The organism is Paenibacillus sp. FSL K6-1122 (assembly GCF_037977015.1).
In the GTDB taxonomy this organism is placed as follows: domain Bacteria; phylum Bacillota; class Bacilli; order Paenibacillales; family Paenibacillaceae; genus Paenibacillus; species Paenibacillus amylolyticus.
Map to the genome: position 1 here is coordinate 1,672,473 of NZ_CP150272.1, position 57,345 is coordinate 1,729,817.

The window sequence follows — 57,345 nt, forward strand, 5'->3', positions numbered from 1 at the left end:
CGGCTCTTACCTAAAGAGAGGGGATCAAATCTAATCATATGCAGTTCATGGGTAATGATGACGAGATTATGCGATTTTTGATGAAAATGCCTAGCTGAAAAAGAAGTATTAAAAAATACTTTACTTTTAGTTCTGAACCCGGTATAATCAATTCTGTTGCCGATTATTTACGACATGCGGTCGTGGTGGAATGGCAGACACGCTATCTTGAGGGGGTAGTGGGCGTATGCCCGTGGAGGTTCGAGTCCTCTCGACCGCATCATATGAACGATTAAAAAGCAGCTTTCCATTAATGGGAAGCTGCTTTTTTTGTCTTTTTCGAACAGTATGACATCTGGGTTGAAAAAAGGCCATCCATTACCGGAGGAATGTTGCTCTACCTACCGGCTACGGGTGGCCTGTGTATTATTTTTGCAGCAAATTCTTGATATCTTCTTCAATCTTGTCCGGTGTTGTTTTGGGAGCATAACGTTTAATGACCTGTCCGTTCTGATTCACCAGGAATTTGGTGAAATTCCATTTGATTGCTTTGGAGCCGAGCAGGCCAGGAGCTTCTGTGCTAAGGTGTTGGAAAAGAGGGTGAGCGCTTGAACCGTTCACATCAATTTTCTCAAACATGGGGAAGCTCACGCCATAATTCATCTGACAGAACTCGGCAATATCGTCGGAAGATCCTTTTTCCTGTGCAAACTGGTTGCTTGGGAAACCAAGAACTTCAAATGGAGCATCTTGAAATTTGTCTTGCAATTCTTGCAGACCTTTGAATTGAGGGGTAAGGCCGCATGAGCTTGCCGTATTCACAATCAGGAGCACTTTGTCACGGTAGTCGGACATTTCAACTTCTTGACCGCGAAGGGTATTCACTTTGTAATCGTAGACTGTCATCTAAATCGCCTCCATTTATTTACTCTTATATCTTCTATTATATTGGTTGCAATTAAATATTGCAAAACTAATATGGTGTTAAAAGAATCAAAACAGGCAAGTTGTGCAGAATACGTGAATGAATTGCGAAGTGATTTACGCCAGAGTGAGAATTAGATAGCCTTGAAGAGATAGATAGAGTATAACTTTGTTGTAAGCGTTATTATGGATAGGAATTGGCAAAAATCTGCCGATTTGGTGATCTGGGCGGACTTTACACCGACATGGCACGGGTGTATGATTCATAACGTAATTTCAATTTAAACTAAATTGTACTTGAAAAACGAAACAAACGATAATATCGCTCGATCTTACCTTAAGATATACGAACGATATTTTAATCGCTGAGTTTCCATTCATTAATGAATGGGAAACGGGGGAACCAACGGAATGCGCTGTCCAGGACAGTGGGCATTCATGGGGTGAATTTTCCGGTGACAGCCGGAAATAGGGCGACTCTCGCGCCCGAATCCGTCAGCTAACCTCGTAAGCGTTAAAGGGAGAGGCAACAAGCCGTACGCTGGTTCATGGTGTTTTCGCCATGGGTTATTTAAGAAGCGTTCGGGAGGCCTTGGTCCCCCACGCTTCTTTTTTGTTGTCTTTTCACGCCAAGGGAGGAACGAATGATGGATACTGAGATGATCTTAGTGACTGCTCCAAATGAAGCAGGACGTAAATTTATCAAATTGCTGATGTACAAAAAAATGCCGTTTGCCGTTCTAACCAACAGTGCAGGGGAAGAGCGAAGACTCCGTAGAATCGGAGTAGAACATGTCATTCGCATGAATACGGCTGCAGCTCAAAAATGGTTTTTGCCGCAGGGCAGCGTAGGCAACGTGTTTATTTTCGAGAACAGCCTGAATCTGACCTGTCGTTATTTACAGATCTGCCGTTCATGGACATCGAAATCCCTGTGCGTCATTACGGAGCAGAGTCATCCTAAGGGCATCTATCGGGGCATGGGCGCAGACCGGATTGTATATTCGCTCAATGGGGAAGTTGGCTTTCTCCTCAATGGTTAATGCCATAGCTTGTGATTGCTCAGGTGTAAGGTGCCTGTTATAATTGAATGTATCGATAAACGGAAGTTTGAGGAGACTCATGCAGGATGGTGAGTCTTCTTTTTTATGCTTACAAGGAGGAATTGGCGTGCCGGATGTAGGTGGATTGAAATGGTTGTTTTTTGATGTTGGAGATACGCTGGTGGATGAATGGGAGCCGGTTGATGATATTATCGGACAGTTTGTCCGTGAAGCTTGTGCTTTGGGGTATCCGGTGACAATTGAGGCGGTACGCGAACTGTTCGCGAGTTGTTACCGAAAATATGAGCAATGGCCTATGAGAGTGGCGATTCGCACATTCGTTGAAGACGAGGGGCATCAGAAACAGATTCAGGACAAGCTGAAGTTTCAAAAAGATCTTGAACGTCCTTTTCCTTCAGCGGATTCCGTTCTTCAGCAGTTGTCACGGCATTATCGCATTGGCATTATTGCCAATCAGAGTCCTGGAACGGAAGAGAGACTGGAAAGCTATGGCTTGCGGAAGTATGTTGATGTTCTGGCATGTTCGGCTGAAGAAGGAGTGTCTAAGCCAGACCCTGAGTTATACGCTGTGGCCTTGAAGCAGGCCGGTTGTGAACCGGAGGAAGCCGTCATGATCGGCGATCGGATCGATAACGACATTATACCTGCTCGGAAGCTGGGCATGCGTACGATTCGAATTATGCAGGGTTACGGAAGATTCCAGCCAGAACTATCGGATGACAAACGTGCGGATTGGACCGTTGATTCATTGGATCAACTCTTGCCGTTATTGATACCAAATCAGGATTAGATGCAGATGGTTGTTTATTGGAGTTTGAGTTTTACTATAAAAGGAAACATGTTGCTGTATTGCAACAATAAAGGCTGATCAACTGGGTATAAAATACCGGAGTTGATCAGCCTTTTTAGTATTTAGCCAATTAAAATGAGATTAGAATAACCGAATCGTCTGAATGATCAGATATACATTCAGCACAACGATAATCGCGGCAATGACCCATGAGATGATTTTGAGCCACAATTTGTTGGCGAATGCACCCATGCTTTTTTTATCACTCGTGAACATCACCAGGGGAATTACAGCAAACGGCAATTGAAGCGACAGGACGACCTGGCTCAAAATGAGTAGTTCTTCTGTGCCATGTTCTCCTGCAATGGCTGTCACAATTACCGCGGGGATGATGGCGATCAGACGTGTGACCAGTCTGCGTAGCCAAGCCGGAATTCGAATGTTCAGGAAACCTTCCATAACGATCTGCCCAGCGAGTGTACCTGTAAGGGTAGAGTTCTGACCTGATGCTAACAGCGCCACACCGAACAGGATACTTGCGACCGTAGTACCCAATAGAGGTGTCAGCAGATGATAGGCATCAGCGATCTCAGCAACCTGCGTCATACCAGCACTGTGAAATACAGCGGCAGATACAATCAGGATGGCTGCATTGATGAACAGGGCCAGTGTCAGCGCAATCGTAGAATCCATGGTCGAGTACCGAATGGCTTCTTTTTTGCCCTGTGGTGTCTGTTCGATCTGACGGGTCTGCACAATGGAAGAATGCAGGTACAGATTATGCGGCATCACGGTTGCTCCGATAATACCAATGGCAATATAGAGCATAGCCGGGTTTTGCAGGATCTCAACATTTGGTACAAAACCATGGAGAACACCGCCCATATCCGGTTTTGCCAGAAACAGATCAATCCCGAAGCAGAGGGCAATTGTTGCCATCAGCACAATGACGAGAGTTTCCAAAGCGCGGAAGCCTTTGTTTTGCAGAACAAGAATCAGGAGTACATCAACTGCGGTGATGATAACGCCGTATAACATGGGGATGTTAAATAACAGTTTTAATGCGATGGCAGAACCAATGACTTCAGCCAGATCGGTAGCTGCAATGGCAAGCTCACACAGAATCCATAACATCATAACAACAGGCATGCTGAATCGTTCACGACAGGCTTGAGCCAGATCCCGTCCAGTGACGATACCGAGCTTGCCAGCCAGCGACTGAAGGACAACGGCCATCAGGTTCGATAACAGGATAACGGATAACAAGGTATACCCGAACTGCGAGCCGCCTGCGATATCTGTTGCCCAGTTCCCCGGGTCCATGTAACCTACGGCAACGAGGTATCCTGGGCCTACAAAGGCGAGGAATTTCTTCCACCATGCAGCATTCTGCGGAACTTTCATGGAACTATGTGCTTCTCCAAGGGAAGGGGCCATGCCCGCAGTAGATAATGATTCTCTTGAAGGAGCGTTGAACGGATTTTTTTTACTCATACGATAATCACCTGACTTTGAATTATTGATTTGGAGATATTGATGCGGTACAAACCGCTCATGATATATCTAAATTTTTATGTTTATTGTTACATTGTACTCCTTCAATTATTTTTGTCTAGTGCAACTTTTATGTATCAGCACAAAATTTCGGTTGTAGCTTGAATATGCCCCTTCGTATATTACCCAACCTTAGGGAAAATACAGCCATGGCATTGAAATGCATGAAAATAATAAAGTTGTAAAAGCTGATAAAGATACAAAATTGCGTTTCAAAATGAGCCAGAAGTTTAAATTGAAAGGAAGGCAGTAAAAAACTATATGGATAAGGGAGAGATTCTGAATGGAAGCTTTATATACAGCAGTAGCGACAGTTAAAGGTGGACGTACAGGTTCGGTGACTTCTTCGGATGGCGTGCTTAAGCATGATCTGAAAATGCCAAAAGAGCTTGGTGGCTCCGGTGGTGAAGGTACTAACCCTGAGCAACTTTTTGCCGCTGGATATGGAGCATGTTATGAAAGTGCCCTTGCCAATGTAGCACGCAAAGCAGGTGTGAAATTGGAGGATGTGGTCGTTACAAGTAACGTATCCATTGGTAAAGACCCTGCGGATGACGGTTTTCAGCTGTCTGTTCGTCTGGACGTTAGCATGCCTGGTGTAGATCACAGTCAAGCAGAAGAACTGGCCCGCAAGGCGCATGATTTCTGTCCATATTCCAAAGCAACACGCGGCAACATTGATGTTGTATTAAACGTAGTTTAAGATTTGACTCCTGGTAAGTAAAGGGAACATATAGAGCAGGTTATCCCAGATACCTGATGTTCGACTACAAAGCCCTGCTGGCAATCGGCAGGGTTTTGTGTTGATTATCATATAAGGACATGATGCAGGAGATTAGATGCCAGATCGCGTACTATTTTACATAATTGCACTCTCACTTCATGCTACACATTCCATAAAGGGGGAACGAAGATGAGTATTGAAGAGATGATCGAGCGGCGATTTGTGTGTACAAAATGCAGGGGCACGGATTGTAACATTAAGGAAGTTTCCATGTCAGGAGCAGGCCTGAGTAAGATGTTTGATATACAGCATAATCACTACCTGTTCGTGGCTTGTGCTTCCTGCGGGTATGTTGAAGTATTTGATCCGGATGTCTTGAAAGGGAAAAAACAGGGACAGGTAGGGACGATTCTGGATATTCTGTTTGGCGGGTAGACATGCGCGAGTTGACATTGATCTGAATTTTCTTTAATATAACTTAGTACTGAGTAGTGTCATTGCATGAACCAAATTTGAATTAAACAGGTGATATCCATGTCTTATAGACCGCGTATTGCAGATTTAGAATTAGCTTATGGTAACAAGGAAGACGGATTGTATGAATTCAAAATGAATTTGGTAGACGGTACAAAATGCCGTGTATTCTACACCCGTTCACCGGAATGGAAGATGACCAATATCAGCCGTCTGCAGAAAACCCCTTGTCCAGTATGTCGCAAAGATTTCATTTGCAAATGTATGGACCAGTGGGCAAGTGACCTGCATCAACAGATGATCGATGACCAATGGATGGAAAAGGCAGTTACGGAATAATTGTCGGACAGATACGAGCGTGGGCACAATGCCTGCGCTCTTTTTCTTTATATTTCCCATTTATGCGTGTTCAAAAAGAGCGGTGTTCAGTCTTTTTGAACTACCTCTAGAAATAAATTTAGAATTAGTGAACAAGAAGGCCCAGATTGGGTAAGTTACTCTAACCGCAACAATAGGAGGCAGCCAATATGACAGCAAATCAAACAGATGTGCATCAGGGACATCCGATCGTACTGGTGGATGGTGTCTGTCACTTCTGCCAGGGCTTAACCAAATGGATTATCAAGCGTGACCCGGAAGGAAAATATCATTTTGCATCGCTTCAATCGGATGTAGCCAAGGAATTGATGAAGAAAGGCAATTTGTCGACAGATAGTATGGACACCTTTGTGCTGATTGAAAATGGAAAATACTATACACGTTCAACCGCCGCACTGCGATTGGCTAAGGGTCTAAAGTTTCCTTATCCGTTGTTATATGTGTTCATCATGATACCGAAATTTATTCGTAATGCAGTCTATAACTGGGTTGCTCGCAACCGTTATCGCTGGTTTGGCAAGGATGAAGCGTGTATGTTGCCTACACCGGAGATCAAAGATCGATTTCTGTGAAAAAGTCTCGTGCGACACATTGTATCCAAATTTGATGATTAATAGCGGAAATAATTGGGTAATGACTACAGATCATATCTATTTTGGGAGGAAAACAACTTGAAGAAGTGGACTACATTAATTATCGGGGCATTATTAGCAGTAAGCTTGGCAGCATGCGGAAACGACACAGACAACACGGCAACGCCGCCAGCGACCAACAATGAAACATCTAACGAGGGTAATACACCTGCGGAGCAGGAAACAAAGATCCCTACCCTGGATGAGTTGATTACCAAAACGAATGCAGCAACCAAAGAAATGAAAAGCTTCACAACTGAAGCAAACATTGATCAGAATCTGAAACTGGATGCTGGTGAACAGTCACAGGATCAACAGGTTAAAACATCGCTCAAAATGGATATCATCAAAGATCCAATGATGATCTACCAAGAGATGAAAATGGAAATGTCTGGGCAGGAAGCGCAGAATGTAAAACAATACATCACTTCAGATACGATCTATTCACAAGTGGGAGAACAATGGGTTAAAATTCCTGAAGCTCAAACCAAAGAATTGGTGGAGCAGATGAAAGCAAGCATGAATCCAGAAGGTGAATTGGATCAGTTCAAAAAGATTGAGGAAGACACCGAAGTTACAGAAGATGGCGACAATTATGTCATTAACGCTAATGTATCCGGTGATAACGTAAAGGAACTGGCCAAAGCCGTGATGGAGCAAAACGGATCGAATGCCCAGACCCAAGCGATGCTTGAACAAATGAATATTACAAGCATGAAGATGAAATATATGATTAACAAGGAAACCTATCTGCCTGCAGGTACGGATGTAAACATGGTCATGGAGATGGAACAGAATGGACAGAAAATGACGATGGAGATGAAGATGAACAGTACATTTTCTAACCACGATCAAGTGGAAGAGATCAAGATTCCACAAGAAGCATTGGATAGCGCAAAATAATTTGGTTATGCCAAATGTGCTGAAGATGATTTAAAGCGGTAAGCGAGCATCCTTGTATGCCCGTTTGCAGGGCACCTCTGAACTAGATCTGTGTGAGCCGAGAGGTTTACCGGATTAGAATCAGGGGTGTTTTTCTGTTTAGCGGAGATTATGGTCAGGGTTCAAGGTGTTATAGTATAGTCATATTGAAGTAGAGAGGGGGATATAAAAGATGATTGAATATGCACACATCCACCATGTTAGTCTGGCTGTACGTGATCTGGAAATCGCGAAGAAGTTCTACTCGGGGTTACTGGGCATGCAGGAGATTGAACGTCCAGCCTTCCGCTCCACGGGTACATGGTACGCTATCGGCAGCCAGCAGCTTCATCTGCTTCAGCACCCAGAGGGTCACACGTTACGTGAGGCTGGGATTGATACTACAGACGGTCACTTTGCGATCTGGGTCACCAGTTATTCAGAGACTATAGCCTGGCTGGAGCAGCAGGGAATTGAGTATGAAGCGAGACCTGACAGTGTAGCTGGATTCGCAGATTTTTGTACTTGATCCGGACCGTAACATTATTGAGTTCGATTCACCGTACAACTCTTAAGGAAAAAGGGTTAGAATAAATCCCTTGCTCCCCCAGAAATTGTATGCTATATTATCCATACATTCATAGCACGTGACGGAAGCACCGTCCATATACTGCATATTCATGCGGTTATTGGACGGTGCTTTTTTGTGCTTTTTGACAAGGAGGGAAGGAAAAATTGATTGTACTGAAGGTTGCTCTGGTTTCAAAGGATAGAGATTACATTAGCGCTTGGCTTGATTATGTACAGGGAAATTCATCTGGTCTTCATGTGCGTTTCACGGCATTCTCCCAAGAGGATTCGTTCAGGGATCACATGAAAGAGCAAGAAGGTCGAGAATTACCGGATCTGGTTATTGCGGAACCGGAGTTTCTGAATGACTGGCTGAATAACGGGGGAGAAGTATCAGGTGTACCTTGGCTAATGCTTAGTGAAGGGATGGAGGAGGTGGATGAGGCCAAGCGGCTGATGAAATATCAACCCTTGCCTGCTTTGCTGGATGCTGTGATGCATGCTTGCCGGCAGCCACGCCGTAAGAAGGTTCACCATCCAGGGCAAGAGACTCTCTCCATCGGTGTAGTATCCGCTTCTGGTGGAAGTGGCAAAACGGCAGTGGCCTTGCATATGGCGAAGCAATTGGGACTTGCAGGATATGCTGTTCTTTATCTTAATCTGGAGACGCTGGACAGCACGCTCCCGTTTCTGGAAAAGGGACTAACTAGAAGTGGGCAGCGCCACCCGGATGCGGAGACGGGATTGTCCCGCTTGTTATACGATCTGAAGGTGGGCAGGAAGGAATCCGGTAAGCAGTTACAGGTACAATCGAAGGGCGTAGATGGATATGTGGTCCGGCATGAAGCGCTGAAATCCGATGTGTTCTGGCCATTATCAAATCGGAAAGAACTGTTGCAAATGACTCGTGAGGATACGTCGAATCTGCTTCGTTATTTAACGGATTGTGGACAGTATGACGTGTTGATTCTGGATGGGGATTCCGGTTGGGATGGGCGCAGTGAAGGGGTGCTGGATGCAGCAGATGCATTTGTCTGGTTGGTTGAGGATGATATATCTGCCATGCATCGATGGGGACAATGGTTACAGCATGCTGAGCGTACGAAGCCAGATCTATACGAAAGTATGTTGGATCGTTCACGCTTTGTGGTTAACAAATATCGGGACAATGTCGTCAATGCACTTCCACGCCCTGATCTGCATCTGGATGCAGTGTTACCCTATATCCCTTCTTGGAAGCAACTCAGTCAGGAGGAAGTCATGCTTAGTTCTCCGATCTTCCAACGTGAAGTGAAGAGATTATGTGCCATGCTGGTACAAGATGGCGAAGAAGAATTGAAGCAGACGGGACGAATTCAGAAGCAGGATCGGTGGGCGTTATGACGGATTCATCCAATAGAATACTGGATCGTGAAGAACAGTTTCAGATGATGCGAAGGGAAGTCAGGGCTGGCCTCGATCTAACCTCTTCCGCAGGAGATGATGAACTGTGGCAGGGAATAGAACGCAAAGTTCTTACTGACCCGAAGCTGGATGATCTGACCTCAGGAGAGCGTCACACGCTGGTACAGCGATTGTTTGACTCCTTTCGTGGATTGGATATTTTGCAGCCACTTGTGGATCATCCCGATATTACGGAAATTATGATCAATAGTCACAAGGAGATTTTTGTGGAGCAGGAAGGTGAAGTCAGCCAGATCACCCTTGAATTTGAGTCAAGGGAACGGCTCGAGGATATCATCCAGATGATTGTGTCCGGGGTAAACCGGATTGTGAATGAGTCTTCTCCAATCGTAGATGCCCGTTTAAAGGATGGTTCGCGGGTCAATATCGTGTTGCCTCCTATTGCCTTGAAAGGCCCCACGATGACGATTCGTAAATTTCCCAGTGAACCGATGAAGATGTCCGATCTGATTGAAAAGGGAGCCCTGCATGAAGAAGCGGCAGAATTATTGCAGCAGTTGGTAAGGAGCAAATACAACATCTTCATTGGAGGCGGGACCGGATCGGGAAAAACGACCTTTCTGAATGCATTATCCCAGTTTATCCCTGCCGATGAACGGATTATTACCATTGAGGATTCGGCTGAGCTACAGATAGTTACGGTACCAAATCTGGTATCACTGGAAACGCGGAATGCAAACACCGAAGGCAAGGGACAGATATCTATTCGGGATCTGATCAAATCTTCCTTACGGATGCGTCCGAACCGGATTGTGATTGGGGAAGTCAGGGGCGCAGAAGCGCTGGATATGTTACAGGCCATGAACACTGGCCATGATGGATCTTTGTCTACAGGGCACGCGAATACCATCTCGGACATGATTAGCAGACTCGAAACGATGGTGCTTAGCGGTGCCGATCTTCCTATTGCGGTTGTAAGGCAGCAGATTAGTTCAGCAATCGATATTTTTGTACATCTGTCCCGGCTACGAGATCGTTCACGGCGGGTGACAGAGATTAGTGAAGTGATTGGCATGCAGGACGGTGAGGTTATGCTGAATCCACTGTTTCGTTTCCAGGAACAAGAAGAGCGTGAAGGCAAAATTATTGGCGGGTTAGTGCAAGTTGGAAAGTTGAATCAGGTGGATAAAATTCAGATGGCTGGGCTCGGGGAATGGCTGGATGAATACATAGAACAATATAGTGTTGAATTAGATTCATCAGATAACAACGTGAATTAAAGCCATTGGAAGGTGATTACTGTTGGGTGAAGCCAGACAGATGTTGACGGATTACACCGTATATACGCTTTCCCGGAGACAACGAATGGTCTGTATGCTGATTAGCGGTCTGCTGTTTTTTGGCATCGGAATTCTGTTCTACCATCACTGGTTGGCTGGAGCGATCCTAGCTGCGGGTTGCATATGGGTACCAAAACATTGGACTAAAGTGCTGTTGGAACGAAAAAGAATGACACTCAGTTTACATTTTAAGCAAGCATTATATGCATTATCTTCGGCACTTGCCTCAGGAAAATCGGTGGAAAATGGATTCAAGGAATCCGTAGAGGATCTGCGGATGTTGAACCCGGAAGCGGATACCGATCTGATTCGTGAGTTCACGATATTGCGGACACGGATGGAGTATGGACAAACAATTGAAGAGGCACTACAGGATTTTTCGGATCGGGCGCAGATTGAAGATATTACGAACTTTGCAGATGTGTTCATTACGTGCAAACGGACTGGCGGGGATCTGGTTGAGGTTGTGCGTCGTACCTCTGCGGTGATTGGTGAGAAGCTGGATATTCAGCAGGATATTATGGTCGCGGTATCGCAGAAAAAGTTCGAATCAAAGGTGATGTTTGCCGCTCCATTTATTTTTCTGATATTCCTCAATCTGACCGCCAAGGACTTTATGGAGCCGTTATATAGCGGGATGGGTTACCTCATCTCTAGTGGAGCATTGGTAGTACTCGCCTGCTGTTATCTGTGGATTAATCGCATTATGGATATCAAAGTATAAGGAGCTGAAACGATGCTGCTTCCCGTTATAGTCGCAGGGATGCTCGGAGCGGGATGGCTGGTGCTGGATCGAACCCGGGGGCAGACCTACCGGCATCTGCGCAAGCTGGATATGGAAGGATTACGACTGAAAAAATTGCATGGTCCCTTCCTGTTTATATTGGACAAGTTCGAGATTGGACGCAGATTGCCAGTGCTCATGTTTCGAATGCAACATGCCATTCTGAAAATGTACGGCATACAGCACAGTGGAGAGAAAACGATGCTGTATTGCGCCGAGATGTTGACCTACACGTGGCTCATGCTGCTGGTGGGCTGCCTGTTATCACTCGTTGGAGATATGGGCATCGGAGGTATGGTGGGTGGGCTCGCGCTTGGTGCAGCGTTGCCTTTTGCGCTCTACAAAGACCTCAATACAAAGGTGCAGCGAAGAGACCAGGATATTCTTATGGAACTGCCTGAGCTACTGAACCGAATTGTACTGCTGGTTGGCGCAGGGGAAACCGTGCAACGTGCCATCGTTCACTGTGTGACAAGCCAGGGAGAACGGAATCATCCGTTGTACAACGAACTCAGAAAGACGGTGGGGGATTGGAATAATGGTTACTCTTTTCAACAATCATTTGAACAGTTCAGCCGTCGCTGCGGCGTACAGGAAGTGACGATTTTTACGACAACAGTGCTGCTGAATTTCCGACGTGGGGGAGGTGACTTTGTATTGGCGCTGCGGGATCTGTCACATGTGTTGTGGGAGAAACGCAAGGCTGTCAGTCGGGCGAAGGGAGAACAGGCTTCTTCCAAACTGGTGTTTCCAATGGTACTGATCTTTTTTACGATTGTGGTCATGATCGGGGCACCTGCTTTTATGATGATGAATATGTAGGAGGAATTGGGATGATGGAAGTGTTAAAAAACAAGGTAAGCGCATTTTGGAAAGAAGAGGACGGACTCGGCACGTTGGAACTGATTCTGATTATCGGGGTTATTATCATTATTGCTTTGATTTTTAAAAACCAAATTAAGACGTTGGTAGAGAGACTGTTAACTAATGTGAGTAATAAAAGTAATGAATTCTTCGAATAACAAGTTCAAAAAGGAAGAAGGGAGCTTCACCGTTGAAGCTTCCCTGATCTTCCCTGTTGTGCTGTTTATTCTTGTGTTATTGCTTTTTTTCACCATGTACATGTATCAAAAGACATTCTTGAATCAACATGCTTATGCAGCTTCGGAACGTGCAGCCTATAGCTGGGACAACAGCCACAAACAGGCGATGACGGGTGAATATGGTGTTGGAGAACATGACAATCTGTACTGGAGACTGACGGATGATCGTATGCTTGGAGCACTGTTTGGCTGGGCGGGAGCGGATAATCAGGTTAGCGTCTCTATACCTGGTGGTGAAGGTGGCAATCTCTCGGAACAGAAATTAGCACAAGCGGTGCAACATATGCCCTCAGCTATGAAAGGAACGATTGAGTATCAGAATTCTCTGATTCAGCGGAAAGTAACAACCAAGCTGGAACAAGTAATATCTTTGCCTCTTCCTTCTTTTTTGTTCGATTCAGGTAACCGTGTCCTCACTCAAGGATCGTCCGCAGTGGTTGAACCGGTTGAATTCATTCGAACGGTAGATTTAATCCGGTATTATGCAGCCAAGTTTAAAGGGAAAGGCGGTGCGGCGACCAGTACAGCGGCAGAAGCCGGACTGGTTGTGCAGCATTTTGGCAAAAGCAAAAAGTGAGAAAAGGAGGAGGGCGGAGCTGTTTAGAAAAAAAGACGGTGAGTCGGGGGCCGTAACCCTTTTTTTGATATTAATATTGGCTGGAGTCTATATGTTTGTAGCTATATTTATTGATTACGCTCGTATAGCGGCATTCAAAGTGCAGACCGAACGAATGACACATGCTGCAATGAGATCCGTCATGTCAGCCTATGACACATCACTCCGGGAGTATGGTTTATTCGGGTATGGGGACAGCAGTGGGGATGCAATTATGGCTAAAGTGTTGAATGATAGCGTAAAGCCTTCAGCTGTAAAAGATGGATTTCCCATTCTGGATATCCAGTGGGATACAACTTCGCTGAGCATGGAGCGTGAACTGGGCAGATACGATATATTTAATCGCCAGATTCAGGAGGATATGAAGTATCGGGCTCCGGTTGATTTTACCCTTGAAGTGATCAATCGGTTCAAACCGATATCAGACGAGATGAAGGAAGCCGCGCACACGGTAGACTTGCTGAAAAAATTACAGAAGTTATATGACAAACGTGAAGAATTACTGGATGAAGCCATTGCCAATCAGACAGAATCCGCGGAGAAACTGAAGAATCTTCCAAAGTTGATCATGGACCCGCCTTCACAGGCCATCTATGAAGAGATGCTGGAAGATACACCAGAGACAGCTGCCGAGGCAGCGGCACGTTATGCAGATTATCTGAACAAGAAACAGGCGGATGAGGGACTGCCATTCAGAGAGCAACAATACATATTGGAACTGGCTCGTTATCGGACTGGTGTTGGTAATGTGGTGACAGGCATCAGCATGATCATACAGCCCGCGTTACAGGCCCATCAAACAAAGCTGGAGGAAGCACAGTCCAAAATCGAAGAAGCGCGCAAAGTTAATGAGGAAATGAAACGTGTGATCGCGGAGGGGGAGAACCGTTCGCAGAATGCGAGCTATGACAACGTGGGCAACTCGAGTTTGCCTGGAACGAGTCCTGCATCTACTGGATCAGGCAGTGAAGCTAAAAGCACACGTTCTCTTGCTTCGGAGCTTGTGAGGGCAGATAGCCTATTTGATCAATTGAAGGCACGGGTTGTTTCCCAGAATTCGGACTTCTCTAACGTCAGAAGAGACAACATGGAATTGAATACACAGCTTCGCAGTGTCACGGCCATGAGCGGTGTTCCGATTAAACCGGCGGTCAGACAGGCAAGTCAGGTTACGGAACGATATATGGACACCTATGTACGTAGCGGTCCTGCCAATCTCATCCAACAGAGTAAACAGCAGCTGGAGAGTGGTCGTGGGTCGGATGCCCAGCGCAAAGCGAATGACAAAGAATCCAAAGGGAAATTGAAGGAAGTCAAACGAATCTTGTCGCAGATTCAGAATGGAAGTTCAGGGTCCATGGACGCTTTCAAACAGTTGGAGGAATATTACAACGCTAATATTTCTTTTAACGAGGCTAGTCGTGAGGAAGCCAAAAAGGCAGAGATTGCTGGAGATCCCTATGACTCTGGTGGCGATGCCATGAAGGGGATGGACAGTTTGTTTGGCGGAATGTCCGGTCTGATGGACAGTCTTGGCGACGAATTGTTTCAGAATGAATATGCTTTAGCCTATTTCAACTCCATGGATTTTGGCCAGTTATTTACCTGGACTGAAGGTAGTGGAGATGCTGGTGATGTTTTCAAACTGGAGAATCAGGAACTGGAGTATATCGTTTACGGGTTTCATAATCCTTCGGGTAACATCGCTGCGGCATATGCGGAGATATTTGGTATGCGGCTGGCTATTCGGACGGCAGAAGGGTTAATTGAGCACAGCAAGCTGGGGAATCCACTTCTGGTTTTATCGGCGGCAATCTTATATGGGATTACAAACGCCATCGCGGATATGGTGAAACTAGCAAAAGAGGGCAGTGGGGAATTGTCCAAGTATATCAAAGTCAAACTGACGTACAGGGACCATCTCCGATTGTTCCTATTGATGCATAGCAACAATGAACGCAAAATGTCCAGAATGCTGGCGCTAATTCGATTGAATACCGGTGTGAATCCAGATGAGAAACAGACGTATGCTTCGGGTAACATGCGTAGTAGCATCAAGTTGTGGTTTTTACCAGGGGTGGTTAGAAGCATAGGTGCAGTTATGGGTAGTGCGGACCAAGTTGAAGATGGACGATTTTTCATTGAGCGGAAGGCGGATTATTCCTATTGAATGATCAGGATCGTTTCGGTGGAGGGATTATGGATAAGCAGCAACATTATGAAAAAGAAAGCGCACAAAAGCAGATTCGTTTAACACGAATAATCAGATTGCAGCGTTTGAAGTCTCTCAAAAAGCAGATATGTTCTCCAAAAAAGGAACAGGGTAGCATGGTTCTGGAAGCTTCACTGGTGTTACCTGTCTTTATATTCTTTATCATGTTTCTCATCTTCATAGTGCAAATGACTCTAATCTCCACAGCGTTACAGAGCACGGCGGGTGAAGCGGTGAAGCAATTGTCAACGAAAATATATCCCGTTTCCCTTGCATTCACACCTTCTGATTCTGCTGGCGGAGAAGGTTCAGGAGGGGGTTGGAAGATACCAGAGTTATCACTGACGGAATGGGCAGAAGGTTATGCTTCTTCTCTACCCGAGCCTTTAAGTGATTGGGTACGTTCAGCGGCGGCCAGTGGTGAACAGCCACTACAGGAGATCAAAACATCCGTCTTGGAAACCGTACTTGATCCCACGGTAAAACCGCTGCTTCGACCTTTTATCGAGCCAACGCTGCTTAATATGGAACGTGTTCATGTGAATGGTATTTCGATACCAGATCTCAAAAACAAAACAAATCCATACTTCCGACTTGAACTGAGTTATGAATTGCCTATAAAAGTCCCCTTTCTCAGTAAACCACTTCGGATTCAGGCTGCTGCGGCAGAACGGGTATGGATTGGAGATACCGGAGAAGGATCAGATGGCAGCGCAGGAGACGGGGATACTGCGGGTTCAGCAACGGTATTGTCGAAGCCTGACCCGGCATACATAGGCAACAATGCAACGATCAAGGTGAAGGTAGAACCAGGAGCGACAGCCAACTTAACGATATTTTACAAGTCAGGTGAAAGTTCTGCGAAGCACATCGGCTGGGCCACCGCAGATGAGAATGGAATTATTGAATGGAATTGGTTTGTTGGTACTCGGACAACAGAAGGAACATGGAGTTTTGTTGTCGAGACAGGGGACGGTGCCAAGACGGAGACTACGTTTACCGTGGCCTCCAGAAAATAAGGAAGGGAATGATGGAGGTGGAGTGGTTTTATATTGCCTGTGGCATATACGTCATTGCAGCTTTTATTACAGATATTCGTTCAATGAAAATTCCAAATCGATTGACTTTACCCGTGACTGTTGCTGGCGTATTGGCCCATATCATATGGGGAGGTTGGGATGGTTTCTTGTTTTCAGCCGCTGGATTTGCAGCAGGTTTTGGCATTTTGTTTCTGATGTATGCGATTGGAGCCGTAGGGGCAGGAGATGTGAAATTGTTTGGTGGGATTGGCGCATGGACGGGACTTGCTTTTGGCATTCATGTCATTATTTACTCCGTTTTGTACGCGGGCGCAATTGGTCTAGTGATACTTCTATTCCGTAAAGATTCAGCGAAGAGAATTCGAGGCATGGCAGGTAGTCTTGCAGGTTTTTTTATGCTCGGTTCGCTCAAGCTGGTAAACAAAGAGAAGACATTGAAGTTTCCGTTTATGCTGGCGGTGTTACCTGGATTTATCACGGTCCTTGTCTCAGGACTTTTCCCTTAAAAAAAGGAATCGAGAAATTTGAGAATAACAATGGAAAGAGAGGATTGGCATGTATGGACTAACGAGAGATTTTATTCGTAACGGCGGAGCGTTCATGGTTTTGGAGAAAGCAGACGGGTTACGAATGGAGGAATTGAGCCGTGTACAGATGGGGATGTTGTCCTCCAATCAGATTCCGCGACTTCTTCCTGTTCATATTCGGGAAGTCGATCGAGATGTAACTTTGCAGTACGACATATCAGGGTACAAGATGTTGTCCCAGATGTTAAAGTCAAGAAAAATCAAATTGCGTGTTCTGTATGGTTTGTTGTTCCAACTAGCCGATGCCTTCACGGAATGCCGACAGTATATGTTGGAGCCCCGTAAATTATTGATCCAGGAAGAGTACTTGTTCATTAACGGTTCATTTGAACAGGGTGAGCTTGGGATGGTATATGTACCAATCATGGATACGGTTGAAGTTGATCCAACGCCTCAGCAATTTCGTGAGCTGGTGATCAGGCTGATGGCACATGTACAGGAACTGCAGGGAGAAGGTATTCAGCGTGTTCTGCAGTTATGTGACAACGAACGCTGGGATATCAGACAGTTGCGAGAGCTTCTGTTGGAATTATACGCTGACGAGCAAGAGAATGGAGGAGGCGCAGCATTTCTCTCGTCCAGAACTTCGGAAACACTCAATGATCCAAGAGGTGATTTTCATTCGTCGATTTCTGAGCGAGATAGCAGGCTAGCCACTGGTACTTCTCGGCCATATCAACTTGGTGCTCCCGTTCAAAATGCTCCTGTGGGGCCGCAACTAAATTTCCGTCAGCCGCAGAAAACAAGTGAATTCGAGGTTGAAGACATTCCGGTGAGATCTCGAACCTTTCCAGGCAGGCGCTCACCTGAGCAAGTTCCATTAGAGAGTTCAAACGATATGGATAAGAAAGGAAGTAACTCGTATGATTCGCTAGAGCGTGTTGATATGGAAGTGGAGGAAAAGCCCGGATCTTCCAAAGTAACTTATATCATATTGGGCTGTATGGTTGCCATGGCATTGGTATGGAGATTTATTTACATGGAGCAACCGGGACAGACGCAGATGATCCTGTGTATGGTACTCAGCCTTGGCTTGCTTGGTGCAGCAGGATGGACGTGGAAGCGTAAGGGAAGCCCTCATAATGCCTCAGAGAATAAGCGGTCTTTTTCATTCAATTTAGGTAAGAACAAAGGTAAGCAGACGGATGATGAAGAGGAGCAATTTCAGGAGAGTTGGCGCTGGAATGCAGCTGAAAGGCCAGTGGAAAGCATAAACCAAACGGTTGCATCTGCCTCAGAAGGTGGTAGCGAGCATTCCCGTTTTCAAAATTTGCATATGGCATCTGAACACTCCGAACCACCGTTCGTTCAACGCCATGTGGAAACGGTAGCTTCAACTTCAGAGCTAATTCGACAGGATGCAGTTGCAGAGGCAACCGTGAATTTGCAGAATCTGAGTGGAAGTAATGTTACAGGGGCAGGCCCGGTGATGGCGTCTTATTATCTTGAACGAAGATCGGGAAGCAGTGACCAACATGAACGGATGGATGTGCAAGGAGCATCTTTTGTCATCGGAAGATCAGCAGACATGGTTCAGTGGGTGGACACAGCGACCGGGGTGTCCCGTGCTCATGTGGAATTGAGCCGGAACAAATCGGGCTATGTGATTAAGGATCTGGGTTCCGTCAATGGAACCATTCTTCAGGGCAATATTCTTGCTCCGTATAAGGAGTATCCATTGGCGGATGGAGATACATTTACACTTGCGGAGTCAGTCTACACTTATCGGTCGGTTGGATAAGACATAGTTCAATCAGTCAGATAAGCCGCGGTGCTTCAGATCTTCCAGTGCCTGGGTTAAGGTTGGGAAGGTGAACTGGAATCCGTGGTCGAGAGCTTTTTGCGGAATGACTCTCTGCCCTTGAAGCACGACAACGGATAGTTCTCCAACCAAGGTTTTAATCAGGAAGCTGGGTACGGGGAACCAGTGAGGGCGATGATACACTTTACCGACCGTACGACCGAATTCATCATTGGTAACAGGATTTGGTGAGGAAGCATTGACCGGACCTGACACTTGTTTATTTTGAATGCTAAAATCAATGAGTCTTACGATATCCATAATGTGAATCCAGCTGGTCCATTGCTTGCCACTGCCGATCTTGCCACCAACACCCAGCATATAAGGAAGTTTCATCAATGGAAAAGCACCTCTTTTATGTCCAAGCACCAGACTTACCCGGATTTTAACGAGTCTTACATTTTTGATTGCATCTGCAGCAACTTCCCATTGTTCCGAGACCCGGGACGGGAAATTCATTGATTTTTGCGGACTGCTCTCGTCAAAGGTTTCGTTAGGAGAGGTTCCATAGATGGCCATGGCAGAAGCCTGAACGACGACTTCCGGCTTTTGTTCCAGGGATTCTACCAATCGGGCTACCCGCGCTACGGTCGTGACTCTGGATTCAACAATCTCCAGCTTCGCCTTGGTTGTCCATCGTTGATTCAGCGTTTCTCCGGCAAGGTTAACGAGAGCGTCCATACCTTCCAACAAGTGAGGTTGTTCTTCGACTTGTTCCCACGATATATATGTAAGATTTTTACTTGGATTATGCAAGTCAGGCAGTTTTCGTGTAATAACTTTCACATGGTGCCCGGCTTGCAACCAGTAATCTACAAGTGCTCCTCCTACAAATCCGGTACCTCCACAAATGGCAATTTTCATATCAAACATCCTCTCTGTAATTTCACTGCGCTGATACATACCGTTGGATCGACAAACAGCCCCGTACGGTAAGCAATGCCTGTTGGGAACAACTTACCTGACGGAGCATATCTGTATCTAATTAACCAAATCTATATGCCACTTAACTCATCTTTTATTTTATTTAATCAAATGTTGATAAGGGGAATAATCGATTTTGTTTTTCTCCAGAAATTTCACCAAAAACTTATTATCCCGCTTCGGTGTGGCAATAATGTATCCTTTGATGCAATGATCTCTCGATACTTCCGTGGCATTGTCTTCGACTGCAATCTTACCGATCTCTGCAGCAATGGAATGTTTGGCGATGTCACGAAATGGCCCGGGCACAGGCTCCACTAGTTGATCCAAAAAAGCTTTGGCTTCATCTGTCCATAAGTGACGGCTGGCTTCAACCCAATAATTCTGCCAATCCAGTTTGGACTTTCCGTCTGCTTTTGGTAGCACTTTCAAAAACTTGCGCATCATGAAAAATCCACCGATACACATGCTGCCTAGCAATAAAAAAGTCCAGAATGCGATCGTATTCATAAACCAATTGCTGGGGGAATAGCTGTTCAGTATTATCGCGTAGGAGTCGAAAATCATTGCGGAGTCACCTCGGTTCATTGATTTTCACGGAAAGACGGATTCCGCCTACCCATGTTCCACATATTAGCTGTCAAAAATAGCCTCTATCCCGAATTATAGCGCATTTCTAGATTTATTTCGATAATCGCGTTAGAATAAGGGATAATTCAGAATAAGGGGGATCAATAATGCTGAAAATCGGCTCCCACGTGTCCTTTTCGGACAAGGGATTATTGAGTGCAACGAAGGAAGCGTCCTCGTACGGTTCCAGTTCGTTTATGATATATACGGGTGCACCACAGAATACACGTCGCAAGCCAATTGAGTCCATGTATATTGAAGAAGGCAAGGTTGCCATGCAAGAGGGTGGAATGGAAGATATCGTTGTCCATGCACCGTACATTGTTAATCTTGGCTCATACAAAGATAATACGTTTAGACTGGCTGTAGATTTCCTTCAGGAAGAGATTCGTCGGACATATGCTATTGGTGTGAAGAACATCGTATTACATCCCGGCGCATTTACAGACAAAGATGCCCACTATGGGATCGGACGGATCGCAGAAGGATTGAATGAAGTGCTGGAGGGTGTGAAAGACACGGATGTGAACATCGCTCTGGAGACCATGGCTGGCAAAGGTACGGAGATGGGTCGCAGTTTCGAAGAGATCGCTCAGATTATCGAGAAAGTAACATATAACGAGCGCCTGACTGTGTGTATGGATACATGTCACATTCATGATGCCGGATATGATATCGTTAATGATTTTGACGGTGTACTGGAACAATTCGATCGTACGGTAGGACTTGACCGCATTGCCGTAATGCATATTAATGATAGTAAGAATGCTGTGGGTGCGCATAAGGACCGTCATACACCAATTGGCTCTGGCTGGATCGGGTTTGAAGCGATTAACCACATCGTCAACCATGAGAAGCTTCAAGGACGTCCATTTATTCTAGAGACACCTTGGATTGGTAAAGAGGCCAAGACACAGCGTCCAATGTATGAGGTGGAGATTGCGCTGCTTCGTGGGGATGTTGCCGGTCGATTCGGCCAGGATTTCCTGACAGAAGTAGAACAGTTGCAACACTTTTTCAAAGGTAAAGAGATTGAGTCTCGTTCGTATATTCTGGATGTGTGGACGTTGCTCAAAAATGATGCCAAAGCCAAAAAGGCAGATCCGCGCGAACCGCTGGAACGCCTCTATGACATGGTGACTGAAGCTGCTTTGTTCCCGCATTTGAATGAAGAACAACTGAATCATCGCTTGATTGCATGGCTTGCGGGTTAATCCCGCAGGTCATGGCTTAATTGAAGGAGGAAGAATAACCCGATGGAGATCCACGCTAAACAAGTACGCCCTGATTCTAAAAACCGCGCCGATCGTGCGCGCATGCTTATTTCCTGTCCGGATGGTCCAGGAATTGTAGCTGCCGTCTCTCACTTCCTGCACCAGCATGGTGCAAACATTGTTCAGTCGGACCAGTATACAATGGACCCTGCTGGCGGCATGTTCTTTATGCGAATTGAGTTTGATCTTCCGCAATTGTTGGTCAATTTACCGAAACTGGAAGCTGATTTTGCAGAAGTAGCAAGCCGTTTCCGGATGGAATGGACGTTATCTGCGGTTAGCCGCAAGAAGAAACTGGCTATCTTTGTATCCAAAGAAGATCACTGTCTGGTTGAATTGTTGTGGCAATGGCAGGCAGGCGATCTGGATGCTGATATTGCTCTTGTGGTCAGCAACCATCTGGACATGAAGGACTATGTAGAATCATTTGGCATTCCATATCATCATATCCCAGTTACAGCAGATACGAAAAAAGAAGCGGAACAGCGCCAACTGGACGTCATCGGCAACGATGTGGATGTGATCATTCTGGCTCGTTACATGCAGATTATCTCTCCGATGTTCATTGAGCATTACCGCAATCGAATCATTAATATTCACCATTCGTTCCTGCCAGCCTTCGTGGGTGGTAAACCGTATGCGCAGGCGTACAACCGCGGTGTCAAAATAATCGGTGCGACAGCGCACTATGTTACGGAAGAACTGGATGGCGGCCCGATTATTGAACAGGATGTGCAGCGTGTAAGCCACGGGGACGATGTAACCGAGCTGAAGCGTATTGGACGTACCATTGAGCGTGTTGTGCTCGCACGTGCCGTGAAATGGCATGTCGAAGACCGCGTGCTTGTTCACGAAAATAAAACCGTTGTATTTTAAGCTCACGCTTTAATACTGTGCAAGGTTGATTCGGAACCACGTAATAGACTAACAATAAAGCGACCCCAATTCGTTTACGAAGCGGGAGTCGCTTTTTTTGTTGTGTTGATATACTTTCCGCACAAGCCAAGCACAATACCAAACAGCAGATGTCCAACAATCCAGTAGAGGATGGCGGACACATCGTATAGGTCTGGCACACGTGATGACATTTGAGAGAGTGGGATATAGAGCAAGGACGAGACCGCACCAAGTAAAATTCCTTTGATCATAGGGCGGCCTGAATGCCTTACCCACCACAGATAGAAGATACCGATGACAACGGACACGATTAGATGCAGAGAAAATTCAATGAATTCGGGTAAGGTTGGCGGAAGACCAGGCACAAAATCAATATTCAGCAGCAGAGTATATACTTTTTCACCTGTGATGGCCTGAATCATTTTGAGGAAAAATCCCAGGACAACTCCCGAGAGAATTCCCGTTAAAATACCGGATATCCAGGGTAATGAGTGTTTTGCCGATGTTGATGGGTGAGCAGCAGGATCTGGCATGATCGAGACCTCCTATGATTGACGCGTGTACATCTGAAAAAAGTAAACCACAGCCCGAATTTTGTAATCCATATTAAGGAACATTATATGTGAATTGAGGATGAATATCTAAAAAATGCATGGTTTTCAGGTTAAAGGTTATACTTCATGCGATGGATTTGCGAGGCTCCTTAAGTCTGTTTTTGGAATTTAGTACCTTGTACAGTGCGATTTTTGCTTGATAGGCCAAGGATTATTCATCACAAACCACCAATTTTTCACGAACTTCTAAAAGAAGGTTATGGAAAAGCTTCACGCCAAGTGATACAATACAAAAGTGAATAAGTCAAAATGAAACACTCAAGCGGATTCACTTATTGTGAAATTCGGTTTGCTTGTATGATGAGAGGGATTCGCTTGCGCACCCGACTTATCTAAAGACATGAGGAGGACAAACCATGACTGACAAGAACGAAGCGATTCAAAAGGACGAGAACACTACAATCGACAACCTGTCGATTACTACCGTACGTACTTTGGCGATTGATGCAATTGAGAAGGCAAATTCCGGACATCCGGGTATGCCGATGGGCTCCGCTCCAATGGGGTACCAACTTTTTGCAAAAACGATGACTCATAACCCGGACCACCCAACTTGGGTTAACCGGGACCGTTTTGTCCTGTCTGCAGGACATGGCTCCATGTTGCTGTACAGCTTGCTGCACCTGAGCGGATATGATCTTCCAATGGAAGAACTGAAACAGTTCCGTCAATGGGGAAGCAAAACTCCGGGTCACCCGGAATTCGGACATACTGCAGGTGTTGATGCAACAACCGGCCCACTGGGTCAAGGTATTGCAATGGCTGTAGGTATGGCGATGGCTGAAGCTCAACTGGGCGCAACATACAATAAAGACAAATTCAACGTAGTTGACCACTACACTTACGCAATCTGTGGTGATGGCGACTTGATGGAAGGCGTATCTCATGAATCAGCTTCCCTGGCTGGACGTTTGCACCTGGGCAAACTGATCATGTTGTTCGACTCCAATGACATCACGTTGGATGGTAAATTGGATCTGTCTTCTTCCGAAAGCATCGCGAAGCGTTTTGAAGCTTATGGCTGGCAAGTGCTGCGCGTTGAAGATGGTAACGATCTGCCTGCAATCGAAAAAGCAATTCAGGAAGGTCAAGCAGATACACTGCGTCCTACACTGATCGAAGTTAAAACGGTTATTGGTTATGGTAGCCCGAACAAACAAGGTAAAGGCGGCCACGGCGGTACTCACGGATCTCCACTGGGTGCAGACGAAGCCAAATTGACTAAAGAGTATTACAAATGGGTTTACGAAGAAAACTTCCACGTACCAGCTGAAGTTCGCGATCACTTTGCACAAGTGAAAGATCGTGGTATCTCTGCTAACAAAGCTTGGGATGAGAAATTTGCCGAGTACAAAAAAGCTTTCCCTGAGCTGGCAGCTCAATTCGAAACAGCGATTAACGGCGACCTTCCAGAAGGTTGGGACCGTGATCTTCCTAAATATGCAGCAACAGACAAAGCTCTTTCCACTCGTGTAGCATCCGGTAACGCTCTGAACGGTCTGGCGCACAACGTGCCACAACTGACAGGTGGATCTGCTGACTTGGAAAGCTCCACAATGACTCACTTGAACAACCTGGAGAACTTCACACCTGAAGATTACTCCGGCCGTAACATCTACTTCGGTATCCGTGAATTCGGTATGGCTGGAGCAATGAACGGTATGGCACTGCACAGCGGTGTGAAAGTATTCGGAGGTACGTTCTTCGTATTTACCGATTACCTGCGTCCAGCTGTTCGTCTGGCTGCCCTGATGGGATTGCCTGTAACGTATGTTCTGACTCACGACAGTATCGCTGTTGGTGAAGACGGTCCTACGCACGAACCGATCGAGCAATTGGCATCCCTGCGTATCATTCCTAACCTGACGGTTATTCGTCCGGCTGATGGTAATGAAACTTCGGCTGCTTGGGCTTACGCGCTTGAGAACAAGAGCAACCCGGTTGCACTCGTACTCACTCGTCAAAACCTACCGATTCTGGAAGGAACAGTAGAAGGCTCCCGTGAGAACGTGAAACGTGGTGCTTATGTTGTCTCTGATGCAAAAGATGGCAAAGCGGTAGCACAAATTATCGCTACAGGTTCTGAAGTGCAATTGGCTGTTAAAGCTCAAGCAGCACTTGCAGAACAAGGCATCCAAGTTCGCGTAATCAGCATGCCAAGCTGGGATCTGTTCGAGAAACAAGACAAAGCTTATAAAGAGTCCGTTCTTCTTCCGGATGTTAAAGCTCGTCTTGCAATCGAAATGGCTTATCCAATGGGCTGGGAGAAATATGTTGGCGATCAAGGTGACATTCTCGGAATCAGCACATTTGGTGCTTCCGCGCCTGGCGACCGTGTTATCCAAGAATACGGCTTTACAGTGGATAACGTGGTTAGCCGCGTAAAAGCATTGCTGTAATAGCTTCATAAGCGCTGTTATGGTTGGGAGAGCATCATGCTGTCCTGATCCATGGCAGTAAGTTATTTCCGCAGAGATGGGCGGTGATTCGTTATCGCCCTGATCTGTTTTGCCTTTTGTTTTCATTAACTTCAGGGGAGCGGGTACGCATGTCACAATTCGATCAAGTCAGTGTAGTGAAAGAGGCCAACATTTATTATGATGGTCAGGTAACCAGCAGAACGGTTATTTTGGGGGATGGCAGCAAAGTGACTCTGGGCATCATGCTTCCAGGCAGTTATGAGTTCGGTACGGATTCCCGTGAAATTATGGAGATTCTGTCTGGAGATCTGAAAGTATTGCTTCCCGGAGAAGAAGAGTGGCAAGAGATTCAAGGTCAAGCTACGTTCCACGTGCCTGCCGAATCCAAATTTAAACTGGAGATACGCAGCGTTACTGACTACGTCTGCTCGTACCCGGCGGAATAACATAAGAAGGGTAAGCAGAACCGCAACCCGCGGATTCGGTTTACCCTTTTTGCTTCTTGAATTCTAACGACAAAGTTCGAGCTGCAAGCTTGTCAGCCCCGTGGATTTGAAGTATCCTTAAGGCAAGTTGTTTAGAATGGAATACGGACATAATATAAGAGGTTGTTCAAAAAGTCCGCTTTTGATTACAAAGTTTGAACACGCACTATAATCGAAATCAGGAGGTTTTTGAGATCATGGCAAAAAAAGTGACATTTGACTATAGCACGGCATTGCAATTTGTAAATCAGCACGAAGTGGATTATTTCGCAGAACCGATTCGTCTGGCTCACGAGCAGCTTCACAACGGAACAGGAACAGGCTCCGATTATCTGGGCTGGATTGATCTGCCAACGGCTTATGACAAAGAAGAGTTTGCTCGCATTCAAAAAGCGGCTGCCAAAATCCAAAGCGACTCCGAAGTACTCATCGTTATCGGTATCGGTGGATCATACCTGGGTGCACGTGCAGCGATCGAAATGCTGACTCACTCTTTCTATAACAATTTGCCAAAAGACAAACGCAAAACGCCTGAAATCTATTTTGCAGGAAACAATATCAGTTCCACATATGTAACTCATTTGCTGGATCTGGTTGAAGGTAAAGATTTCTCCGTTAACGTCATCTCCAAATCCGGTACAACAACAGAGCCAGCAATTGCTTTCCGTATCTTCCGTGCAGCACTGGAAGAGAAATATGGTAAAGAAGAAGCTCGCAAACGCATCTATGCTACAACAGACAAAGCGCGCGGTGCATTGAAAGAACTGGCAAATGCAGAAGGATACGAATCTTTCATTATCCCGGATGATGTAGGTGGACGTTACTCCGTTCTGACAGCTGTAGGTTTGCTGCCAATCGCAGCAGCTGGTATCAGCATCGAAGAAATGATGCAAGGTGCGGCTGACGCATCCAAAGAATACAGCAACCCGAACGTAGCTGAGAATGAAGCATATCAATATGCTGCTGTTCGTAACGCATTGTATCGCAAAGGCAAAGGCACTGAGATCCTTGTAAACTATGAGCCATCTCTGCACTTCGTATCCGAGTGGTGGAAACAACTGTTTGGAGAGAGTGAAGGTAAAGACTACAAAGGGATCTATCCTGCATCCGTTGATTTCTCTACAGACTTGCACTCCATGGGTCAATTCATCCAGGAAGGTAGCCGGAATATCTTCGAAACTGTTATCCAGGTTACTGAAGTTGCTGAGCATATCTCAATCAAATCCGATCCGGACGATCTGGATGGTTTGAACTTCCTTGAAGGAAAAACTATGGACTTTGTTAACAAAAAAGCGTTCCAAGGAACACTGCTTGCACATACGGATGGTCAAGTACCAAACCTGATTGTGAACATTCCAGATATGACTCCATATTCTTTCGGATATCTGGTATACTTCTTTGAAAAAGCATGCGGTATCAGTGGCTACCTGCTGGGCGTCAATCCATTTGACCAACCAGGCGTGGAAGCTTACAAGAAAAATATGTTCGCATTGCTGGGCAAACCAGGCTTTGAAGAAGAGAAAGCAGCGCTCGAAGCGAGACTTTCAGAATAATTCATCGGCCTGCTCATATAGTTGAATAAGGTAATGTAAATCTAACCGGGAATCACTGTTCGTGTAAGAGGCAGGGTTCTCGGATGTAGATAACCAGGGCAGTTCGTCCGCGTTCGCGCGGTGAACTGCTTTCTTGTAAAATGGACTCAGGAAAAGATCAGAAAGTTGGATTTAGGATGATTGAACGTTATCGCACGGTTCGAGGACCGGGCAATCTGGAAATTGTAATCAAGAAGTCGCGATTTATCGGTCATATTATGCCGGTCACGACAGAAGAAGAGGCTGTTGCCTTCATCGATGAGATCAAGAAAAAACATTGGAATGCAACTCATAACTGCTCTGCATACATGATTGGGGAGCGGGACGAGATCCAGAAGCAATCCGATGACGGTGAACCCAGCGGAACAGCAGGGAAACCCATTCTTGAAGTGATCAAAAATCAGAAATTAAAAAATGTGGCAATTGTGGTTACGCGATACTTCGGGGGAATTATGCTTGGAGCTGGCGGGTTAATTCGTGCTTATACGGATGGAGCTGTAGCAGCCATTGAAGCCGGAGAAGCCATTACCAACGTGCTACATCGTGAAGTGTTTGTTGAACTGGATTATACGTGGCTGGGTAAAGTGGAAAATGAGTTAAGAAGCCGGGAAGTCCGTACAGGTGAAACTGGATTCACCGATAAGGTTACGTTGACTTGTCTTCCGCCGGATAGTGAAACCGAGGCTTTTATAGCCTGGATCACGGATTTGACGCAAGGGCAATCCCGGATCACGGAGGGACAGCGGCTTTATTTTATTGAAGGGGAATAAAATATATGGCTAGAAGAGCAGTCGAACAGGAGTTGTCGAGGGAGCGGATACTGGAGGCGGCGAGGCACCTTTTTATTACCAAAGGATACCGCGCCATTTCGATGCGAAGCATCGGCCAGCATCTGGGCTATAGTCATGGGTCGCTGTATTATCACTTTAAGGAAAAGGCAGAGCTGTTCTATGCCATCGTGGTTGAAGATTTTAATCATCTAGGGCATTTGCTGCTGCAAGCCATGGTCAGGCCGGTTCGTGATGATGTGAGCAAGGTAGAGCACATTATGATGGAGTTTATTCGCTTTGGTCTGGAGAATCCATACCAATACGAAATTATGTTTATGATCAGGGACGAAGAACTGTTGTCTTATTGTCGTACCGAACAGGGACGTTGCTTCGAATTGTTTGCATCGATTATAAGACAGTATATGAATGAAGCGAACTGTACGGAAGAGGATATTCAAAGGGTACCGCGTACGCTATTTTTGGCTATGCACGGATTCATTTCTTATTACATTCAGGACCGTTTAACGTTTGTGGAGATTGAATCGTCTGCGCTGTCTCATGTCAAAGTGCTGTGCCGCAATCTGGGTCAGCAGCCTGGCGACCAATAATGGCGCTGTTGTTGCACCCCTACACTTCAGGGCGGTGATTTGTCATAACTTTAATTCTTTATAACGTTGTCTCGCGAAAGTTAGTAAACGCAGCAGACCAAGTCAGGCGGCTCCGACCCGGAATGAGGGTGGACCGCCTGTTTGTGTTTGCAAAAAATGAACGAGTTGGTGGCAGGCCTATTGGACCCAACTAACCTTCCATGATTTTGAGAAAATACTCCCGCTCACGTGGTCCATCGAATTCGCAAAAGTAAATGCCTTGCCAGCGGCCAAGCAGCAGCCTGCCTTCGTGAATAATTACCGTCTGTGACGGCCCTGTTGTGATCGATTTGAGGTGAGAGGCTGTATTACCTTCGGCATGTCGATACTCGGGATGCTCCCAAGGGTACACTTCGTCAAGGCGTAACAATACATCGTGTTTCACATCCGGGTCAGCATTTTCGTTGATGGCAATACCTGCCGTCGTATGTGGACAGTAGATGAGCACCGTCCCATTCTGCACCCCGCTACTCTGGACAACCTGCTTTACGTCCCATGTGATATCCTTCATTTCATCTCGTGTGGAAGTGGATATATTCTTCTTGTATAACATGTTAAATCACTCCTTAGGATCTCATTTCTTACCCTCGATTGTACCTTAACCACTACATACCAAACAAACCACATATGAAGACGGATATGTGAATCGCACAATAACGGAGAGGTCAGAAATAACCTGAAGAAGCGGAAGCTAAAAGCTTTCTGTAGGAAAGCTGCTTCGGAAGCATAAGCTTCGCCTTTATCACCGGATTTCCCCTTAAAAAAGGGGATGAAAGAAATCTCGGGATAACAGTGATCGGAAGGTTGTTCTGGCCGCGCAGTGTACAGTACGATTTTTATTAATCGTTCTCATATGAGGCCCAATTATATTCAATAAAAGCATTGACGATTAGCACTGCAAACTGGTAAAGTATCAGAAAAGCAAAACCAAGTAGACTAATGGGAATAATATTAAAGTAATATCATCCAACTTAGGAAAAATGTCGTATTAAAGCCAGGAAGACTGCCGACCGGAGCTAAAGCCGGAGGCTGGGAGGGAACGCAGCAATGAATACCGTTCTTCGTCATAAGGGATGGACTTGGGGATTCCGCAGTACCGTATTGTTATATTTTATCGTACTTATTGTACTTCCAATCATCGGTGTGTACGTCAATTCCTTCTCTGAAGGATGGAGCAACTTTGTTCAGAGCATTATGGACCCCATCGCGTGGAAAGCCGTACTGCTGACCATTCGGCTGGCCGTCATTGCCACGCTGATTAATGTGGTTTTGGGCACGATGATCGCCTGGGTGTTGACAAGGTATCGCTTTGTGGGCCGATCGTTTCTCAATAGTCTGGTTGATCTCCCGTTTGCACTGCCAACAGCGGTGGGCGGCTTGATGATTATGCTACTTTTGGGTCCGGTCAGTGCCATCGGGAAACTGGCAGAATCCATGGGATTTGAGATTGTATTTCACCAGCCCGCCATTGTTATCGCGATGACCTTTGTCACGTTTCCGTTTGTTATCCGTGCAGTGCAGCCTTTGCTGGAAGAAATCGATCCTTCCGAGGAAGAGGCCTCGTACACGATGGGGGCATCCAAGGCTCGCACGTTCATGCAGGTTATTTTGCCTTCCATGGCACCTGGCATGATCAGTGGGGGGATGTTGGCTTTCTCTAGAGGACTGGCTGAATTCGGGGCTGTTGTGCTGGTGGCTGGTAACATTCCGGGCAGAACACTGACTGCTTCCGTATTTATCTACGGGGAGATTGAAAGTGATAATCCAACGGGAGCCGCTGCGGTATCCGTGTTGCTCCTGACGCTCTCCTTCCTGATCCTCTGGCTGATCAATCTGGTGCAGATGCGGGGGAGAAGACGATGAGACGACTGTTAATCGGACTGACGTTTGTGGTATTTATTGTACTGCTGATCATCCCGCTTGGACGCATTTTTATTGGCGCATTTGAAGACGGGGCAGGTGGATTCCTGAAAGGGTTAATGCGTCCTGAGGCGTTACATGCCTTGATGATGACCGGACTGGTGGTTCTGGTGGTCACCCTGTTAAATACATTGTTTGGCATCATGATGGCTCTTTATCTGGTTCGTGCCGGATGGCTGAGTGAACGGATAAAAGGGCTGCTAAACAGCATTGTAGACCTGCCTTATGCCGTATCTCCTGTCATTGGCGGTTTGATGATTGTGTTGATGTTGGGACCTAACAGCATTATGGGTGCTTTTTTTGAAGGGATTGGATTCAATGTGGTCTATGCCTTCCCGGGTATGGTGATCGCAACGTTATTTGTTACCTTTCCACTGATGGTCAGAGAGGTTATGCCTGTCCTGCAGGAACTCGGTTCCCAGCAAGAGGAGGCCGCATCTACACTTGGCGCTTACGGCTGGAGAACGTTCTGGAGTGTGACATGGCCTTCGATCCGCTGGGCGGTAGTGTATGGTCTAGTCTTGACGGTTGCGCGCTCGCTTGGGGAATTCGGTGCAGTGCTGGTGGTATCCGGTAATATTATGAACAAAACGCAGACCGCAACAACCCTGGTGTACCAGGATGTTGAGAATTTTAATGTGGCTGCCGCAAATGGTGTGGCATTGGTGCTGGTCACCTTCTCCGTCGGGCTGCTGCTTATGATGGAATGGGCCAAGAAGCGAAAGGAAGTGCATTGATATGCATGTAGAAGTCCGTGATCTGAACAAACATTTCGGTGATTTTCATGCGGTAAAAGATGTCTCATTCGATATTGCCAAAGGCCATCTGATCGGTCTGCTTGGACCCAGCGGAGGCGGGAAAACGTCCATTCTACGGATGCTTGCGGGTCTGGAGAATCCGGGTTCTGGAGAGATTCGCTTTCATGGAAAAGTGGTGAACCATCTGCCTCCACAGGAGCGGGGCATCGGATTTGTATTCCAGAACTATGCCTTGTTCAAACATATGACGGTATTTGAGAATATCGCCTTTGGACTCAAGGTTAAGAAGACACCAAAAGCCCAGATTCGTGATCGGGTTATGGAACTTGTTGAACTGACCGGGTTAAAAGGTTTCGAACAGCGCTATCCACATCAGTTGTCTGGTGGGCAGCGTCAGCGTGTTGCTTTTGCCAGAGCACTCGCCCCGGAGCCCCAGCTATTATTGCTGGACGAACCGTTCGCGGCCATTGATGCTAAGATCCGTCAGGAACTGCGTTCATGGTTGCGTGAGTTGATTGAACGGGTAGGGATTACTTCGATATTTGTAACGCATGACCAGGATGAAGCGATTGAAGTGGCGGACGAAATCATGATTATCAGCCAAGGTCGTCTCGAACAGAAGGGTACACCTTGGGATATCTACAAAAACCCGCAGACACCGTTTGTGGCTACATTTATCGGGGAGTCTACGGTTGTGGAGGATGCCTCCCAGTTGAAAGGATTCGAACATGCCGTCGAGGGGGAACATACCAAAGCGCTGATTCGACCGGAGTATATTGAAATCGGCTTGAAAAACGAATTTACCATGTTGTCTGCAACGGAAAAAGGTACAGTCAAACATCTTCATTTCCGCGGCAGTGAATGGATGGTAGAGGTGGATGTACAGGGTCATAAGTTAATCACATATCGTTCCCTGGAGAAAACGACATTGGAGATCGGTCAACAAATTCGCGTCCTTGTACACCGTGCATACCTGTTCAATGACTCCAACAGTTGGGTGGTTGAGAACCGACTGAAGGAAGATCCGATGCCGGTGATGATTTAGTATCAAGTGGAAGAAAGGGGCTGCCCATGCAGACGAGGAAGAAGAAAGCCATACTCTTATATGTTGCCCTCATGCTTCTGCTCGTCTGCATGACCGCTGGATGCAGCAAGCAGGAGGAGTCAAGCGAACAGAACGAGCCCTCTGGTAACGATTCATCCAATACGCTGGTGATTGGTGCTTATAGTGTAGCGAAAGATGCTGTAGGCGAATTGCTACCCAAGTTCCAAGAGGAGTGGAAGGCAAAAACCGGACAGACGATTAACTTTCAAGAATCCTATGAAGCTTCGGGCACACAGGCAAGAGCCATCGTTGGTGGATTCGAGGCTGATGTAGCCTTGCTCGCGATGGAGAGTGATATCGAGAAGTTGGTCAAAGCCGATCTGGTTAGCTCTGATTGGAAACAGACCCCTAATGAGGGCATGATCACCCGTTCAATTGTTGTTCTGGGCACAAGAGCGGGCAACCCGCTCGGTATTCGTGATTTTCAGGACTTAACCAAGCCAGGAGTGAAGGTACTGTACCCCAATCCAAAGACATCCGGAGGCGCACAATGGGACATTAATGCCATTTATGGTGCCGGATTGAAACTGTCGGAGGAGCAAAAGGGGAAGAAAGATCCTGCCGCAGCCAAGACTTTTCTCGAACAGGTACATCGTAACGTTGAATCATTGGACAAGAGTGGGCGTTCTTCGATGGCGGCATTCGAATATGGTGTGGGTGATGTCATCGTCACGTATGAAAATGAATTGCTTGCCCGGATCGCCAAAGGTGTAGATTATGACATCGTCATTCCAAAAAATACGATCCTGATTGAGAACCCGGCAGTTGTGGTGAATAAGTATGCCGATAAACATGGAAATCGCGAACTGGCAGAAGCCTTTGTCGCATATCTGCGTACACCAGAAGCGCAGCGCATTTTTGCCAAGCATGGTTTTCGTTCAGTAGATCCGGATGTATTTGCACAGACGGAGTCGACATTCCCAACGCCAGAAGGACTATTTGATATCAACTATCTGGGTGGATGGGACGAGGTACGCAGTACGTTGTACTCCAAACGCGGCGTGTGGTATCAAGTGCTCGCTGGATTATGAGTATTGCTGATGTAATCGAATAGGTAAGCGAGCATGTAGATACTAAACCTTCATTTCAATGGAAGTAGAGATGGAGGTTTTTTACTGCCAAAAGGTTATAATAGAGGTATACTGAATCATGATTGTTACATAGTACTAGCAGGAAGGTGTGAGTTGGATGAGTGCAGAGATCAAATTATCCCAAAGTACAGCAATTCGACTGGAGCAGGCCCGCGGTAAGGGGATGACTGAGGAAGAAATTTTAAAAGCTATTCAAGCGAAAGACGTTTCCGCTTTTGACGCCGTGTCTGAAGAGGAATACCGATATAACGAATTTTTCTCGTATGCGGATGAGCATGGTGAAAATCTGGAGGCAGCAGTAAAAGATGGCTACCGGATTACCTTTAACACGCGTGGTGGACTTGGAATCTGGTTGGAGAAAGCCTTCAAGGTACAGCCCGAGAAAGACTTCACAGTGGGTGAAGGAATCATCACCGGATTACAGTTGAAACCGGAGCAGGCAGAGGTACTGGCGAAGCGGCTTGCATCGAACTGGGTCATTACGGATTCGAAGGATGTACCTGCGGGTCAGGAACTGACGTTGAAGCTGCGGGCACTGGTATAGTTCCAGCGCGGAGTGGATGTGACTCGAATTAATCGGTCGTGGCCTGTTTAAAAGGTAAGGCGTGATCTTCATGCGGATGCCCCGCTTATAAGGTTGCATCACATGCTGACGAAGCGTACGCAACCGAATGGAGCGAAGCATGGAATTAAAGTCTGACGGTGAAGTGTCAGACCACAGACTGTCCCGAATTGCAGTGGATAACTGCAGCGGGATGGTCTTTTTTTTGCAAAAACGGAGGTGGAAGATTACAATCTACATATCATTAATTCAGGGGGAATGCGGATTGAATCAGCTAACATTTCTGGGCACTGGCGATGCGATGGGCGTTCCACGTGTGTATTGTGATTGCGAAGTATGTACAGAGGCAAGGCTTACGGGGGAGAATAAACGGAAACGCTCTTCTGTTCTGATTGACGGTGGTGGGCACGGTGCGGGTGAACAGTTCATGATTGACTGCGGACCAGACTGGAGATCACAGATGGAGGATCAGGGATTGCGCATGGTGCATACGCTGCTCATCACTCATGCCCATTTTGACCATATTGGAGGATTGCCGGAATGGGCGGATGCATGCCGGTGGTTGGGTGTGAAGGGGCGTTTGTATGCACCACGCGAAGTGATTGCCACCATTCAGGGACAGTTTCCTTGGTTGGGTCGTCATATGGACTTTCTGGAAACGGATGATGATATTGAACTAGGCGGCTGGAAGGTACATTCCTGGAAAGTATGCCATGGACATAACGGGTATTCGTACGCCTATCGACTGGATCGAGACGGGTATAGCTGGGCGTATTGTTCAGACGCTATTGACCTGAAGGATGCCGAGAAAGAGCCTTTGCACGGACTGGATCTGTTGGTGCTTGGAACAAGCTTTGTGCATGAGCTTGCGGAATTCTCAACACGTTCCGTGTACGATATGCGTGAGGCGCAGGAGCTGCTGCGGGAACTGAAGCCAGGTCATACATATTTTACACATATGTCTCATGACGTCGATGTACGGCAGAATTATAATCTGGATCAAGGTATTACGATTGCCCTTACCGGGATGAAGGTGCCGCTTGGAACATTAAAGCTGGAAACGAATGCGTAACTCAACTTAACTAGCGTAACAAAAATAAATTCAGAAGAGCGTATCCTTTACAAGGGGTTCTTCGTTTACATAGTGTAAGTCAAAATCAATCAGGAACCAGCAAAGGGGGGCCCCCAAGATGGCCTTTGTGAAGTCCGTGGATTGCAGAATCAACAGACCACATGATGATGGTAAACAAGATAAATTCGATATTGAATTAAATGGAAACGACAGAAAAAATCAATTGAACCCAAGCATCCATACCGTACTACCCGATCTGATGGGTTCGTTGTATGCGTATTGTCTATCTCTGACGAAATCAGTTCCAGACACGGAGGATCTGGTTCAAGAGACCTGTCTCAAAGTGTTGTCGTCGAGAGTGGTTGGAACTTCCGGGATGAATAAAGATATAAACTGGGAAGCTTATCTGATTCGTATTGCACGCAACAGCTGGATTGATATCTTACGTCAGCGAGAGAGATTGGCTTATAAACTGGATAGCTTGAAGCCGCTCCTGCACGAGATGGAGGAGGAAAGGCGATCCGAGGAATTGGAGTCTGCCGTTCAACTTCTTGTAGATAAGCTACCACCGTGGCAGCGAGTGATATATGTATTACGTGAATTAATGGGTTATAAGGCGGCAGAGACTGCGGAAATGCTCGATACGACAGAAGGTGCTGTGAAAGCAGCGTTAAGTCGAGCCCGCTCTGCCATAGCTGAAGTGAGGCACAGGTTGGAACAATCGGACACAGAATTTCAGTATGAGGAAGGCGCAGTCGAGGACAATCGGGAGGAACTGCGCAGCTATCTGCTGGCATTTCGTAATGGAGATACAGCTCGAATTATTGATCTGTGCCTGAATCAGACTGATGATCCGATGGCTGTGGCGGGCACGATTTTGCAGCAGGCTTTGCCGTCTCCATCCATGCAGCCAATGATGTACGGGTACTCCACTTCTAGTATGAACTCGATGTCGTATGGAGGTGGGTACACGGTCAACATGGTTGCCTAAACCGAGGAGGCGACACACATGAATGTAGTACCCTATGTAGTGGAACAGACAGCTCGCGGAGAGCGGAGTTATGATATTTATTCACGTTTGCTCAAAGATCGGATCATTATGGTGTCTGGAGAAATTGAGGATCAGATGGCAAATGCCATTGTGGCTCAGTTGTTGTTTTTGACTGCAGAGGACCCGGAGAAGGACATCCAGATGTACATCAACAGTCCTGGTGGGTCGGTGACCGCAGGATTTTCGATCTATGACACGATGCAATTTGTGAAGCCGGATATCTCCACAATCTGTACAGGTATGGCGGCAAGCTTTGGCACGATATTGCTGGTAGGTGGAACAAAAGGCAAGCGTATGGCATTGCCAAACAGTGAGATCATGATCCATCAGCCACATGGCGGTACGCGAGGGCAGGCGTCGGATATGCTGATTCATGCTAACCGTATCATTCAGCATCGTCAGCGTCTTAACAAGCTGTTAGCCGACCATACAGGGCAGTCGATTGAGCGGATTGAGAAGGACTCGGATCGAGACTATTTCCTGACCGCTGCGGAAGCAGTCGAATATGGATTGGTGGATAAGGTCATATCCAGCACATAACATTAGCCTGGGAGGTCATATGACCTTTCGGGCTTGATTAATCAAGAGGACGAACAGGAAACTGACGTCCTCTTTTTGTCGTCCAGATTAGCTAGCCCGTGTCTATGGATCGAATCAGAATGAGAATAATGTGAAATAAAGATTGACCATCGGTAGGCATAGTGTATATATTATATATACACACTATACCTACTGAAAACTACGTAACATCAATGAGGTGAGGAAAGATTAACATTTTAATATCGAATGCTTCGAGCGATCCGATCTACATGCAGATTCTAACTCAGATCAGACAGAGCATCTTGAGCGGAGAATTGGTTGCTGGAGATAGTCTTCCCTCCATTCGGCAGCTCGCCAAGGATCTGCAAGTCAGTGTTATTACAACTAAACGTGTCTATGAAGAGCTGGAGAAGGAGAAACTGATCGATTCAGTTGTAGGCAAAGGGAGCTTTGTATCCGGAGCCAATCAGGACTTTATTCGAGAGCGGCGGATGAAACAATTGGAAGAAAAGATGCTCGAAGTGATTCGTGAGAGCAGAGAACTGGGCATGAGTTCACAGGATGTAATCCATCATCTTACATTGTTGGTTGAGGAGGAATAAGCATAATGAACGCGATCGAATTACGTAATGTAACCAAAACGTATCCCTTATTTAAAGTAGATAATGTATCTCTGGATGTGAAAAAAGGGTATATCACGGGACTTATTGGTCCGAATGGGGCGGGAAAGAGTACTTTGATCAAAATGATCACGGGTCTGATCCAGCCCGATAAGGGGAGCCTCAAGACATTGGGCAGTGAGATGCCAAATCAGGAAGTTGATATCAAGCAACGCCTTGGCATTGTGTCAGATGAATGCTTTTATTATGAGCATCTAACGATCCGGGAGATGACACAAATGATCGCTCCTTTTTACACCAAATGGGATAATAAAGCGTTCAATGACTACTTGGATCAGTTCGAACTGTCTCCCAAAAAGAAAATCCAGGATCTGTCCAAAGGCATGAAGATTAAGTATTCTCTCGCCGTAGCTTTGTCGCATGAAGCGGATCTGCTGATTATGGATGAACCGACATCCGGGCTTGATCCTGTGTTTAGGCGGGAACTGCTTGATCTGCTTGCAGATATGATACAGGACGAAACAAGGTCTATTATTTTCTCAACGCATATTACGACGGATCTGGAACGTATTGCAGACTACATTACGTTTATTCATCAAGGGAAACTGGTGTTTAACGAGGCAAAAGATGATGTGCTGGAAAGGTATACGATTGTAAAAGGGGATATGGGTCTGCTTGATTCCGACATTCGGAAACATTTCATCGGAATACGCGAGACAGCCGTTGGTTTTGAAGCATTGTCGGATCATAAGGCAGAGGCCGAACGGTTATTTGGCAGGTTAGCTCTTTTACAAAGACCTACGTTAGAAGACCTCATTTATTTTACGGCGAAGGGAGGACGCAAATATGCTTAACTTGCTTCGTAAAGATTTCATTGTACTAAAAAGTTCACTGTGGACGATTGGGTTATACCTGGTGGTATTTAGTCTCGCCTTTATACCTAAGAGTGAAATGTCAATGTATTTTGTAGGCATCTACACAGCCTTTGGTTCGGTCATGCTGGCAACCATGATTGATATCAAAAACCATAATCACAATTTCCTGGTCACACTCCCCGTTAGCCGCAAACAGATTGTAAAAGCCAAGTACCTTTCTGCTATAATCTATACGTTATTCGGGGTACTCGCGTCGTTTGGGATTCACCAGCTTGTGAACCTGAATTATCCTGAACTGAACAAGCCGAATTATTCACTTAGGGATATTGTCATTGCCGTAGGCATGGTGCTTGCGTTAGTTTCCATATACATGCCTCTTTTCTACGGATTAAGCAAAAAAGGTGCTGGTATCATCAATGCGATATTCATGGTCTGCATGATTATACTGGCGCAACCCGTTGCGTACCTGATGAATATGGCCAACGAGAACGGTATAATTACCACAACGACAATGGCATTGGTTTCTGTAGGCATTATAGGTTTGTTTTTGCTGTCCTATCTCATTACCATTCGCTTGTTTGCAAGAAAAGACCTTTGAGCACAGAGCGGGTTGTAGGTAAAGAGTATAGAACACCAAAAGTAAAGTCGCCATAAGGCGACTTTTTTTGATGCAGCGATACGAGTGACAAATTGCACTTGATATTCTTCGGATTGGCTTCAATCCAAGAGTATCAAAATGTTACATTTCTTTCGCAAGCGTAATGAGCCTGCTCATGCCTTCTCGAATCTGCTGCTCATGTGCATAAGAGAAGGACAGGCGCAGCTTGCGACTGGCTGAATGATCCGAAGAATCAAATACGGTTCCGGGTACAAAGGCAACGGATTGTTCCATGCATCGGTGGAGCAGTCTCCCTGTATCCACACCCTCAGGAAGCTCTACCCAAAAGTTGAGTCCGCCCTCCGGCCGGGTCCACGTCCAGTCCGTTTCCAGCAGAGATTGTTCCATCACTTCCATCCGTAGCTGGATGGCGGTCCGCAGCTTGGACAGATGCTGATGCATGCGTTCTGACTGAAAATAACGGAGAAAAAGCTTCTGGTTCAGAAGGGGCGATCCGTTATCTGTCAGTGATTTTACAGCCTGTAGTCCTGGCATGAATCGCTGGCGGCATATGATGGCTGCAATCCGTAGCCCGGGTGCAACATACTTGCTGTAACTGCGGATGTACAGAGTGTGTCCAGTAGTATCGTAGGTGAAAATGGGTGCAGGAGGTTTCTCCTTAAAATAGATATCATAGGTACTGTCGTCTTCGAGCAGAAAACAACCATACTGTTCTGCAAGTTCAGGTAACTGCTTACGCTGTTCTACTGGAACATTAAGGCCGGTTGGATTCTGAAAGGTCGGTGTCATATAAAAGAGGCGCGGCTTCTCACTCTTCATCAGATGTTCGATCTGCTCCAGATCATACCCATCCGAGTGAATATCCGTAAAGATCAGACGAGCACCTTGTTTGCGGAAAATCTCCATTGCCGGTCCATACGTAGGCCGTTCCATCAACACCCGATCCCCGGGTTTGACCAGCGTCCGCGAGATGACATCAATCGCTTGCTGCGCCCCCGAAGTAATGAGCACTTCGTCTGCAGAGAGGTAGAAGCGTTCTTTTTTCGTTAGATGGCTTGCCAGCGCACTTCGCAATTCCAGATCTCCCTGAATCGTGGAATACGTTCCGAGCAAACGGGGATATTGATCCAGCAGATCACGCATTAGTTCACCCCAATACCGGTTGGGCAGCAGAGAGGGATCGATTAACGATTTGGAAAATTGGTATTCTGCTTCAAGGGACTGTACCCGTGCAAGTGAATCCCAATGCAGCCAGGCAGACACGGCGGGATCATCCGCCTGATCCGTTACTGAGAATGGAGTCGCTGGGCTGACATAATAGCCGGACTTGTCCTTAACATAAACACTCCCACGTTCCTTTAACTCCTGATAGGCTTTGAATACGGTCAGACGATGTACGCCGAGTAGCTCGGACAGGCTTCGTACAGATGGCAGTTTTTCATGTTCGGCCCACTCTCCCGCTTCTATACGTACAACGAGATAATGAATTACTTGCTCATATAATTTCAGGCTGTTATCTGTCATCATCATGGTTCTGCCCACCCGGCTCACACTCCTTTTGAACTCTATTGTAACAGCTAATGAGAGAAAACTGTTCTGTTTTGTTCATTCTGTTCTGTAGACCATGAGATATGATGGAGAACAGATAAAGGAGTGGTTATCATGGTGGGGATTGCATTTACGGTTATGTGTCTTATTTTCGGTACAACATTTCTGGCTATTAAAATTGGAGTAGAGGCAGGCATGCCGCCTTTTCTGTCAGCCGGATTGCGATTTTTAATCGCGGGAGCGCTGATGTTTGCATGGATGAGGATGAAGGGCAAAGTGAGCTGGTCGCTCCTGTTCCGCAAGGAGATGTTGTTAACGGGAGCGGGGCTGACCTTCGGCACTTTTGCCACATTATATTGGGCTGAACAGCATGTGAGCTCGGGTGTTGGTGCCATTCTGTCGGCGACAGGGCCTTTGATGATTATGTTGATGCAGACGGCGCTGTTACGGCAAAAAACATCTGCCCGTATGATTGTGGGCTGCCTGATCGGGTTCACCGGTGTGGTACTGGTTGTGTTGCCAGGTGTATCGCTTGGTGCAGGTTCCCTGTTTATGTGGGGCTGTATCGCGGTACTGGTAGGGGAAGTCTGTTATTCAGCAGGTGCATTGTACTCCAAAAAGGTCATTCATCAGTTCAAGGAGGCTAGTCCTGTAGCGATCAATGCGGTGCAGATGATGTATGGGGGACTGCTGTTATCCCTGCTCTCGGTCGGAACGGAATCGTGGAGTATGTCTGCTCTGGACTGGGTGCCTGCCGTCTCGTCGGTGATCTATTTGACTGTCATCGGCTCCATGGTGGGGCATAGTCTGTTTTATTGGATTATGTCGCGTACCAACCCGTTGTTTCCAGCAACATGGTTATACATTTCACCACCCATTGCCGTAGGGCTTGGTGCTGTTGTCTACGGTGAGCATGTCAGCTGGGTTACATGGATCGGTGTAGTGCTGGTCGTTTCAGGTCTGCTGGCGATGAATGAGAAGGTGAGCGGCTGGTTGAAGAAAAGAAGTCGTGCGAGGATGACAGTGCAGGCTTCCGAATCTGTTTTAAAATAGGTAAAGTTTGAAGGTATGCAGCTCAATCTCAAAATCAGCCATTGATTTTAGGTTGAGCTGTTTGTTATTTCAACATGATATTCTCGTTAACCAGTAGGTAGTAATATTCATCCATCTGTTCTGCCGTAACATTTTCTTCGAAATGTTGTATCCACCACATCACAAGTAAACGAATCACCCCCGAGTGAAACTCGGCAACAAGTTCTATGGGAAGTGAAAATTGTTTACCTCTTCTCTTCAATTCCAGAAAATCCCTTCTGAATATCTCTCCGATATAATGTATGAAAAAGTTCTTAAACCCCTCATCCTTCTGTTGGTTCTGCACAATTGTCTCCAGTACATTTCCAAACAGAATTTTAGATATGCTTTGCAAAGGCTGCTGTAATCGATCTTCTACATTCATGTGTAAATAATCCCGAAGGACCCATGTTAGGGTGGAGGACAGTAAAGCAAATTTATCTTTGAAATGTTTGTAAAACGTTGTTCGGTGAACCATAGCTTTGTTACATATCTCATTAATTGTGATGTTGCTGAATAGCTGGCCTTTCTCACATAACAGATCGAGTAGCGCCATCGTTAACAATTTATGAGTTCGGGTAACTCTCAAATCCACCTTTTTATCAATCATTTTCATCTACATCAGTTCCTTATTGTAGTTTAGCTATATAGTATCAACACATTGATTCTTACATGATACGAGATTTCAAGTGTATATTGGTATTATAAGTAATTTTTTTGATAGGGCTACAAGTGTAGATAAAATATGATGGATTAGAGAGGATGAAGTGGCGATGTCCGAAATGAAAAAAGCTGTGGTGATCGGGGCAGGTATTGCAGGGTTAATCACTGCAAGGATGTTATCTGATTATTATGATGAGGTATGTATCATTGAGCGAGATGAATTGCCTTCTGAGCCGGCGAATCGGCAGGGTGTGCCTCAATCCTTTCATCCACATCGTGTATTACCGCGCGGCGGACTCATTCTGGAACATTACTTTCCCGGATACAATGATGAATTGGTCGCGCTTGGCGCCATTCCTTCGCATGAAGAGAAAATTGTGATTGCCAATCGCTATGGTACATTAGTCAATAAGGCAAATGCCGCTTCCTCATTCAAAATTGCATCGAGCAGCAGAGCACTGCTGGAATGGGTATTGCGTCAGCGAGTCCAGAGCATAGATCATATAAGCTTCTTAACGAGTACGGAAGTTACCGGGTTAATGGCATCAGAAGATCAGCGTTCGATTACAGGCGTGTATACCAAAGAAAGAGGTCGGGATAATCGGGAAGAAAATCTTGCAGCAGATATGGTTATTGATGCCGCGGGACGTTCTTCCAAATTGATCAGATGGCTTGAACAGATAGGGTTGTCCGTGCCTGAGCCGGAAGTGCTGAAGGTGTCGCTTGGTTACAGCACCCGCTATTATAAGATACCATCCTCTATTCAAAATGATTGGGGAACGGTGATAACAGAGTCCGATCCTGTGCAAGGAACTCGTGCAGGCATGTTGTGGCGCATTGAAAATGATATCGCTGGACTATTACTGTTCAACGCAGGAGGAGATGAATATCCTCCAACCCATCCGGATGAGTTTCAAGAGCAAATCAAACATCTGTTTGCTTCGGATGAAATCGTAGCGTTGGCAGAACAGCTGGAGCCTTTTCAAGGGCCGCGTGGATACCGTATTTCCGAGTCTATCCGTCAACATTTTGAACTGATGGAGAATTGGCCCTCTGGATTACTCGTCCTTGGCGATGCATTTTGCAGCTTCGATCCGATCCATGGCCAAGGCATGACGGTTGCTGCAATTGAAGCCGAGGCCATAGCGAAATGTTTGAATGAGCAGCGAATGCATCCTGAGCCGCAGTTTGAGCGTCAAGTGCTGCTTCGTATGCAGCAGGCTATTGAACCGGCCTGGTGGCTTAGTTCTGTGGCTGATCTGCGTTGGAAAGGGGTCGAACATGTTGGGCCTTCCCGAATGAAAGGGGTTGCGTTTGCTCAGAAGTATATAAACTTGTTTACGAAGCAGGCGATGAAAAAGGCGAGTCAGGAAAATAATAAACATCTCTTTTTTACCCAGTTCCTGATGAATGCTCTAATCCTTCCTCCAAGTGAATACTTTAAAGGTGAAATCCTGAACATGATCCTGAACGACAATGGTTCCAAAGAAGAAATGGAGTTAAGAGCAGAGCTTGGTGTCCAAGATCCGGAGCTGTTTCAGCAAAGAATAGATGAGATCATTCCGTCATTTCAACTGGAATTTGATGGCCAAATCAAAAAACTGCTGGAGTCTTTCCAGCATGCCATGAGCAAGTAAGATAATAAATCGTGGTGCGTGAAAGTAGGCAAAACATGAAACGAATAATTTTAAATTTCATAGCTAGCATTGTCATCTCATTTATTGTATTTTTTATTGTTTTGTTTTTTGCTGATGTCCAAGATACAAATCGTGTCATCTTATCTATGGCGATTACGATTTCACTACAATTATCCTTGATTACCGCATTGTTGCTCTCAAAACATAAAAAATAACAGAAAAATATACCTAATATAATCGCTAAATAGGATAATGAACATATTTTTAAAATCAAAAAAACAGCCCTGCACGGCGAAATTCGCCGACTGGGCTGTTCGTTGATCTTATTTACTCTGCGTTCAGCACAAACTTCTCGATAACTTCTTTCACGCCGTCTTCGTTATTACTTGCCGTAATGTAATCCGCCAGCTCTTTCAGGGCAGGGATGGCATTTCCCATCGCTACACCAAGACCAGCAACTTCGAGCATCTCATGGTCGTTCCAGGAGTCGCCGATGGCAATACACTCGCTGAGCTGGTGACCGAAATGGTCAGCCAGGAAGGTCAGGGCGTGGCCTTTAGTTCCTTCGTTGTGCATGATCTCCAGGAAGTAAGGTTTGGACTTTGTGATATGGACTTGAGGTCCGAGCAATTCACGCAAGTCAACGGCAACCTTATCCAAGTAGTCTGGCTCATCGATAATAAGCAGTTTCGGTGTTTTTTGTTCGATGACTTTGATGAAATCAGATTCGATATAATATTGGGTGCCGTTTAATTTGGCATAATCACGCAGCTTGTCGTTTTCCTCACGGGCATACAGCTTGTCGTCAATGTATGTTTGCAGGTGGAGATTGTTCTCCAGGCAGTAATCATACAATTTGCGGGAAGCTTCCTGTGGAACGTAGCGCTCATAAAGTACTTTTTCGTCCAGCAGGTTTTTCACCAATGCGCCTTGATACGTGATGATCGGAACGTTAAGTCCGGTTTGACGAGCAAGCGCTTGTGCGGAAGCATAAGCACGTCCAGTCGCCAGCGTTACAGTTACACCATGGGCAACCGCTTGTTCCAGTGCTGTCTGTGTAGCAGGGGTTACTTCCTTGTTGTCGTTGATCAGGGTGTCATCAATGTCGATTGCAATCAATTTGTAGCTCATCTGTGTTTCTCTCCTTTTTTATCTGTATCTATTTGTATCTATACCCGACTTAATCTATATCAGTTCAACGAAACGTTTTACACGAGAACGGAGAGGACAGAAAAAACCTGAAGAAGCGGAGCGTTCGCCTGAAAGCTTTCTGAAAGAAAGCTACTTCGGAAGCATAAGCTATCACCGGATTTCCCCTTTGAAGAAGGGAATCAAAAAAAATCTGGGGATAACAGCGATCGGAAGGTTATTCTGTCATCGGAGTGGCAGGTGTAAACATTCTTGGGTTGAACTTATATACCTACTCTTCCAGGAAAACAAGGCCAATAAAGTCTTCCAGCTCAAGGTTGCCGAAGTAATGTTTTACATCCAGGCCCTCAAGTGCAGTACGCACCTCGGTTTCTTCATACCGCTTGCCGCGCAGCATATTTTCGATATCCGCCACATCGCCTACGCCGAAGAAGTCGCCAAAGATTTTGATATCTTCGATGCGTCCATCCTTGATGTTCATGCGCAGATCGATGATGCCAACAGGGAATTTGCGTGTGTGCTTCACATTGCTTTCCGGAGACAAGCCATAGTTCCAGTCCCAATTATTATAACGCTCAGCGGAGATTTCCTTGATTTTGTCCCAGTCCTTGTCAGTCAGCTTGTATTGCGGGACGTCTTGTGGCTCCATTCTGAAAATGTGACGTAACAGCTCATCGCGGAACTGCTCAATCGTCAGGTTGGTATCAATCAGATCCCGTATGTTGGCGACCCGGCTGCGGACGGACTTGGTGCTCTTGGATTTGAACTTCTCGGGATTGACGTTCAGGGAAGCCTGAACATGCTCCAGATTCAGATCAAACATCAATGTGCCATGACTGAACATGCGCCCACGTGTGGAAAACTGGGCGTTGCCCGAAATTTTCTTTTCGCCCACTTGCAGATCATTACGCCCGGTCAACTCGGCATTTACACCAAGCTCGTGCAAAGCTTCAACCACAGGCTGGGTGAACTTGCGGAAATTGTGGAAGGATTGACCGTCATCCGCTGTAATAAAACTGAAATTCAGGTTGCCCAGATCGTGATATACCGCTCCGCCTCCCGAAAGACGACGAACGACCTGCACACCGTTATCCTGAACGTACTCGATATTAATTTCTTCAATCGTATTTTGATGTTTTCCGATGATAATCGACGGACGGTTAATGTAGAACAGCAGATAGCTGTCATCCTCCATCGGCAGATGCTTCAGAATGTACTCCTCAATGGCAAGGTTTACAGAAGGATCTGTAATGCCCTGGTTATCTACAAACAGCATGGTCATTCCTCCATTAATGTATGTGAGGGATTGCTAGTCCCTTATGTAGTGAACCTTGTATATCAAAAGGAACCGAAATTCCTCTTCTATTGTAAACGAATTATGGTTGGGACACAAAGAAAACAGGATTGACCCACACCTCCCGTGCCATCCATAATAAAAAGGACATACAGAAAGGATGACGGAAGAATGACCGGTTATATCGAAGTGTTCGGACATGGCGGGGACGTGGAGACGGCTGCGTCACGATTTGGGAGGGAAGCCGCTGATTTTCTGGATTTCAGTGCCAACATTAATCCGCTGGGTCCGCCCAGAGGAGTGCTGGAGGTTATACAGCAAGGAATGCAGTCGGTGATTCGCTATCCCGATCCGGCGCATCGGGAATTCAAAGCACTGCTGAGCGAGCGTCTTGGTGTGATGCAGGAGCAGATTTCCGTGGGCAACGGCGCAGCCGAAAGCATGGCGCTCATTCTGCTGGGGCTTGCCCCGCGCAAGGTGGGTACCGTGGAACCGGGATTCTCGGAGTACCGGGCGTTGGCACAACAATTCGGTGCCGAGGTGGTGCATACGGAGGGAAGAGAAGAACTGGCGTGGCGAGCGGAACCCGAGGACATCGAGCAGCTCATGGAAAAGGTAGACCTGCTCTTCCTCGGCCAGCCCAACAATCCAAACGGTGTACAATATCCGCTTGAGGTATTACAGAGGCTTGCCCGCAAAGCGGAAGAAACGGGAACCGTATTTGTTATTGACGAGGCATTTATGGATTTTATTCCGGTAACCCGGCGTCAGTCCCTGGCAGCACATCTGAATGACTATCCTAATGTGATCATCATTCGCTCGATGACGAAGTTTTATGCCATTCCGGGTTTGCGTCTCGGATATGCACTGGGCCGTGCCGAATACATTCAGGCGATGACAAAGAAACAGGTGACCTGGAGTGTCAACGGTCTGGCGCTCATGGCAGGGGAAGCCTGTCTGCGCAGCGGAGAACGGTACGAACAGGAGACCATGTCACAGATCACGCGGGAACGGGGGCGTCTCATCGAAGGGCTGAAGGCGTACGGATGTGCGGTGACACCGGGAGAGGCGAATTTTATTTTGGCACGTGTGCCGGCCCCTTGGACAGCGGCATCAATGCAGGAGGCGCTGGGTCGAAGAGGCATTCTGATTCGCAGCTGTGCCATGTATTCGGGGCTTGACAAAGGGCATGTACGTTTCGCGGTCAAGGATGCAGATGCCAATGCTACATTACTGGAAGTGCTGGGCAGCGTGCTGGAAACCAAGGGATATCCGAATGTCGATCAGACGAAAGATGAGGAACAGGGAGGGGAGCGGCAATGACACTCCCGTTTTATAACTACTTTACGAATGGAGAAACAGACGAGAATGAATATGCTTCCTCTTCCTGGCCGGGACTGAACATATCTGCACATGAACGACATATCAAAGCACAGAGTCCAAGGGCAGCCCAAGCGCTGTCGAGTGCGGTATATGGCGGCGGGATGTTTGAACTGGATCGCATATTTAACATCTATGTGGACAGGCATTACCGCTGTGATGATCCGCCGCGTGATATCGAACAAGCGCTGAACGAATGGCGAGAGCCGCGTGATCAATGTGCCGGATTATTGACGGCCGTAAGGCTGGAGCATACCTCCATTCAGGAATATACAAGTGATGAATTTGGTCTTCTGTGCTGTACCACTGCGGGTGTATCGAATGCCGCACGCGCGGGGTCGGAGAGAACGGTTTTTGATACGGTGGGAAATAAGACGATGTCTTCCGGCAGGGAGCGCTCTGCTCCTTCAGCACGGAATCTAACGATGGCCCCCTATGTCCCGGGTACAATTAACATCATGCTCTGGTTGAACGGACGCATGACCAACGGGGCGATGGTGAATGCGGTACAGACGGCGGTGGAAGCCAAAGCGGCCGCGCTGGCGGATGTGGGCGTTCTGGATTCGGAGAACGGGTTGCTCGCCACCGGCACCACAACCGATGCCATTGTGTTTGCAGTAGGTCAGGCAGTGGAAGTGGAGGAACCTCAGCCGATGATCACTTATGCCGGGACAGCGACTACGGCAGGGGCGGCGATTGGCAGATTGGTATACGACACGGTAACGGAAAGCCTTCGGGCCGGACTGTTATGGAAAGAGAGGGTCAGGCACAAATGACTTTTGAGGTGGAGCATATATGGACCTGGCCTTTCTGGACAGGCATGGCGGGAGCCTGGATTATTATTCTGGCGTACCTGTTGGACCGATGTATCGGAGATCCGCGCTGGATTCCCCACCCGGTGATTGGCATGGGTAAAGGCATCTCGGCGTTGGAGCGTGTCATTCGCTCGTGTGTGCGCACAGATTCGGGGCTGAAGAGAGCCGGGCTGTTGTTCCCGATGGTGATCGCAGGGGGTTCTTTTGCGATCACGTGGGGAATCGTATATCTGCTTGGACTAATCCACCCTGTCATTGCAGCGGCAGCTGAAGTGGTGCTCATTGCAACAACCATTGCTTCAAAAGGGCTGAAGGATGCAGGCATGGAAGTGTATCGTCATCTGAAGCAGCAGGATTGGCCGGCGGCCAGACGTTCACTGGGCATGATTGTTGGACGTGATACGGCGCATCTGGATGAACCCGAGGTTGTACGGGGAACGGTAGAGACGGTTGCCGAAAATATTGTGGATGCCATTGTCTCGCCGTTATTCTATGCGCTCATTGGAGGCGCTCCGCTTGCCATGGCTTATCGTGCCATCAACACGTTGGATTCCATGGTCGGATATAAAAATGACAAGTATCTGCATCTTGGCTGGGCCTCGGCCCGTCTGGATGATGTGGCGAACTGGATACCTGCCCGGCTGACCGCGATTCTGTTAATCGTGGGTGCCTGGGTCATGAAGCTGGACGCCAAAGGAGCAGCACGCATGGTTGCACGGGATGCAAGACTACATCCAAGTCCGAATAGCGGTTTTCCCGAATCAGCGGTGGCTGGAGCACTGGGCATCCGGCTTGGCGGACATAACGTGTATCACGGCGTTGCTTCATTTCGTGCCTACATGGGTGAAGCCACACGGCCGATGGAAGCCGAGGATATTGTGCAAACGTCACGTCTGATGTTCTGGTCGGCAGGTGCTTTTGTGGTACTATGCGTGTTCATAACGCTGGGTGTGTGGCTGGCAGGAGGGACGCTGTTATGGCCGTAAATGAAGGAAATGCAGGCAATGAAGTACATACGAATCAGCCTGGGCCGCTGAAACGAAACATTCTGTGGGTCCGTCATGGGACAACGTTGTGGAATGTGGAAAAAAAATATCTGGGGCATACCGACATCGGTCTGCTGCCAAATGCCAAAGAAGAACTGGCTCCGCTTCATGAACAATTGAGCGGTATTTCGTGGAATGAGGTATATTGCAGTGATCTGCTTCGCTGCCGGCAGACGCTGGAACAGATTCTTCCTGATGCCATCGGACAGGTGAAGTTCGACTCGCGTCTGCGCGAGAATGATTTTGGACAGTGGGAAGGGCTGACGTATGAGCAGCTCAAGGATAATTCTGTGTACCGAAACTGGATAGATGCCCCGCAGGAGGTCACTCCGCCTGAGGGGGAATCGTGGCAGGAGTTTACCGGACGGTTGGACTCCTTTCTCCAAGAGATGTTGTTGGAGGGCCGTCCTTCGACGCACGATGATGAGGGCCAAGTGCCAACTATAGTTGTGGTTACGCATGGTGGTGTCATCCGGTATGCCTTGTCCCGTCTGATTGCCGGGCTTGGGTTCTGGGATACACATGTCGTACCGGGACAGGCGATTCAGGTTCAGCTTGAACAACAGGGGAATGAGTGGTTTGGCAGCAGAATGACTTTTCCGCCGATCGGGTTGTAAGGATGTACAATATACCCTATAATCACAACAGAAGTGTGACTTCAGCATGGATGCAGATTCGCTGCAGGCTGTGAAGCCTGAACGAGTATGTAGTATGCAGAAATTACACGGCAATGGTTTACCATATCAGCGACCAAGGGTCCCGCGTGTGAAGGCTGTTTTCATGGCAAATTTAGTACGAGTCATGAAACACACATGGGTGAAATGGGGAAGCCGGTGCAAATCCGGCACGGTCCCGCCACTGTAAAACAGGATGATTCCTGTAAGTCAGGTTACCTGCCCTGGACGTACAAACCGGTGTTCCTTCGAGGAAAGGACAGCGTTTCGGGCTATTCTATGCGCATGGACAACCCTTGGTTGAACATGTACAGATTGCCATATGCGAGACGTCATCCCTGATCCTAGACGTAAGGATTAGGGATTTTTTATTGTTCATGTAAGATGAACCGAGACCAATTTTACACGAGGTCACTCCGATTGCAGTACCACCTTCCGATCGCTGTTATCCCCAGATTTTTTGATTCCCTTTTTTGAAAGGGAAAATCCGGTGATAAAGGCGAACACTTCGTTTCTTCAGATTGGTTCTGCACTCTCCGTTAGCGTGTAAATATTGCAGTTCAAACCTTACACAGGAACACCAAGGCATGGGGAGTAAGAGTTTGAGCACGATGCAAGAAAATAGTACAAATAGAGAAGGGGAGAATAACAGAATGAATTTCAAGAATTGGAAAAACGTAGCGTCCCTGCTAAGTGCAGCGGCACTCGCACTGGCTTTGGCCGGATGTGGCAATGCAACAACAAACGAGGGCACAGGTACTTCACAGCAACCGGCACAGGAGCAGTCCCAAGGCCAGGCGCAGACGGACCTCAAAACACAATATCCACTGACAGTTACGGATGCAACGGGGGAATCGTTCACCTTTGAAAAGGCACCGGCCAAAATCGTATCCGTGTCTCCGGCTGAGACGGAATCCCTGTTTGCACTTGGATTGGACGATCAGATCGTTGGTGTATCCGACTATGACGATTATCCGGAAGCAGCAACAACCAAAGCTAAAATGGGCGGTATCACCAAGCCAAATGAAGAGTCAATCATTGCTGCTGAAGCCGACATTGTCTTCACAGGTATCTCGATGAGTGAGGATGCGGTGAAAAAGCTGCGCGAACTGGGTATTACCATTTTCAAAACGGATCCTAAATCCATTGACGACGTGATGAATAATATCGAAACCTTCGGTAAAATCACTGATCATCAAGAAAAAGCTCAAGAGATCATCACCCAGATGAAACAGGACGTGACGGATGTAACCGAAGCGGTGAAGGCAGTTAAACCGGAAGAGAAGAAAAAAATATACGTTGAATTCTCCCCAGGCTGGACTGTGGGTAAAGGCGAATTCATGGATGAACTCATCACTGTAGCCGGTGGTAGCAATATTGCTTCGGACAAAGAGGGCTGGTATGAAATTAATGAAGAGAACGTGATTGCCTCCAACCCGGATGTGATCCTGTATGCCAACGATGTAATTGATGAAAACTCCAAAACACTGGATCAGATCATCAAGGCGCGCAGCGGCTGGGATCAAATTACGGCTGTGAAAAATGACGCGGTTATTGGCCTGGATGCCAACCTGCTGAGCCGTCCGGGTCCACGTGTAACTCAAGGGTTGAAAGAAGTAGCCAAAGCGATCTACCCTGACTTGTTCCAATGAGTAAAAAGCTGATCCTGTTCGGAACGACGGGCATGGTGCTGCTGGTGCTCACCGTGCTCATCTGCACGGGCATTGGTTCAGTAGCGTTGCCGATCCGGGATATTGCAGGCATCCTGATTCACAAAATTCCCTGGGTGGGCGATTGGATTACACCGGATTGGAATAAGGCAGCCGAACAGATTATCTGGAAAGTCAGATTCCCACGTGTACTGCTTGCCGTGCTCGTGGGCGCATCGTTGGCGATTGCAGGTGCGGGATTCCAGGGGGTTCTTCGGAACCCGCTGGCAGACCCGTTCACCCTGGGCGTATCATCCGGTGCTTCAGTGGGTGCAGCCTTTCTGATTTTCTTCGGATTGCAGTATGCACTGATTGGGATCTGGACGTTGCCACTGGTGGCGTTTTTGACGGGTGTAATCACGTTATGGTTTGTTATGGCACTGGCTCGTGAAGGGCGTAAAATACCTACACATAGCCTCATTCTGGCTGGTGTGGTCATGCAAAGTTTCCTGGGCGCAGTTGTTTCCTTCCTGTCGACCATGTCGAAACAGACGATTAATGAAATTATATACTGGACGATGGGAAGTCTGGCTCTGCGTGGGTGGTCGTATACGGCCATCCTTTTCCCGTATTTTCTGTTAGGGCTGGTCTTTCTCTGGAGCCGCGCACGCTCGTTGAATGTGCTTGCACTGGGAGAACGTCAAGCGGCACATATCGGGATCGGAGTGGACAGACTCAAGCTGTCCGTGCTGGCAGTTGGCACACTGCTGACTGCTGGGGCTGTCTCGGTATCGGGTGTCATCGGATTCGTTGGATTGGTGATCCCGCATATGTTGCGGTTGCTGGTGGGACCGGATTACCGACTGTTGGTACCTTTGTCTGCCATTGGTGGAGCGATCTTCATGGTGTGGGCCGATACCATCGCAAGGTCGTTGCTGGCACCAACTGAAATTCCGCTCGGTGTTGTCACCGCCTTTGTTGGTGCGCCGTTCTTTGCTTACCTGCTGCACCGGAACAAAAAGTTGCAGAAGGGGATGATGCCATGAGTTCCAGTACCCGTTCCAACTCGACTTCACTTATCTCTATTAAGGGAGCAGGGAAGTCATATGGCAATCATCAGGCACTGCACAATGTAGACTGGCATGTTGGCGAAGGTGACTGGTGGGGAGTTGTCGGACCAAACGGCAGCGGCAAGTCCACCCTGATCCAGCTTATTGCCGGAACGGAACAGTTAAACGAAGGTCAGATCCGTATCGATGGTCGAGATATCGGCTCTTACAGCCGTAAGGACCTGTCACGCATGATCGCTGTATTGCAGCAGGATGGCTTGCCAGCCATCTCCTATCCCGTGCGAGACGTGGTGGAGATGGGGCGATATCCATACCAGAACTGGCTGGGGCGTGAAACGGGTGATGGGGCACTTGTGGTGGACAGGGTGCTTCAAGACCTGGGATTGACAGAACTGGCGGACAGACCGCTGGATGCACTCAGCGGCGGGCAACGGCAGCGGGTCGCACTAGCCAAAGTTATGGCTCAGGAGCCGAGGTTACTGCTGCTGGACGAGCCGACCACGTTTCTGGATATTAAATATCAATTGCAGTTCATGGAATTGTTATCGGCATGGCGACAGAGAAATAACATTACGATTGTGGCTGTGCTGCATGATCTGAATCTGGCCGCGTTATTTTGCGATCACATTCTGGCGCTGCGTGAGGGCATGGCGGTTGGAAAGGGTACGCCTCATACATTGATCAACGATGAGAATATCCAGGATATATTTCGCGTCAAACCCGCGATTGTCTCTCATCCCGACCATGCCATACCTCAACTGCTGTTGCGGCGGGACATCGATTAAATGAAACGGGGCAACCCATATTTTGATGAAGGAAGTGCTGGTTGTATGAATAATGAACAGGTGTTGGAGCATTTAATAAGTAAGATTACTGCTCCTGATCAGGAAGTGGCGGCAGAAACCTCTGCGCACGTGGATTCGTTGACGAAGCCGCCGGGGAGTCTGGGCAAATTGGAAGAGCTGGTGATCCGCCTAGCAGGCATGACTGGCAATGCACGTCCGCGTTTTGATCACAGGGCGGTCATTGTCATGGCCGCGGATCACGGTGTAGTGGAAGAGGGCATCAGTGCTTTTCCTGCCGAAGTGACCCCGCAGATGGTCCTGAATTTCCTCGCTGGAGGTGCGGCAGTGAATGTGCTTGCCCGTCACGCCGGAGCTGGTGTGATCTGTGTGGATATTGGTGTGAATGCCGATCTTGAACATCCGGACCTGCTTTCCCGCAAAATTCGCAAAGGCACGGCCAACATGGCCCGAGGGGCAGCGATGACCCGGGATGAGGCAGTTCGGGCTATCCTTGCAGGAGCCGAAGTTGTATCGGCAGAGGTGGCGAAGGGAACACAACTGTTTGTCACCGGGGAGATGGGAATTGGCAACACCACCGCAAGTGCTGCGGTAATGAGCGCGTTAACCGGAGTTGCACCAGCTGCCGCCGTGGGGCGAGGAACCGGCATTGATGATGCAGGCTTGCAGCGCAAGGCTGCTGTAGTCAGCCGGGCGCTTAGCGTAAACGCACCAAACCCGGAAGATGCACTGGATGTTCTGTGCAAGGTGGGTGGACTGGAGATTGCCGGACTCACAGGGGTTATCCTCGCAGCAGCTGCTCATCATTGTCCGGTCGTTGTAGACGGGTTCATCTCTACCACGGCAGCGCTGGTGGCGAGACAACTTGCACCTCTGAGCACAGCCTATATGATCGCTTCTCATACGTCACACGAAAATGGACATGGAGCGCTGCTGCGTGAACTGGACCTGAAAGCGATGCTGGATCTGGACATGCGTCTGGGTGAAGGCACAGGCGGCGTGCTCAGTCTTCATCTGATTGACGCAGCATGTCTCATTCTGAACGAAATGGCGACCTTTGCAAGCGCGGGTGTCTCGGACGGGGCAAGCCATGCTTCGGACTCCGCTGCGTCGGTTGATTCATCCCTGCAAGGAGAGAGTTCACGATGAGTGTACTGGTGACAGGCGGCGCACGCAGTGGCAAAAGCTCCTTTGCCGAGCGTCTCTGCATGCAGCGTTCCTCGGAGGCGTGGTATGTGGCGACAGCTCAGGCGTACGATGATGAAATGCGTGAGCGCATCGCCATGCATCAGCATCAGCGCGAGGCATCGGGGTATCTGTGGCATACAACAGAAGAGCCGATACATCTACCTGCTTTGATAAGCCGCATGGGTGAAGGGCATACAGGGACTTCTGCACCCACCATTCTGGTGGATTGCCTGACGCTGTGGCTGACAAATGTTTTGTTAGCGCATGAGCATGACGAGAAGCAGGTGTTACAGGCACATTTAGACGCGTTGGTTGAAGCGATTCGAACCTATCCCGGTTTGCTTGTTCTGGTTACAAATGAAGTGGGGGACGGGATCGTACCGGAATATGCCCTTGGTAGGAAATATCGGGATTTGGCCGGTGTACTGAATCAGCGTATTGCGGCGATATGCGGTGAAGTGTTTCTGGTGACCGTAGGCATTGCGATTGAATTAAAAAGCAAGGAGTACCGCTTATGAAGGATGGCACGCCTGCTCCTCAGCGTAAACATGCGGCGGCAGCCGCTTTTCAATTTTTGTCCCGTTTCCCTGTCAAAATGCAAATCGATTTTGTCCCGCCGTTGCTGCGGGAAAGTGTTGTCTTTTATCCGCTGGTCGGTGCTGCAATCGGTCTGTGTGTCTGGCTCGCGGGAGCCTTAAGCGGTGCAGTGCTTCCGGCCTTTCCGGCTGCCGTCCTGACCTTGACGTTATGGGTATGGCTTACCGGAGGGCTCCATCTTGACGGATGGATGGATACGGCGGATGGCTTGCTCAGTTATCGTACCCGTGAACGGATGCTGGAGATTATGAAGGACAGCCGTGTCGGGGCACTGGGCGTGATCGCCTGCGTGTTGCTTCTGATGATGAAGGCTGCGCTGATCGCTGATTTTATTGCACGGGGCCACTGGGTTTACGGTGCGTTGCTGATCCTGCCCATGATCTGGAGCCGCTGGTTCATGGTGTATGCGATGTCGGCCTGGCCGAATGCACGCGAAGATGATGGACTTGCCGTATTGTTTAAAGGTCTGGGTGATCGGAAGGAGGTCCAGCGTGCACGCAGCTCAGCCGTTGGCCTGACCTTGATCGCAGGGGCAGTTACGTTTGCCGCGGTGTGGCTTTTCAAGCCGGATCTGGGGATTGCGGATGTGATGGTGAGTGGGCTGGGAACACTGCCATGGTGGCTATACCCGGTGACGGCAGTTATTATACTGCCTGTGGCGTGTTATTATATCGGCCGATTCGTGGCTGCCCGGATCAGTGAACGGCTCGGCGGTTTAACCGGGGATACGTATGGTGCCATGAATGAGCTGCTGGAGGCGGCTTTGTTGACTGTGCTGAGTGTGCTTCAAGGACTGTTCTGGCTGTAACTTTTGAAATATGAAGCAGTATGGAAAGTGTTACGCATGAGGTTGGGAGTAAGGTGATCTGGATATAACATGGAGACAGGGGGAGAGAGCGTGGAAGATAGGCCATCACAACCAGCGGCGGTACTGATGCTGCAAGGAACGGCTTCCGATGTGGGCAAAAGTGTCATCACAACGGCATTGTGCCGGATTTTTAAGCAGGATGGCTTCAAGCCTGCTCCGTTCAAGTCACAGAATATGGCACTGAATTCCTATGTGACGGAAGATGGCAAGGAGATTGGTCGGGCTCAGGGGGCACAAGCTGAAGCCTGTGGTATTGAGGCGACAACCGACATGAACCCGATCCTGATTAAGCCCGTACGGGACATGCATTCGCAGATCGTGGTACATGGTGTACCTTTTGCCCAGATGAGTGCATCGGACTACCGTCAGCATTTCCTGCCTGAAGCAAAGCAGACGGTGATGGATGCGCTGAATCGGTTGCGGGATACCTATGATGTGGTGCTGATGGAAGGAGCGGGCAGTCCGGCCGAGATCAATCTGAAGGACCGAGATATCGTCAACATGAATCTGGCAGGCTGGGCCGATGCGCC

Annotated in this window: 58 protein-coding genes, 1 tRNA gene, 1 pseudogene and 2 riboswitches (1 of these 62 cut by a window edge); of the genes and pseudogenes, 50 read left to right on the forward strand and 10 right to left on the reverse strand. The window is 47.4% G+C overall.

The genetic code is table 11. The features are described from left to right. Window positions 1-176 precede the first annotated feature (176 nt). Window positions 177-259: transfer RNA gene (locus NSQ20_RS07320), tRNA-Leu, on the forward strand. Between the two features lie 146 nt (window positions 260-405). Here the strand turns inward: NSQ20_RS07320 and NSQ20_RS07325 are convergent. Then, a complete protein-coding gene (locus tag NSQ20_RS07325) occupies window positions 406-885 on the reverse strand; it encodes a glutathione peroxidase (protein WP_338708041.1) in 480 nt (159 codons plus the stop codon). Between the two features lie 371 nt (window positions 886-1,256). Continuing rightward, window positions 1,257-1,432, forward strand: a riboswitch (cyclic di-AMP (ydaO/yuaA leader). Between the two features lie 115 nt (window positions 1,433-1,547). Between NSQ20_RS07325 and NSQ20_RS07330 the strand changes: the two genes are divergently transcribed. Beyond that, window positions 1,548-1,946 (forward strand): hypothetical protein, encoded by a 399-nt coding sequence (locus tag NSQ20_RS07330; protein WP_235193755.1) that lies wholly within the window; start codon window positions 1,548-1,550, stop codon window positions 1,944-1,946. 127 nt (window positions 1,947-2,073) lie between these two features. Then, entirely contained in the window at window positions 2,074-2,757 is a 684-nt protein-coding gene (locus tag NSQ20_RS07335) for an HAD family hydrolase (protein ID WP_076319115.1), read from the forward strand. A gap of 141 nt (window positions 2,758-2,898) precedes the next feature. Here the strand turns inward: NSQ20_RS07335 and NSQ20_RS07340 are convergent, their stop codons facing one another. Next, the gene (locus NSQ20_RS07340) at window positions 2,899-4,194 is read right to left on the reverse strand and encodes an Nramp family divalent metal transporter (protein ID WP_036669231.1); all 1,296 of its coding nucleotides are present in this window, start codon (window positions 4,192-4,194) and stop codon (window positions 2,899-2,901) included. Between the two features lie 400 nt (window positions 4,195-4,594). Here NSQ20_RS07340 and NSQ20_RS07345 point away from each other — a divergent pair, with 400 nt between their 5' ends. From NSQ20_RS07345 to NSQ20_RS07420, 16 genes and pseudogenes are all read left to right on the forward strand, one after another. Next, window positions 4,595-5,014 (forward strand): organic hydroperoxide resistance protein, encoded by a 420-nt coding sequence (locus NSQ20_RS07345; protein WP_036610819.1) that lies wholly within the window; start codon window positions 4,595-4,597, stop codon window positions 5,012-5,014. A 210-nt stretch (window positions 5,015-5,224) separates the two neighbouring features. Then, window positions 5,225-5,470 carry a zinc ribbon domain-containing protein gene (locus tag NSQ20_RS07350; RefSeq protein WP_036610816.1) on the forward strand — a complete coding sequence of 82 codons (246 nt, stop codon included), beginning with the start codon at window positions 5,225-5,227 and terminating at the stop codon, window positions 5,468-5,470. Window positions 5,471-5,569: 99 nt separating this feature from the next. Beyond that, a complete protein-coding gene (locus tag NSQ20_RS07355) occupies window positions 5,570-5,848 on the forward strand; it encodes a hypothetical protein (RefSeq protein ID WP_036610814.1) in 279 nt (92 codons plus the stop codon). Between the two features lie 188 nt (window positions 5,849-6,036). Beyond that, a complete protein-coding gene (locus NSQ20_RS07360; protein ID WP_036669079.1) occupies window positions 6,037-6,459 on the forward strand; it encodes a thiol-disulfide oxidoreductase DCC family protein in 423 nt (140 codons plus the stop codon). A 99-nt stretch (window positions 6,460-6,558) separates the two neighbouring features. Continuing rightward, entirely contained in the window at window positions 6,559-7,422 is an 864-nt protein-coding gene (locus NSQ20_RS07365; RefSeq protein WP_340032190.1) for a DUF6612 family protein, read from the forward strand. Window positions 7,423-7,633: 211 nt separating this feature from the next. Then, window positions 7,634-8,015, forward strand: a pseudogene (locus NSQ20_RS07370) (VOC family protein). A gap of 160 nt (window positions 8,016-8,175) precedes the next feature. Further along, complete coding sequence (locus tag NSQ20_RS07375) at window positions 8,176-9,393, forward strand: hypothetical protein (protein ID WP_051449623.1); 1,218 nt, start codon at window positions 8,176-8,178, stop codon at window positions 9,391-9,393. Then, a complete protein-coding gene (locus tag NSQ20_RS07380; protein WP_036669082.1) occupies window positions 9,390-10,694 on the forward strand; it encodes an ATPase, T2SS/T4P/T4SS family in 1,305 nt (434 codons plus the stop codon). Before NSQ20_RS07375 ends, NSQ20_RS07380 begins: the two co-directional genes overlap by 4 nt. A gap of 40 nt (window positions 10,695-10,734) precedes the next feature. Continuing rightward, complete coding sequence (locus tag NSQ20_RS07385) at window positions 10,735-11,478, forward strand: type II secretion system F family protein (RefSeq protein WP_340033006.1); 744 nt, start codon at window positions 10,735-10,737, stop codon at window positions 11,476-11,478. A 12-nt stretch (window positions 11,479-11,490) separates the two neighbouring features. Then, window positions 11,491-12,360, forward strand: a complete 870-nt coding sequence (locus NSQ20_RS07390) for a type II secretion system F family protein (RefSeq protein WP_051449624.1) — start codon at window positions 11,491-11,493, stop codon at window positions 12,358-12,360. An 11-nt stretch (window positions 12,361-12,371) separates the two neighbouring features. After that, window positions 12,372-12,560 carry a Flp1 family type IVb pilin gene (locus NSQ20_RS07395; RefSeq protein ID WP_036669085.1) on the forward strand — a complete coding sequence of 63 codons (189 nt, stop codon included), beginning with the start codon at window positions 12,372-12,374 and terminating at the stop codon, window positions 12,558-12,560. Next, a complete protein-coding gene (locus NSQ20_RS07400) occupies window positions 12,544-13,218 on the forward strand; it encodes a TadE/TadG family type IV pilus assembly protein (RefSeq protein ID WP_036669088.1) in 675 nt (224 codons plus the stop codon). Before NSQ20_RS07395 ends, NSQ20_RS07400 begins: the two co-directional genes overlap by 17 nt. Window positions 13,219-13,309: 91 nt before the next feature. Then, window positions 13,310-15,427: a hypothetical protein gene (locus NSQ20_RS07405; RefSeq protein WP_340032191.1), complete on the forward strand. Its 2,118-nt coding sequence runs from the start codon at window positions 13,310-13,312 to the stop codon at window positions 15,425-15,427. Beyond that, the gene (locus NSQ20_RS07410; RefSeq protein ID WP_327196769.1) at window positions 15,424-16,488 is read left to right on the forward strand and encodes a pilus assembly protein; all 1,065 of its coding nucleotides are present in this window, start codon (window positions 15,424-15,426) and stop codon (window positions 16,486-16,488) included. The genes NSQ20_RS07405 and NSQ20_RS07410 overlap by 4 nt, the downstream gene beginning before the upstream one ends. 11 nt (window positions 16,489-16,499) lie before the next feature. Next, a complete protein-coding gene (locus tag NSQ20_RS07415; RefSeq protein WP_036669090.1) occupies window positions 16,500-17,015 on the forward strand; it encodes a prepilin peptidase in 516 nt (171 codons plus the stop codon). Window positions 17,016-17,064: 49 nt separating this feature from the next. After that, window positions 17,065-18,837 (forward strand): DUF6382 domain-containing protein, encoded by a 1,773-nt coding sequence (locus tag NSQ20_RS07420; RefSeq protein ID WP_340032192.1) that lies wholly within the window; start codon window positions 17,065-17,067, stop codon window positions 18,835-18,837. Between the two features lie 12 nt (window positions 18,838-18,849). On the opposite strand, the gene NSQ20_RS07425 is transcribed toward NSQ20_RS07420, so the two are convergent. After that, window positions 18,850-19,761, reverse strand: coding sequence for a TIGR01777 family oxidoreductase (locus NSQ20_RS07425; RefSeq protein ID WP_036610794.1), 912 nt, complete (start codon window positions 19,759-19,761; stop codon window positions 18,850-18,852). Between the two features lie 159 nt (window positions 19,762-19,920). Then, window positions 19,921-20,388: a DUF2621 domain-containing protein gene (locus NSQ20_RS07430; RefSeq protein ID WP_036610792.1), complete on the reverse strand. Its 468-nt coding sequence runs from the start codon at window positions 20,386-20,388 to the stop codon at window positions 19,921-19,923. A gap of 170 nt (window positions 20,389-20,558) precedes the next feature. On the opposite strand from NSQ20_RS07430, the gene NSQ20_RS07435 reads away from it, so the two are divergent. Next, the gene (locus tag NSQ20_RS07435; RefSeq protein ID WP_340032193.1) at window positions 20,559-21,665 is read left to right on the forward strand and encodes a deoxyribonuclease IV; all 1,107 of its coding nucleotides are present in this window, start codon (window positions 20,559-20,561) and stop codon (window positions 21,663-21,665) included. A 42-nt stretch (window positions 21,666-21,707) separates the two neighbouring features. Further along, the gene (gene purU, locus NSQ20_RS07440) at window positions 21,708-22,601 is read left to right on the forward strand and encodes a formyltetrahydrofolate deformylase (protein WP_282319034.1); all 894 of its coding nucleotides are present in this window, start codon (window positions 21,708-21,710) and stop codon (window positions 22,599-22,601) included. A gap of 74 nt (window positions 22,602-22,675) precedes the next feature. Here purU and NSQ20_RS07445 read toward each other — a convergent pair whose 3' ends face one another. Then, window positions 22,676-23,155, reverse strand: coding sequence for a hypothetical protein (locus NSQ20_RS07445; protein WP_051449626.1), 480 nt, complete (start codon window positions 23,153-23,155; stop codon window positions 22,676-22,678). A 437-nt stretch (window positions 23,156-23,592) separates the two neighbouring features. On the opposite strand from NSQ20_RS07445, the gene tkt reads away from it, so the two are divergent. The 5 genes from tkt (at window position 23,593) to NSQ20_RS07470 (ending at window position 29,111) form a co-directional block, all read left to right on the forward strand. Beyond that, window positions 23,593-25,635 (forward strand): transketolase, encoded by a 2,043-nt coding sequence (gene tkt, locus NSQ20_RS07450; protein WP_036610788.1) that lies wholly within the window; start codon window positions 23,593-23,595, stop codon window positions 25,633-25,635. A gap of 149 nt (window positions 25,636-25,784) precedes the next feature. Then, on the forward strand, window positions 25,785-26,102 hold the full coding sequence (locus NSQ20_RS07455; protein WP_017689983.1) for a pyrimidine/purine nucleoside phosphorylase: 318 nt from the start codon (window positions 25,785-25,787) through the stop codon (window positions 26,100-26,102). A 236-nt stretch (window positions 26,103-26,338) separates the two neighbouring features. Next, complete coding sequence (locus NSQ20_RS07460) at window positions 26,339-27,694, forward strand: glucose-6-phosphate isomerase (RefSeq protein ID WP_017689982.1); 1,356 nt, start codon at window positions 26,339-26,341, stop codon at window positions 27,692-27,694. A 176-nt stretch (window positions 27,695-27,870) separates the two neighbouring features. Next, on the forward strand, window positions 27,871-28,503 hold the full coding sequence (locus NSQ20_RS07465; protein WP_036669098.1) for a YigZ family protein: 633 nt from the start codon (window positions 27,871-27,873) through the stop codon (window positions 28,501-28,503). A gap of 5 nt (window positions 28,504-28,508) precedes the next feature. Then, window positions 28,509-29,111: a TetR/AcrR family transcriptional regulator gene (locus NSQ20_RS07470; RefSeq protein WP_036669101.1), complete on the forward strand. Its 603-nt coding sequence runs from the start codon at window positions 28,509-28,511 to the stop codon at window positions 29,109-29,111. A 190-nt stretch (window positions 29,112-29,301) separates the two neighbouring features. Here the strand turns inward: NSQ20_RS07470 and NSQ20_RS07475 are convergent, their stop codons facing one another. Next, entirely contained in the window at window positions 29,302-29,703 is a 402-nt protein-coding gene (locus NSQ20_RS07475; RefSeq protein ID WP_036669103.1) for a secondary thiamine-phosphate synthase enzyme YjbQ, read from the reverse strand. Window positions 29,704-30,197: 494 nt separating this feature from the next. On the opposite strand from NSQ20_RS07475, the gene cysT reads away from it, so the two are divergent. From cysT to NSQ20_RS07530, 11 genes are all read left to right on the forward strand, one after another. Next, entirely contained in the window at window positions 30,198-31,013 is an 816-nt protein-coding gene (gene cysT, locus NSQ20_RS07480) for a sulfate ABC transporter permease subunit CysT (protein ID WP_017689978.1), read from the forward strand. Continuing rightward, window positions 31,010-31,807 carry a sulfate ABC transporter permease subunit gene (locus NSQ20_RS07485; protein WP_036669105.1) on the forward strand — a complete coding sequence of 266 codons (798 nt, stop codon included), beginning with the start codon at window positions 31,010-31,012 and terminating at the stop codon, window positions 31,805-31,807. Before cysT ends, NSQ20_RS07485 begins: the two co-directional genes overlap by 4 nt. Window position 31,808: 1 nt before the next feature. Further along, window positions 31,809-32,873 carry a sulfate ABC transporter ATP-binding protein gene (gene cysA, locus NSQ20_RS07490; protein ID WP_036610770.1) on the forward strand — a complete coding sequence of 355 codons (1,065 nt, stop codon included), beginning with the start codon at window positions 31,809-31,811 and terminating at the stop codon, window positions 32,871-32,873. Window positions 32,874-32,899: 26 nt separating this feature from the next. Beyond that, a complete protein-coding gene (locus tag NSQ20_RS07495; protein WP_338708049.1) occupies window positions 32,900-33,964 on the forward strand; it encodes a sulfate ABC transporter substrate-binding protein in 1,065 nt (354 codons plus the stop codon). A gap of 157 nt (window positions 33,965-34,121) precedes the next feature. Next, window positions 34,122-34,568: a hypothetical protein gene (locus tag NSQ20_RS07500; protein ID WP_338708050.1), complete on the forward strand. Its 447-nt coding sequence runs from the start codon at window positions 34,122-34,124 to the stop codon at window positions 34,566-34,568. Window positions 34,569-34,851: 283 nt separating this feature from the next. Beyond that, window positions 34,852-35,658, forward strand: a complete 807-nt coding sequence (locus NSQ20_RS07505) for an MBL fold metallo-hydrolase (protein ID WP_339197960.1) — start codon at window positions 34,852-34,854, stop codon at window positions 35,656-35,658. A gap of 118 nt (window positions 35,659-35,776) precedes the next feature. Continuing rightward, window positions 35,777-36,649 carry an RNA polymerase sigma factor gene (locus NSQ20_RS07510; protein WP_083677312.1) on the forward strand — a complete coding sequence of 291 codons (873 nt, stop codon included), beginning with the start codon at window positions 35,777-35,779 and terminating at the stop codon, window positions 36,647-36,649. 18 nt (window positions 36,650-36,667) lie between these two features. Next, the gene (gene clpP, locus NSQ20_RS07515) at window positions 36,668-37,249 is read left to right on the forward strand and encodes an ATP-dependent Clp endopeptidase proteolytic subunit ClpP (RefSeq protein ID WP_036610761.1); all 582 of its coding nucleotides are present in this window, start codon (window positions 36,668-36,670) and stop codon (window positions 37,247-37,249) included. 227 nt (window positions 37,250-37,476) lie between these two features. Beyond that, window positions 37,477-37,851 carry a GntR family transcriptional regulator gene (locus NSQ20_RS07520; protein ID WP_036610760.1) on the forward strand — a complete coding sequence of 125 codons (375 nt, stop codon included), beginning with the start codon at window positions 37,477-37,479 and terminating at the stop codon, window positions 37,849-37,851. A gap of 5 nt (window positions 37,852-37,856) precedes the next feature. After that, complete coding sequence (locus tag NSQ20_RS07525; protein WP_076319127.1) at window positions 37,857-38,723, forward strand: ABC transporter ATP-binding protein; 867 nt, start codon at window positions 37,857-37,859, stop codon at window positions 38,721-38,723. Then, window positions 38,716-39,342, forward strand: a complete 627-nt coding sequence (locus tag NSQ20_RS07530) for an ABC-2 transporter permease (protein WP_076319128.1) — start codon at window positions 38,716-38,718, stop codon at window positions 39,340-39,342. The genes NSQ20_RS07525 and NSQ20_RS07530 overlap by 8 nt, the downstream gene beginning before the upstream one ends. A 141-nt stretch (window positions 39,343-39,483) precedes the next feature. Here the strand turns inward: NSQ20_RS07530 and NSQ20_RS07535 are convergent, their stop codons facing one another. Further along, window positions 39,484-40,893 (reverse strand): PLP-dependent aminotransferase family protein, encoded by a 1,410-nt coding sequence (locus NSQ20_RS07535; RefSeq protein WP_036611105.1) that lies wholly within the window; start codon window positions 40,891-40,893, stop codon window positions 39,484-39,486. A 132-nt stretch (window positions 40,894-41,025) separates the two neighbouring features. Between NSQ20_RS07535 and NSQ20_RS07540 the strand changes: the two genes are divergently transcribed. After that, window positions 41,026-41,964, forward strand: coding sequence for an EamA family transporter (locus NSQ20_RS07540; RefSeq protein ID WP_036610747.1), 939 nt, complete (start codon window positions 41,026-41,028; stop codon window positions 41,962-41,964). A 64-nt stretch (window positions 41,965-42,028) separates the two neighbouring features. On the opposite strand, the gene NSQ20_RS07545 is transcribed toward NSQ20_RS07540, so the two are convergent. Then, complete coding sequence (locus NSQ20_RS07545) at window positions 42,029-42,598, reverse strand: TetR/AcrR family transcriptional regulator (RefSeq protein ID WP_340032195.1); 570 nt, start codon at window positions 42,596-42,598, stop codon at window positions 42,029-42,031. 157 nt (window positions 42,599-42,755) lie between these two features. Here NSQ20_RS07545 and NSQ20_RS07550 point away from each other — a divergent pair, with 157 nt between their 5' ends. Then, entirely contained in the window at window positions 42,756-44,282 is a 1,527-nt protein-coding gene (locus NSQ20_RS07550; protein ID WP_340032196.1) for an FAD-dependent monooxygenase, read from the forward strand. Between the two features lie 327 nt (window positions 44,283-44,609). On the opposite strand, the gene NSQ20_RS07555 is transcribed toward NSQ20_RS07550, so the two are convergent. Together NSQ20_RS07555 and NSQ20_RS07560 are read right to left on the reverse strand one after the other, a co-directional pair. Next, complete coding sequence (locus tag NSQ20_RS07555; RefSeq protein ID WP_036610742.1) at window positions 44,610-45,413, reverse strand: Cof-type HAD-IIB family hydrolase; 804 nt, start codon at window positions 45,411-45,413, stop codon at window positions 44,610-44,612. A 289-nt stretch (window positions 45,414-45,702) separates the two neighbouring features. Continuing rightward, entirely contained in the window at window positions 45,703-46,707 is a 1,005-nt protein-coding gene (locus tag NSQ20_RS07560) for a lipoate--protein ligase (protein ID WP_036610740.1), read from the reverse strand. Between the two features lie 189 nt (window positions 46,708-46,896). On the opposite strand from NSQ20_RS07560, the gene cobD reads away from it, so the two are divergent. The 11 genes from cobD to NSQ20_RS07615 form a co-directional block, all read left to right on the forward strand. Continuing rightward, window positions 46,897-48,048 carry a threonine-phosphate decarboxylase CobD gene (gene cobD / locus NSQ20_RS07565; RefSeq protein WP_076327238.1) on the forward strand — a complete coding sequence of 384 codons (1,152 nt, stop codon included), beginning with the start codon at window positions 46,897-46,899 and terminating at the stop codon, window positions 48,046-48,048. Continuing rightward, window positions 48,045-48,881 (forward strand): adenosylcobinamide amidohydrolase, encoded by an 837-nt coding sequence (locus NSQ20_RS07570; RefSeq protein ID WP_076327237.1) that lies wholly within the window; start codon window positions 48,045-48,047, stop codon window positions 48,879-48,881. The genes cobD and NSQ20_RS07570 overlap by 4 nt, the downstream gene beginning before the upstream one ends. Window positions 48,882-48,925: 44 nt before the next feature. Next, window positions 48,926-49,906: an adenosylcobinamide-phosphate synthase CbiB gene (cbiB, locus tag NSQ20_RS07575; RefSeq protein ID WP_076327413.1), complete on the forward strand. Its 981-nt coding sequence runs from the start codon at window positions 48,926-48,928 to the stop codon at window positions 49,904-49,906. Further along, a complete protein-coding gene (locus tag NSQ20_RS07580) occupies window positions 49,897-50,583 on the forward strand; it encodes a histidine phosphatase family protein (protein ID WP_076327236.1) in 687 nt (228 codons plus the stop codon). The genes cbiB and NSQ20_RS07580 overlap by 10 nt, the downstream gene beginning before the upstream one ends. A 156-nt stretch (window positions 50,584-50,739) precedes the next feature. Next, a riboswitch (cobalamin riboswitch) is annotated at window positions 50,740-50,882 on the forward strand. 411 nt (window positions 50,883-51,293) lie between these two features. After that, complete coding sequence (locus NSQ20_RS07585) at window positions 51,294-52,292, forward strand: ABC transporter substrate-binding protein (RefSeq protein WP_076327235.1); 999 nt, start codon at window positions 51,294-51,296, stop codon at window positions 52,290-52,292. Then, the gene (locus NSQ20_RS07590; RefSeq protein ID WP_074094020.1) at window positions 52,289-53,335 is read left to right on the forward strand and encodes an iron chelate uptake ABC transporter family permease subunit; all 1,047 of its coding nucleotides are present in this window, start codon (window positions 52,289-52,291) and stop codon (window positions 53,333-53,335) included. The genes NSQ20_RS07585 and NSQ20_RS07590 overlap by 4 nt, the downstream gene beginning before the upstream one ends. Then, entirely contained in the window at window positions 53,332-54,144 is an 813-nt protein-coding gene (locus NSQ20_RS07595; RefSeq protein WP_076319137.1) for an ABC transporter ATP-binding protein, read from the forward strand. The genes NSQ20_RS07590 and NSQ20_RS07595 overlap by 4 nt, the downstream gene beginning before the upstream one ends. A gap of 45 nt (window positions 54,145-54,189) precedes the next feature. Then, window positions 54,190-55,311: a nicotinate-nucleotide--dimethylbenzimidazole phosphoribosyltransferase gene (gene cobT / locus NSQ20_RS07600; protein WP_076327412.1), complete on the forward strand. Its 1,122-nt coding sequence runs from the start codon at window positions 54,190-54,192 to the stop codon at window positions 55,309-55,311. After that, window positions 55,308-55,868, forward strand: a complete 561-nt coding sequence (gene cobU, locus NSQ20_RS07605; protein WP_047842052.1) for a bifunctional adenosylcobinamide kinase/adenosylcobinamide-phosphate guanylyltransferase — start codon at window positions 55,308-55,310, stop codon at window positions 55,866-55,868. The genes cobT and cobU overlap by 4 nt, the downstream gene beginning before the upstream one ends. Continuing rightward, on the forward strand, window positions 55,865-56,755 hold the full coding sequence (cobS, locus tag NSQ20_RS07610) for an adenosylcobinamide-GDP ribazoletransferase (RefSeq protein ID WP_076327234.1): 891 nt from the start codon (window positions 55,865-55,867) through the stop codon (window positions 56,753-56,755). Before cobU ends, cobS begins: the two co-directional genes overlap by 4 nt. A gap of 69 nt (window positions 56,756-56,824) precedes the next feature. Then, window positions 56,825-57,345: the 5' portion of a cobyric acid synthase gene (locus NSQ20_RS07615; protein ID WP_051449630.1), read on the forward strand. Its footprint extends 1,081 nt past the window's final position; 521 of the gene's 1,602 nt are visible here — the first part of the coding sequence; the start codon lies at window positions 56,825-56,827; the stop codon falls past the right edge of the window.

Excerpts from the sequence above, each read along its gene's own strand:
- NSQ20_RS07325 (WP_338708041.1), bottom strand. The coding sequence starts at position 885 with ATGACAGTCTACGATTACAAAGTGAATACCCTTCGCGGTCAAGAAGTT.
- NSQ20_RS07330 (WP_235193755.1), top strand. The coding sequence starts at position 1,548 with ATGATGGATACTGAGATGATCTTAGTGACTGCTCCAAATGAAGCAGGA.
- NSQ20_RS07340 (WP_036669231.1), bottom strand. The coding sequence starts at position 4,194 with ATGGCCCCTTCCCTTGGAGAAGCACATAGTTCCATGAAAGTTCCGCAG.
- NSQ20_RS07345 (WP_036610819.1), top strand. The coding sequence starts at position 4,595 with ATGGAAGCTTTATATACAGCAGTAGCGACAGTTAAAGGTGGACGTACA.
- NSQ20_RS07350 (WP_036610816.1), top strand. The coding sequence starts at position 5,225 with ATGAGTATTGAAGAGATGATCGAGCGGCGATTTGTGTGTACAAAATGC.
- NSQ20_RS07355 (WP_036610814.1), top strand. The coding sequence starts at position 5,570 with ATGTCTTATAGACCGCGTATTGCAGATTTAGAATTAGCTTATGGTAAC.
- NSQ20_RS07360 (WP_036669079.1), top strand. The coding sequence starts at position 6,037 with ATGACAGCAAATCAAACAGATGTGCATCAGGGACATCCGATCGTACTG.
- NSQ20_RS07380 (WP_036669082.1), top strand. The coding sequence starts at position 9,390 with ATGACGGATTCATCCAATAGAATACTGGATCGTGAAGAACAGTTTCAG.
- NSQ20_RS07385 (WP_340033006.1), top strand. The coding sequence starts at position 10,735 with ATGTTGACGGATTACACCGTATATACGCTTTCCCGGAGACAACGAATG.
- NSQ20_RS07390 (WP_051449624.1), top strand. The coding sequence starts at position 11,491 with ATGCTGCTTCCCGTTATAGTCGCAGGGATGCTCGGAGCGGGATGGCTG.
- NSQ20_RS07395 (WP_036669085.1), top strand. The coding sequence starts at position 12,372 with ATGATGGAAGTGTTAAAAAACAAGGTAAGCGCATTTTGGAAAGAAGAG.
- NSQ20_RS07400 (WP_036669088.1), top strand. The coding sequence starts at position 12,544 with ATGAATTCTTCGAATAACAAGTTCAAAAAGGAAGAAGGGAGCTTCACC.
- NSQ20_RS07405 (WP_340032191.1), top strand. The coding sequence starts at position 13,310 with ATGTTTGTAGCTATATTTATTGATTACGCTCGTATAGCGGCATTCAAA.
- NSQ20_RS07415 (WP_036669090.1), top strand. The coding sequence starts at position 16,500 with ATGGAGGTGGAGTGGTTTTATATTGCCTGTGGCATATACGTCATTGCA.
- NSQ20_RS07420 (WP_340032192.1), top strand. The coding sequence starts at position 17,065 with ATGTATGGACTAACGAGAGATTTTATTCGTAACGGCGGAGCGTTCATG.
- NSQ20_RS07425 (WP_036610794.1), bottom strand. The coding sequence starts at position 19,761 with ATGAAAATTGCCATTTGTGGAGGTACCGGATTTGTAGGAGGAGCACTT.
- NSQ20_RS07430 (WP_036610792.1), bottom strand. The coding sequence starts at position 20,388 with ATGATTTTCGACTCCTACGCGATAATACTGAACAGCTATTCCCCCAGC.
- NSQ20_RS07435 (WP_340032193.1), top strand. The coding sequence starts at position 20,559 with ATGCTGAAAATCGGCTCCCACGTGTCCTTTTCGGACAAGGGATTATTG.
- purU (WP_282319034.1), top strand. The coding sequence starts at position 21,708 with ATGGAGATCCACGCTAAACAAGTACGCCCTGATTCTAAAAACCGCGCC.
- NSQ20_RS07445 (WP_051449626.1), bottom strand. The coding sequence starts at position 23,155 with ATGCCAGATCCTGCTGCTCACCCATCAACATCGGCAAAACACTCATTA.
- tkt (WP_036610788.1), top strand. The coding sequence starts at position 23,593 with ATGACTGACAAGAACGAAGCGATTCAAAAGGACGAGAACACTACAATC.
- NSQ20_RS07455 (WP_017689983.1), top strand. The coding sequence starts at position 25,785 with ATGTCACAATTCGATCAAGTCAGTGTAGTGAAAGAGGCCAACATTTAT.
- NSQ20_RS07460 (WP_017689982.1), top strand. The coding sequence starts at position 26,339 with ATGGCAAAAAAAGTGACATTTGACTATAGCACGGCATTGCAATTTGTA.
- NSQ20_RS07465 (WP_036669098.1), top strand. The coding sequence starts at position 27,871 with ATGATTGAACGTTATCGCACGGTTCGAGGACCGGGCAATCTGGAAATT.
- NSQ20_RS07470 (WP_036669101.1), top strand. The coding sequence starts at position 28,509 with ATGGCTAGAAGAGCAGTCGAACAGGAGTTGTCGAGGGAGCGGATACTG.
- NSQ20_RS07475 (WP_036669103.1), bottom strand. The coding sequence starts at position 29,703 with ATGTTATACAAGAAGAATATATCCACTTCCACACGAGATGAAATGAAG.
- cysT (WP_017689978.1), top strand. The coding sequence starts at position 30,198 with ATGAATACCGTTCTTCGTCATAAGGGATGGACTTGGGGATTCCGCAGT.
- NSQ20_RS07485 (WP_036669105.1), top strand. The coding sequence starts at position 31,010 with ATGAGACGACTGTTAATCGGACTGACGTTTGTGGTATTTATTGTACTG.
- cysA (WP_036610770.1), top strand. The coding sequence starts at position 31,809 with ATGCATGTAGAAGTCCGTGATCTGAACAAACATTTCGGTGATTTTCAT.
- NSQ20_RS07495 (WP_338708049.1), top strand. The coding sequence starts at position 32,900 with ATGCAGACGAGGAAGAAGAAAGCCATACTCTTATATGTTGCCCTCATG.
- NSQ20_RS07500 (WP_338708050.1), top strand. The coding sequence starts at position 34,122 with ATGAGTGCAGAGATCAAATTATCCCAAAGTACAGCAATTCGACTGGAG.
- NSQ20_RS07510 (WP_083677312.1), top strand. The coding sequence starts at position 35,777 with ATGGCCTTTGTGAAGTCCGTGGATTGCAGAATCAACAGACCACATGAT.
- clpP (WP_036610761.1), top strand. The coding sequence starts at position 36,668 with ATGAATGTAGTACCCTATGTAGTGGAACAGACAGCTCGCGGAGAGCGG.
- NSQ20_RS07525 (WP_076319127.1), top strand. The coding sequence starts at position 37,857 with ATGAACGCGATCGAATTACGTAATGTAACCAAAACGTATCCCTTATTT.
- NSQ20_RS07530 (WP_076319128.1), top strand. The coding sequence starts at position 38,716 with ATGCTTAACTTGCTTCGTAAAGATTTCATTGTACTAAAAAGTTCACTG.
- NSQ20_RS07535 (WP_036611105.1), bottom strand. The coding sequence starts at position 40,893 with ATGATGATGACAGATAACAGCCTGAAATTATATGAGCAAGTAATTCAT.
- NSQ20_RS07540 (WP_036610747.1), top strand. The coding sequence starts at position 41,026 with ATGGTGGGGATTGCATTTACGGTTATGTGTCTTATTTTCGGTACAACA.
- NSQ20_RS07545 (WP_340032195.1), bottom strand. The coding sequence starts at position 42,598 with ATGAAAATGATTGATAAAAAGGTGGATTTGAGAGTTACCCGAACTCAT.
- NSQ20_RS07550 (WP_340032196.1), top strand. The coding sequence starts at position 42,756 with ATGTCCGAAATGAAAAAAGCTGTGGTGATCGGGGCAGGTATTGCAGGG.
- NSQ20_RS07555 (WP_036610742.1), bottom strand. The coding sequence starts at position 45,413 with ATGAGCTACAAATTGATTGCAATCGACATTGATGACACCCTGATCAAC.
- NSQ20_RS07560 (WP_036610740.1), bottom strand. The coding sequence starts at position 46,707 with ATGCTGTTTGTAGATAACCAGGGCATTACAGATCCTTCTGTAAACCTT.
- cobD (WP_076327238.1), top strand. The coding sequence starts at position 46,897 with ATGACCGGTTATATCGAAGTGTTCGGACATGGCGGGGACGTGGAGACG.
- NSQ20_RS07570 (WP_076327237.1), top strand. The coding sequence starts at position 48,045 with ATGACACTCCCGTTTTATAACTACTTTACGAATGGAGAAACAGACGAG.
- cbiB (WP_076327413.1), top strand. The coding sequence starts at position 48,926 with ATGGCGGGAGCCTGGATTATTATTCTGGCGTACCTGTTGGACCGATGT.
- NSQ20_RS07580 (WP_076327236.1), top strand. The coding sequence starts at position 49,897 with ATGGCCGTAAATGAAGGAAATGCAGGCAATGAAGTACATACGAATCAG.
- NSQ20_RS07585 (WP_076327235.1), top strand. The coding sequence starts at position 51,294 with ATGAATTTCAAGAATTGGAAAAACGTAGCGTCCCTGCTAAGTGCAGCG.
- NSQ20_RS07590 (WP_074094020.1), top strand. The coding sequence starts at position 52,289 with ATGAGTAAAAAGCTGATCCTGTTCGGAACGACGGGCATGGTGCTGCTG.
- NSQ20_RS07595 (WP_076319137.1), top strand. The coding sequence starts at position 53,332 with ATGAGTTCCAGTACCCGTTCCAACTCGACTTCACTTATCTCTATTAAG.
- cobT (WP_076327412.1), top strand. The coding sequence starts at position 54,190 with ATGAATAATGAACAGGTGTTGGAGCATTTAATAAGTAAGATTACTGCT.
- cobU (WP_047842052.1), top strand. The coding sequence starts at position 55,308 with ATGAGTGTACTGGTGACAGGCGGCGCACGCAGTGGCAAAAGCTCCTTT.
- cobS (WP_076327234.1), top strand. The coding sequence starts at position 55,865 with ATGAAGGATGGCACGCCTGCTCCTCAGCGTAAACATGCGGCGGCAGCC.